Annotated in this window: 43 protein-coding genes, 2 pseudogenes and 1 CRISPR repeat array (1 of these 46 running past the window's edge); of the genes and pseudogenes, 25 read left to right on the top strand and 20 right to left on the bottom strand. The window is 33.0% G+C overall.

Features of this window, described 5'->3' with window-relative positions; genetic code table 11:
- The 3 genes in view from AC4AGG_RS02980 to AC4AGG_RS02970 are tightly spaced (at most 24 nt apart) and all read left to right on the top strand, a layout consistent with a single transcriptional unit that may run on beyond the window.
- Positions 1 to 4,563, top strand: the 3' portion of a protein-coding gene (locus AC4AGG_RS02980; protein WP_489770496.1) for a hypothetical protein. 1,971 nt of this gene lie to the left of the window's left edge; the window shows 4,563 of its 6,534 coding nt (coding positions 1,972-6,534); its start codon lies off the left edge, out of view; its stop codon occupies positions 4,561 to 4,563.
- A gap of 3 nt (positions 4,564 to 4,566) precedes the next feature.
- Entirely contained in the window at positions 4,567 to 10,857 is a 6,291-nt protein-coding gene (locus AC4AGG_RS02975) for a hypothetical protein (protein ID WP_489770495.1), read from the top strand.
- A gap of 24 nt (positions 10,858 to 10,881) precedes the next feature.
- Positions 10,882 to 11,508, top strand: coding sequence for a hypothetical protein (locus tag AC4AGG_RS02970; protein WP_489770494.1), 627 nt, complete (start codon positions 10,882 to 10,884; stop codon positions 11,506 to 11,508).
- A 177-nt stretch (positions 11,509 to 11,685) separates the two neighbouring features.
- Here the strand turns inward: AC4AGG_RS02970 and AC4AGG_RS02965 are convergent, their stop codons facing one another.
- Complete coding sequence (locus AC4AGG_RS02965; protein ID WP_489770493.1) at positions 11,686 to 14,055, bottom strand: P-loop ATPase, Sll1717 family; 2,370 nt, start codon at positions 14,053 to 14,055, stop codon at positions 11,686 to 11,688.
- Between the two features lie 306 nt (positions 14,056 to 14,361).
- Here AC4AGG_RS02965 and AC4AGG_RS02960 point away from each other — a divergent pair, with 306 nt between their 5' ends.
- Positions 14,362 to 15,612: an HAD-IB family phosphatase gene (locus tag AC4AGG_RS02960; protein WP_489770492.1), complete on the top strand. Its 1,251-nt coding sequence runs from the start codon at positions 14,362 to 14,364 to the stop codon at positions 15,610 to 15,612.
- Positions 15,599 to 16,153 (top strand): RsmD family RNA methyltransferase, encoded by a 555-nt coding sequence (locus AC4AGG_RS02955; RefSeq protein ID WP_489770491.1) that lies wholly within the window; start codon positions 15,599 to 15,601, stop codon positions 16,151 to 16,153. Before AC4AGG_RS02960 ends, AC4AGG_RS02955 begins: the two co-directional genes overlap by 14 nt.
- A gap of 187 nt (positions 16,154 to 16,340) precedes the next feature.
- On the opposite strand, the gene AC4AGG_RS02950 is transcribed toward AC4AGG_RS02955, so the two are convergent.
- The 5 genes from AC4AGG_RS02950 to AC4AGG_RS02930 all read right to left on the bottom strand — a co-directional run bounded on the left by AC4AGG_RS02950 (position 16,341) and on the right by AC4AGG_RS02930 (position 20,686).
- Positions 16,341 to 17,030, bottom strand: a complete 690-nt coding sequence (locus tag AC4AGG_RS02950; RefSeq protein WP_489770490.1) for a hypothetical protein — start codon at positions 17,028 to 17,030, stop codon at positions 16,341 to 16,343.
- Complete coding sequence (locus tag AC4AGG_RS02945) at positions 17,014 to 17,802, bottom strand: relaxase/mobilization nuclease domain-containing protein (protein ID WP_489770489.1); 789 nt, start codon at positions 17,800 to 17,802, stop codon at positions 17,014 to 17,016. Before AC4AGG_RS02945 ends, AC4AGG_RS02950 begins: the two co-directional genes overlap by 17 nt.
- Positions 17,799 to 18,224 (bottom strand): plasmid mobilization protein, encoded by a 426-nt coding sequence (locus AC4AGG_RS02940; protein WP_489770488.1) that lies wholly within the window; start codon positions 18,222 to 18,224, stop codon positions 17,799 to 17,801. Before AC4AGG_RS02940 ends, AC4AGG_RS02945 begins: the two co-directional genes overlap by 4 nt.
- 904 nt (positions 18,225 to 19,128) lie before the next feature.
- Positions 19,129 to 20,265 (bottom strand): hypothetical protein, encoded by a 1,137-nt coding sequence (locus AC4AGG_RS02935; protein ID WP_489770487.1) that lies wholly within the window; start codon positions 20,263 to 20,265, stop codon positions 19,129 to 19,131.
- A gap of 4 nt (positions 20,266 to 20,269) precedes the next feature.
- Entirely contained in the window at positions 20,270 to 20,686 is a 417-nt protein-coding gene (locus AC4AGG_RS02930) for a superinfection immunity protein (protein WP_489770486.1), read from the bottom strand.
- A 406-nt stretch (positions 20,687 to 21,092) separates the two neighbouring features.
- Between AC4AGG_RS02930 and AC4AGG_RS02925 the strand changes: the two genes are divergently transcribed.
- From AC4AGG_RS02925 to AC4AGG_RS02860, 14 genes and pseudogenes are all read left to right on the top strand, one after another.
- Complete coding sequence (locus AC4AGG_RS02925; protein WP_489770485.1) at positions 21,093 to 22,007, top strand: helix-turn-helix transcriptional regulator; 915 nt, start codon at positions 21,093 to 21,095, stop codon at positions 22,005 to 22,007.
- 157 nt (positions 22,008 to 22,164) lie between these two features.
- Positions 22,165 to 22,665, top strand: coding sequence for a M15 family metallopeptidase (locus tag AC4AGG_RS02920; protein ID WP_489770484.1), 501 nt, complete (start codon positions 22,165 to 22,167; stop codon positions 22,663 to 22,665).
- Between the two features lie 47 nt (positions 22,666 to 22,712).
- Positions 22,713 to 23,363 (top strand): hypothetical protein, encoded by a 651-nt coding sequence (locus tag AC4AGG_RS02915; protein WP_489770483.1) that lies wholly within the window; start codon positions 22,713 to 22,715, stop codon positions 23,361 to 23,363.
- A 118-nt stretch (positions 23,364 to 23,481) separates the two neighbouring features.
- Positions 23,482 to 25,503, top strand: a complete 2,022-nt coding sequence (locus AC4AGG_RS02910; protein ID WP_489770482.1) for a hypothetical protein — start codon at positions 23,482 to 23,484, stop codon at positions 25,501 to 25,503.
- Positions 25,504 to 25,509: 6 nt separating this feature from the next.
- Positions 25,510 to 25,827 (top strand): YrhB domain-containing protein, encoded by a 318-nt coding sequence (locus tag AC4AGG_RS02905; RefSeq protein ID WP_489770481.1) that lies wholly within the window; start codon positions 25,510 to 25,512, stop codon positions 25,825 to 25,827.
- A gap of 185 nt (positions 25,828 to 26,012) precedes the next feature.
- Positions 26,013 to 27,047, top strand: coding sequence for a patatin-like phospholipase family protein (locus AC4AGG_RS02900; protein WP_489770480.1), 1,035 nt, complete (start codon positions 26,013 to 26,015; stop codon positions 27,045 to 27,047).
- Between the two features lie 230 nt (positions 27,048 to 27,277).
- Positions 27,278 to 27,418 carry a hypothetical protein gene (locus AC4AGG_RS02895; protein WP_489770479.1) on the top strand — a complete coding sequence of 47 codons (141 nt, stop codon included), beginning with the start codon at positions 27,278 to 27,280 and terminating at the stop codon, positions 27,416 to 27,418.
- Between the two features lie 77 nt (positions 27,419 to 27,495).
- Complete coding sequence (locus AC4AGG_RS02890) at positions 27,496 to 27,678, top strand: hypothetical protein (RefSeq protein WP_489770478.1); 183 nt, start codon at positions 27,496 to 27,498, stop codon at positions 27,676 to 27,678.
- 153 nt (positions 27,679 to 27,831) lie between these two features.
- Positions 27,832 to 31,524 (top strand): hypothetical protein, encoded by a 3,693-nt coding sequence (locus tag AC4AGG_RS02885; RefSeq protein WP_489770477.1) that lies wholly within the window; start codon positions 27,832 to 27,834, stop codon positions 31,522 to 31,524.
- A 66-nt stretch (positions 31,525 to 31,590) separates the two neighbouring features.
- Positions 31,591 to 32,763 (top strand): DUF6402 family protein, encoded by a 1,173-nt coding sequence (locus AC4AGG_RS02880; protein ID WP_489770476.1) that lies wholly within the window; start codon positions 31,591 to 31,593, stop codon positions 32,761 to 32,763.
- 35 nt (positions 32,764 to 32,798) lie between these two features.
- Positions 32,799 to 33,146, top strand: coding sequence for a hypothetical protein (locus tag AC4AGG_RS02875; RefSeq protein WP_489770475.1), 348 nt, complete (start codon positions 32,799 to 32,801; stop codon positions 33,144 to 33,146).
- A 20-nt stretch (positions 33,147 to 33,166) separates the two neighbouring features.
- Positions 33,167 to 33,616, top strand: coding sequence for a hypothetical protein (locus AC4AGG_RS02870; protein ID WP_489770474.1), 450 nt, complete (start codon positions 33,167 to 33,169; stop codon positions 33,614 to 33,616).
- Positions 33,617 to 33,706: 90 nt separating this feature from the next.
- Positions 33,707 to 34,381 (top strand): hypothetical protein, encoded by a 675-nt coding sequence (locus tag AC4AGG_RS02865; protein ID WP_489770473.1) that lies wholly within the window; start codon positions 33,707 to 33,709, stop codon positions 34,379 to 34,381.
- Between the two features lie 106 nt (positions 34,382 to 34,487).
- Positions 34,488 to 35,625: pseudogene (locus AC4AGG_RS02860) on the top strand (IS481 family transposase).
- Between the two features lie 78 nt (positions 35,626 to 35,703).
- Here the strand turns inward: AC4AGG_RS02860 and AC4AGG_RS02855 are convergent.
- Genes AC4AGG_RS02855 through AC4AGG_RS02825 form a run of 7 tightly spaced genes read right to left on the bottom strand, consistent with a single transcriptional unit; the run spans position 35,704 to position 38,700 of the window.
- A complete protein-coding gene (locus AC4AGG_RS02855) occupies positions 35,704 to 36,222 on the bottom strand; it encodes an SH3 domain-containing protein (protein WP_489770472.1) in 519 nt (172 codons plus the stop codon).
- A gap of 20 nt (positions 36,223 to 36,242) precedes the next feature.
- A complete protein-coding gene (locus AC4AGG_RS02850; RefSeq protein ID WP_489770471.1) occupies positions 36,243 to 36,560 on the bottom strand; it encodes a hypothetical protein in 318 nt (105 codons plus the stop codon).
- A gap of 1 nt (position 36,561) precedes the next feature.
- Positions 36,562 to 37,620, bottom strand: coding sequence for a type I restriction endonuclease (locus tag AC4AGG_RS02845; RefSeq protein ID WP_489770470.1), 1,059 nt, complete (start codon positions 37,618 to 37,620; stop codon positions 36,562 to 36,564).
- Positions 37,621 to 37,629: 9 nt separating this feature from the next.
- Positions 37,630 to 37,962, bottom strand: coding sequence for a YegP family protein (locus AC4AGG_RS02840; protein ID WP_489770469.1), 333 nt, complete (start codon positions 37,960 to 37,962; stop codon positions 37,630 to 37,632).
- Entirely contained in the window at positions 37,940 to 38,248 is a 309-nt protein-coding gene (gene yidD, locus AC4AGG_RS02835; protein WP_489770468.1) for a membrane protein insertion efficiency factor YidD, read from the bottom strand. Before yidD ends, AC4AGG_RS02840 begins: the two co-directional genes overlap by 23 nt.
- Positions 38,220 to 38,477, bottom strand: coding sequence for a hypothetical protein (locus AC4AGG_RS02830; protein ID WP_489770467.1), 258 nt, complete (start codon positions 38,475 to 38,477; stop codon positions 38,220 to 38,222). The genes yidD and AC4AGG_RS02830 overlap by 29 nt, the downstream gene beginning before the upstream one ends.
- A 52-nt stretch (positions 38,478 to 38,529) precedes the next feature.
- Positions 38,530 to 38,700 (bottom strand): hypothetical protein, encoded by a 171-nt coding sequence (locus tag AC4AGG_RS02825; RefSeq protein WP_489770466.1) that lies wholly within the window; start codon positions 38,698 to 38,700, stop codon positions 38,530 to 38,532.
- 179 nt (positions 38,701 to 38,879) lie between these two features.
- Between AC4AGG_RS02825 and AC4AGG_RS02820 the strand changes: the two genes are divergently transcribed.
- Positions 38,880 to 39,920 (top strand): Fic family protein, encoded by a 1,041-nt coding sequence (locus AC4AGG_RS02820; protein WP_489770465.1) that lies wholly within the window; start codon positions 38,880 to 38,882, stop codon positions 39,918 to 39,920.
- 4 nt (positions 39,921 to 39,924) lie between these two features.
- On the opposite strand, the gene AC4AGG_RS02815 is transcribed toward AC4AGG_RS02820, so the two are convergent.
- Both AC4AGG_RS02815 and AC4AGG_RS02810 read right to left on the bottom strand, forming a co-directional pair.
- Entirely contained in the window at positions 39,925 to 40,587 is a 663-nt protein-coding gene (locus AC4AGG_RS02815) for a response regulator transcription factor (RefSeq protein WP_489770464.1), read from the bottom strand.
- A gap of 6 nt (positions 40,588 to 40,593) precedes the next feature.
- Positions 40,594 to 42,192, bottom strand: a complete 1,599-nt coding sequence (locus AC4AGG_RS02810; RefSeq protein ID WP_489770463.1) for a tetratricopeptide repeat-containing sensor histidine kinase — start codon at positions 42,190 to 42,192, stop codon at positions 40,594 to 40,596.
- Between the two features lie 271 nt (positions 42,193 to 42,463).
- Here AC4AGG_RS02810 and AC4AGG_RS02805 point away from each other — a divergent pair, with 271 nt between their 5' ends.
- Together AC4AGG_RS02805 and AC4AGG_RS02800 are read left to right on the top strand one after the other, a co-directional pair.
- Positions 42,464 to 42,745: a hypothetical protein gene (locus AC4AGG_RS02805; protein WP_489770462.1), complete on the top strand. Its 282-nt coding sequence runs from the start codon at positions 42,464 to 42,466 to the stop codon at positions 42,743 to 42,745.
- A gap of 120 nt (positions 42,746 to 42,865) precedes the next feature.
- Entirely contained in the window at positions 42,866 to 43,753 is an 888-nt protein-coding gene (locus AC4AGG_RS02800) for a hypothetical protein (RefSeq protein ID WP_489770461.1), read from the top strand.
- Positions 43,754 to 44,276: 523 nt separating this feature from the next.
- On the opposite strand, the gene AC4AGG_RS02795 is transcribed toward AC4AGG_RS02800, so the two are convergent.
- Genes AC4AGG_RS02795 through AC4AGG_RS02780 form a run of 4 tightly spaced genes read right to left on the bottom strand, consistent with a single transcriptional unit; the run spans position 44,277 to position 48,075 of the window.
- Positions 44,277 to 45,296: a replication initiation protein gene (locus tag AC4AGG_RS02795; RefSeq protein ID WP_489770460.1), complete on the bottom strand. Its 1,020-nt coding sequence runs from the start codon at positions 45,294 to 45,296 to the stop codon at positions 44,277 to 44,279.
- Positions 45,289 to 46,536, bottom strand: a complete 1,248-nt coding sequence (locus tag AC4AGG_RS02790; RefSeq protein WP_489770459.1) for a toprim domain-containing protein — start codon at positions 46,534 to 46,536, stop codon at positions 45,289 to 45,291. The genes AC4AGG_RS02795 and AC4AGG_RS02790 overlap by 8 nt, the downstream gene beginning before the upstream one ends.
- Entirely contained in the window at positions 46,536 to 47,312 is a 777-nt protein-coding gene (locus tag AC4AGG_RS02785; protein ID WP_489770458.1) for a hypothetical protein, read from the bottom strand. Before AC4AGG_RS02785 ends, AC4AGG_RS02790 begins: the two co-directional genes overlap by 1 nt.
- Entirely contained in the window at positions 47,302 to 48,075 is a 774-nt protein-coding gene (locus AC4AGG_RS02780; RefSeq protein ID WP_489770457.1) for a ParA family protein, read from the bottom strand. The genes AC4AGG_RS02785 and AC4AGG_RS02780 overlap by 11 nt, the downstream gene beginning before the upstream one ends.
- A gap of 672 nt (positions 48,076 to 48,747) precedes the next feature.
- On the opposite strand from AC4AGG_RS02780, the gene cas9 reads away from it, so the two are divergent.
- From cas9 to cas2, 3 genes are read left to right on the top strand one after another with little or no spacing between them, the layout of a single operon-like run.
- Entirely contained in the window at positions 48,748 to 52,977 is a 4,230-nt protein-coding gene (gene cas9, locus AC4AGG_RS02775) for a type II CRISPR RNA-guided endonuclease Cas9 (protein WP_489770456.1), read from the top strand.
- Between the two features lie 2 nt (positions 52,978 to 52,979).
- Complete coding sequence (gene cas1 / locus AC4AGG_RS02770) at positions 52,980 to 53,870, top strand: type II CRISPR-associated endonuclease Cas1 (protein ID WP_489770455.1); 891 nt, start codon at positions 52,980 to 52,982, stop codon at positions 53,868 to 53,870.
- Positions 53,870 to 54,208 (top strand): CRISPR-associated endonuclease Cas2, encoded by a 339-nt coding sequence (gene cas2, locus AC4AGG_RS02765; protein WP_489770454.1) that lies wholly within the window; start codon positions 53,870 to 53,872, stop codon positions 54,206 to 54,208. Before cas1 ends, cas2 begins: the two co-directional genes overlap by 1 nt.
- 60 nt (positions 54,209 to 54,268) lie before the next feature.
- A CRISPR array of direct repeats spans positions 54,269 to 57,549; the repeat unit is 47 nt; unit sequence GCTGTGATTCATCACAAATTTAAAAACTTTTGAAAGCAATTCACAAC.
- Positions 57,550 to 57,571: 22 nt separating this feature from the next.
- Here the strand turns inward: cas2 and AC4AGG_RS02760 are convergent.
- Positions 57,572 to 57,670, bottom strand: a pseudogene (locus AC4AGG_RS02760) (helix-turn-helix domain-containing protein); the annotation flags it as partial.
- Between the last annotated feature and the right edge of the window lies 1 nt (position 57,671).

The raw sequence follows: 57,671 nt of genomic DNA, 5'->3' as shown, positions 1-57,671 counted from the left end.
ATTCCCATTAACCTAAGCCTTAATCTTGGCGCCGTAAGAATGGCTGTTACAACCATACATTTTGGCAGCATACAAAGAGAGCATAACGGTATCATGCGAACCTACAATTATATAGGGTTTGATGGAGGAATCAGTGTAAACCCAATAGGTTTAGATGTTAGAGGGGATGGAGTAAAGTACTATTATACTTCTGATAATGATGAGATGGCGGCAGCTCACGGAGGACATGAAGATGACTACAAAGATCACTATTTCCATATTTCAACGATAGAAATTGATCTTGTAATACCAGGAAGCGCGAGTGCTAGTAGTGCAACGGCTATTATCAAAGGTTCTTTGACCCTACCTGAGCCTGGCGTTTCTACGGAATATCGCGGAAAAGTATCTGTGCAACTTCCACAAGCCAGTATCTATGGTTCTGCTGAAATTAGATACGATCCTTCTTACCCCGCTTTTGCTGTTGATGGAATGGTCGAATTCCCTATTCCAATACCACTAGGACCAATCGGTATTTTTGGATTCAGAGGATTGATTGGAAGACGATATGTAGCAGAGAAAGAAGCAATTGGAATGACCTATGATGACACTTGGTATGATTATTATGTTTCTCCACCTCGCGGTTTATTCCTTGATCCTAAATTCAGTGGCCCAGAAAAGACAAAACATTATAGCAATCCATTTTCTATTGGTGTTGGAGCATCAATTGCACCAACGGGAGGGGACAGAATTATGTCTATCAGGGCAATGATTCTACTTTCAGTTCCTAGCATGTTTGCCATAGATGCAGGACTTACCTTGCTTAGTGAAAAAATAGGACTTGCGGAAGTAGATCCTAAAGAACCTCCATTCTACGCGTTCATTATTGTTGGGGACGATTCATTGGAATTTGGAGCAGGAGCTAACTTCTTAGTAAATAAGAGTAAAGGCTCTTTTATCCAAATTCAGGCAGAAGTCCAAATGGGATTCTTCTTCAAGAATCAAAGGCCATGGTATATAAACTTTGGTACAAAGGATAGACCGATTACAGCGACAATGCTCAAAGACTCTATCAATTTTAAAGCAATAGGATATCTCATGATTTCTGCTTCTGGAATTGAATCTTTGACTCGGGTTGACATCAATTTGAATCTATCCATTCTCAGAGTTTGGGTGATTATAGAAGTTGGAGGGTACATTAGCTTTGAGCGTCCTCAGGTAGGAGGACATATGTATCTAGAAGGAGGGGCAGAGGTTAATTTATTTATTGTCAAAGCCTCAATTTGCATCTCAATATTCTTTAGAATTGAGTTAATCAAGCCATTTTTGATATTTGCCGAACTTACAGTTAAGGTTAAAGTAAAGATTCTCTTTATCAAAATTAATTTTGAGGCTCACCTTGTAATTAAATGGGAAAAGGATGATACAGTTGACGTAACTCCTGTTGCTCCAATTACCTATGAGGATGATGACTCATTCCCTGATATGCCAAAAATTGATCGCGCTGAAGATTCTGTAAAGGGAATTCATATGCTAACATATGAAGAATTTAAGTTGGATTTTATTAGAACCGAAACTGCAGATCCTAGCAAAATAACAACGATTATTCCTCTAGACACCTACATTGATATTACTGCAGAAAAAGGGCTTATTCCCACCTCTGCTTCTGATCAAAAAATAGGTGGTCATACAACTGCGGCTCATAATTTCACAGATTTAATTCCTCCTAAAAAGGTAGTCCCTGGAGGACATATATTAAGACAGGTGAAACATCAATATTCCATTGAGGAAATAAAAATAATGTTCTATGATTATGTTGCTGAATCTTGGAAAGATTATCATCCATACAAAGCCATAGAACCTAGTCAAGCTGTTGATGATTTAAAAATTGGCTTCTGGCAAAGAAATAGTAATCAATATGATTCCATCAGAATTTTAGGAACGACACCTTTTTCATTTATGGACGGAGGACAACCTGGTTGGTTTATTCCTGAACAGTATGGAATAACACCTTCATCACTATTTTGCTCTGGTTCACACGATATTTGGCATTTTTCAAATGTCCTTGATAAACCGTTAGGTTCAGTCTATTATCCACCTGCCCAATTCCCAAATCAGACTTTTATTAATGGAGCTTATTACACTCTTTTAGGGGACTGGTCAGGACTTTATTCCGCTGGAAACAATGGAAGCATGGTTCTTGCTCAAGGTATCGCTGGAATGGAAGTCACCAATGCTGCTAATCCTCATGTAAACCCATCTTTTGCACAATCACTGACTATTTCAAATAACGGTTTGGTCATCACTCTACCTGAAGAATCTGCAAAAGTAAGACTATGGTTATCAACGTTAGCTCAAGGTGTTACAATTAGATATTACAAAAACGTCTTCACAACTGGAATTTTCCAAAGCTATGCATTAATTGCGCAAGTATATAAAACCCAGTCAGGGTTGTCTAATATTGTAGAGTTTTTAGCCTCAGACCATGCGGGGCAATTTGTTTCCAAAATAGAAATCATACCTGATGGGGTTGATCAAAATGCTATAGATAATATCAATGCTCAGATTGATCAGATTTTTGCTAACGCAACAGTCAGTAATAATGGAACTGTCACAAGCATTGTGTTATCTCCGCAAGAGCAAGATGAATACGATGCCTTAATCGCAGAACTTCAAGAAATTCTTACACAATCATGTAATAATGGTCCATGTTCACCTAATTTTGAACTATGTGAATTTTTAGAAACTCTTATTTGGAACCTTAATCATTGTATAAGATATACCGGTGTTAGAGACTTATTCTGGGATAACTGGAATTGCTTTTTGCAACTGATAGCATCGATCAGCGATTTTGATGCGCAAAACCCTCAATATAATTTATATAACCGATTAATAGATAACATTAAGTATCTCGAACAGTATCCAACCGTTACAAGGCCTCCATACCTTTCTGGGGCGCTTTCATGTGCTCAACAGATTTTTGACCAAATATCGTTGATAGCTAATTGTAATTGTCAATCTAACAGTGTAATTAGTTGCAAAACTTCTCTACAACAGGTTTCATGGATGACTGTTATGGACTATCAAACTCAACAAACGATTCCTTCTCAACCAGCTATACAGGCAGATTATAACCAAATGGTCGCCGGCATACAGCATCATGTTCAGCCGATATGGAGACCGAATACCACTTATTGTATACACATCAAGTTAAAAGACAACGTAAATGATTCAACTCCTAGAACATGGGAATATAAATTTGGTTTTAAAACAGCAGGTCCATTAGGTCACTTCGATAAGAAAGCTGATTACATTCCGTATCTTGACGACAATAATGATGGAAAAAACGACAATAAACCTGAAGAATTTCCTATCACCAGCCTAAAATCTTACATCGATATGAGAAGATCATATCCTAATGCTGATGGAAGTTTGTTGGGGTCAAAACCTATGTTCTATGGCAATGGTGCATGTACGCTTAATATTTTCTTCACCAAACCATACATATATCATATGTTTAAGTCTTGGGAATCTTACAAAGGTTTAAAATCAATAGGTGGGGAAATCAATATTGCTATTAAGGATCCTGTTTCTGGTCAAGTAATTGAATATCCTCTCCCGATAGATTGGTACCAAAATCCTCCTGACTCTGTTCCTGTTCCTAATCAACAGGCACCAACTTGGAATGGTGACAATGATCCAAATCTACCATTGAGTATCCAACAGTTAAATAGTTTTATTAATACAGTAAACAATAACAATAGCTCGATTTTATGTCACATTGATTTAGGGGATCCAATAGTGCCAAAAGCTTACAGCTACTCCGTTACATTAAATAACCTTAAACCACAAAAACTGTACACTGCGTTGATTTATAATGCTTTTGATGCGAATGGAACCGGAGGAATTGCCAATCAAATGGTGTATGATCCTGTTAATAATATGAACAAAATTGATTATGAAGAAAATCAAAAAGTTCATGAATATGTTTTTAAAACTTCTAGATACGCTAATTTTGAAGAGCAGATCAATAGTTACAAGCGTCAGGAGCTCGATGATGATGGAAATCTTGTGGAAGAAAAAGATGCAATTTATAAAATTGATGTAGTTCTTTCTCAGCAACAAATCAGTGATTCTTTCAAAACAGTAGAAGGAACAGGAACTAGTACAGCTCTTGAAGACATTATTAATACCTATACAGATCCTTTTGATCGCATATTTGAAGGCGTCTGGGGACTTAAGCCATTAGATCCTCCAAACTTTACAGAGTTTATCAGAATTGTTAATCAGGAAAACAAACTGATTGCAATAATTATCCGAAATCCTGAACCTTTTAATGATCCAAAAACTCCAGTGGATATTATCAATGAGTCTATAGAAGTAATGATGGCGCCTGGAAGTAATTCTGTGGATCCAACGTATCAACGACTGTTCTCAAAAGATTACTCTCAGGTAATTATCATGAATGATAACGCTGAAATTCTCGATTCAACACTCAATTTCAGATTTAAGTATCTCTTATGGAATGGCTCTTCTTATGAGCAAGTGAGCGCAGTGAGTATTAATAACATTAAAGTAAACGATTAAGCCATGAGTTTTTTTAAATATTTATCATATCCCGATTTAAGTAGTAGAATTTACAAAGCAAAAGAAATTGAAAAAAATATTTGGTGTTGCGGTAGCGCATTTGAGAATAAATACTCTATATTATCAACATTTAATTTAGTAGGAGATCTTGTTTGGAGCAAAGGGTTTTTCTTTCCTGAGCTAGAATTTCCAACACGTTTTGTAAATTTCATCCAAATTGGAGGTGGTTTTTTAATAGCCGGTGTCGAAGAAAAAGAAAAGGAATTCTTTCCTTTTATTTTAAAGTTTGATGATAGTAAAGATACCTTATGGTTTAAAAAGTTCGAAAATGTTGTTTTACACGAACCAAAAATTTTTCTAACGTCTTTCTTTGATGATTTCTTTCATGTAGGATTCTATGACGATGCTTCTCAATGTACAAAAGCCTACTTCTTCGATCGTGATGGAAATCTACAACTCCAGAAAGATATACGACCTTCCTATGAGTCTACTTTTAGAATCACAGGTATGGAAATTAGAGGTGAATTACTTTATCTATGTGGTAATGAACCCGCACCACAAGAAGATGGAAGTATGCAAGAAGGAAAATCAACCGGAGTACTGATTACTTTGGACGCTGGCCTCAATTTTATACAATCCGAATTATTTTTAGATGACAAAAAGGGAAATACAGTATTAAATGGTTTATGTGTAGTAGAGGATAACCTCTATTTGCACGGTTCTACACTTGATAACAAATACTCTCTTATCTTTGACTATCAAAATAACAAACTCGGTGTCTTTGAAAAGGATTCTTCTTTGTATACTAACTGTATCTATCATAAAGATCATATTTTATTACATCATGAAGGAAGAGAGATTTCTCTTGTTGGTTATGATTTGCAGGCCTACTGGAGCAAAGAGATTGAAATGGCAGCACCCAAGCTAGATTCTTTTATTAATGACGAAGTATTGATACACGGACAAAAAGAAAATTATTTGGGGGTTTTAGACGGAGACCTCTCGTCTTGTAAAACCGCTGACACTGAAACCATACCTAGTTACCAATCTAATTTTATTTTAGATCGAATCGAATATCTCGTATTTGATAATGATACTCAATATAGCGAAGGCTATATCCCCGAACTTTATGACTTCGATCCAACCACAAAGGACGTCTGTGATGGCGGGGGAAATCCTAATCCTGGAAATCCCGGAACAAGCGTCAACTTCAATAGTTCAACTTCATTACAAACTCCCAATTTTTACGTGCAAGCGGTTGGTTCTACAGGTGTAGACAGTACCAAGTCCATTCAGCTTCGCTGGGCTTTTGGTGGTGCTCTTGGAGAAAATCACCTTGCTAAAGGGAAACTTGCCTCTACTTCTTACAATTATAACAAGCCAGACGATTTTGTTAAAATCTATCGTGCTCCTTATAATCCTGTACTCTTCACTCTTGATTTTAGTTCTCCTCCTCAATTGGTAGATCAGAGTCAAAGACTTTGGGTATACAAATTCAATAATAATCAGAGGATTATATATGTATATTTCAAAAACGCTCTTAAATATGATCAAATAAGTGGCTTTGTAGATCCATTAGCCAGTCCTTTTGATTTTATTAGTTATTATGGTGATGGAGTGATTGAAGTGGTATGTAGAACGGATCTGTTTTTTGCGTGCTCATCAGATATCACCAATATATCGTCTTCTTCCGTTTTGCAGCTTGAAGGACTTTCTGTTTCAGAAAATAACAATATCTTACCTAATCATTTAACCTATCGAAAAACGCTTGCGGATGTTGCAAATAATCATTTTACCCTTGAAAATGGGAAGAAGATAAGGTTCAAAGCTACAGATTGTTTGGTCAGTAGAATTAATTTCGAATTCTATTCGGACTTTATTATTAGAACTAATCAAAATTTAGGCTGGGTAAAAATAAATGACTTTTCTTTAACCACCGATTCTACTGAAGCCCTAACACGACTAGAACCTTCTCCTCAATCTGTCGATAAAAAATGGTTGAGATTTAATGATGGATCAACAGCTGCTGGCACTGGCTCTTTATTAAGAGTAACTAATTATATCCATAAATGGGATCACACAAACGATCCTCAAAATCCACTTGATAAAGATATTAAAGGAGTTGTTGAGGATTATATTCAACTAAGCGATCAAGCTGATAATCCGAAAGCTTTTGAAACGCTCTCCATTAATCTTGCAAATAATTCTGCAAATAGTGCTTTTCAATTCTCTAGCAATCCTGCTGCTCCTGGGGATATGGAGATCTCCTATTTGGATCTATTGAACATCGCTGCGCTTGATTTTCATGTTGCTCGGATGCTTGGTCTTGGACACCTAGATTTGGACAACGCTATCTTGTCCGGAAAGTATATCTACCTAGCGGAATATTATACTAATGATCATCTGGATATCAAGTCGCCAACCAAAAATCTTCAATTATTATCCATGTCTCTCCCAACAGGATTGGGCGACCAACGTCTACCTGTTCCTGTCGAAATATGGAAAGTAACTCCTGGAATGAATAATGCTCAGGGAAGCTCTAATATGTATGATGCCAATGGATATTCTTTTGATGGAAAAAAAAGATATGTAAGCATTTATAACTACGAAGTTCCTACTGAAGAAATAAACCCCATATTCTTCTCTCATAGTGAGGATTACGACTCATCCTTGTATACCACCCCCGTATACGCGGGCTTAGAATATAGACATACCTTACCTAATGGTACAGATAATGGAATCTGGATGAAACCTGAACTGTCCAATGACATCCAATATACAGACTGGGACGGATTTAACGAAACTGTGCCTATACAAATTCCAGATCCAAATGCTGCTTTATACATGCATAAACAGGAAAAGAGCGGCACCTATCATTACGCCACTTATGGAATCAACTGGTTTTCAAGATCTTTTATTGGTGGGGAAGTATCCATATATACGGAATTAAAACCAGCTAATACATTGCTTCCTCCTTCCGGATGTCAAAGCTTTTTGATTCAAAAGGAAAGTCCTTTGATGTTTACTTCTAGTGAAGAGCAAAGTCGTTTTGATGCTATTGGAGGGGATAAAACACTGGCTCGTATTATATTTGATTATCACATTTATCAAGATGAACAGGTATATCAGATCCCCAATGATAGTTCTCTTCCTGATAATCACTATATCTCCGATGTCACTAGTTTGTATCCAGATGCCGATGAAGTAATGGCTGATGATGTAGAAATCTACTTCAGAAACTTTAAACCTCAAACAATTACAGCTCAAGCTTACGCGGTTGATAGTGTTCCAACGAATCAATTGCTAGCGATGATTAAGACAAAAGACTATCCTGTTCCTAGTAGTGCAGTTGTTGATCCAAATAGTACTAGTGTATACCCGGGTAATGTTATCTTCACAGAAATCTGGAAGTCCGAAATTCCAATTGGTACAACTATAGATCATTTTATCGGTGGAATATTTCTACTAGATGGTGAATCTTATGTTATTCACGGAATTACCGTGACAGGTAATGGACTAGATTTTACAGTTTATAAAAAAGAAATAAGCGCTGCGCTACTTACTGGAAACTCTAATCCTACGATTAATTCATCAAGCTTAACTTTTCCAACCATCAGTTCTTCTGGTCAGGGCATATTCAATGCTACAGAGAATATGCAAAATGTGACTAACTGGAGTACCACAAATCCAAATTCTTTAAAAGTAAGGATTGGGGATCATAATTGGGGAATTCATAGAGAACCTTTCCGATTATCACAACCCAATGGAACCTTAGAAAGATTTATTCAAAAGAGTAGGGGAATTTGGCATGATAATGCAACCGTAGAAATGGTATTTCAGCCACTATTTCAATATACAAAATCTAACAATGTTGTTATAAATTACCAAAGTCCTTATAATACAAATGACCCTAATTATTCCTCATTTCCTCCTGCACCATTAGTACATCAGGGAATGTATAAAGTTACCTTCAATAATTTTCATCTTGCTCAACACTCACAATTTGATGCCGTATCCCATTCCGTCGAATGGCATAAAGGAATTTTGAGATTATTTACCAATGAAAGTTTTGTAAATGGTGTTGCTATAGAAACAAGGACTCCGTTTAAAGTTATAAGAACTGAAAATATTGGTGCTGGAAACGGTGATCTTATTTTGTACATTGTGGATGAAAGCTTCACCATTGAAGAAGATGGAACGGTTGATTGTAATCCTATTTATGTAGAACAGGGACAGCCCTATTCTCCAAAACCATCAGACCCTCTTTTAGGTAATTGTAAAGTCAATTATTATCCGTCATACAAGGTTTATCTGTATGCCAATGCATCAAACAACCTTGTTAATGATGCTATTATGCCTATAGGTGATGATCTTGTGAAATATTCAGTATTTGGATTCAAGAGTGTGGATAGGGATACATTGGATATGCAAGGAAACTATTACAAATCTAAATTTAGTATTCCTTGTCTTTTGGCTGCACAAGCCATTATTTATCCTATGGTTCCTCAACGACCTACCGGTTCTACATTTGCTACTCGACCAGACAAATTTGGCAAGTCCACTTACTCTTTCTTAACTAAATTTGAGCATAAGCCCTATTCTGTAATGTTCTTAAGAAGTGATGACAATATGTTGTTACACTCTCTTTACAAAAAAGAAACATTATTGACTGTTAAGGATAACCTTAAGCTAATGGGAGGACAAGAGGAGGCTTTCTTTAATGACAGATGGCAAAACTTCTTTGATTTTGAAACTTTAGCAAGCGAAGGTGATTATAGACCTTATGCCTCTCAAGTTGATCCTACGCAACAATTTAAATTTCCAATGCCGGACAGTGAAGATTTATATAAGGAAATAAACAATTCGATTGATTTCTATAATAATCAAAATGGCTCATCCATCACACACTACACGTCAGGTTCTTTGACATCATTAAAAGATATTGTGCTTCCTAGTGTACAAGTTAATAATGTTTCGGTGCCAGATGTGTTGTTTATTGATTTTATTAAAAGTCGAATTCAAAGATGCTTCTTGCCTTTAACTGAAATACCTGTCATCTATTCTCGTTTGAAAAAATTAAGCGACGGCTATCGCCCAAAAAATTTAAAACAAAATATTAGGGATCATAACGGATATTTACTACAACCAACGGATTCAGAATTTGATATGGCTCCGATGATGACGGTCTATAAGCAAGCCTCAACTACGACCCAGCCACCAACGCTTAATGAAACGCTATTCACGGATTTTACAATAGACGGAACTTCTGATAATTTTTATTTTTATGCATCTAGAGAGGTGGGATCACAAATGGGTATGAGTGACTTTAGCCCTGTCTTAGGACCCATAAGATTGGTCAATAGTAACCCTGCTGAGCCTCCAAAAATAATGAGCTTATTACCCCAATTGGATAACCTGTCTTTAGGGATCTCTGCTAAAGTTAGAGTAGAAGTCAATGCTTATCCTCAGACTCAAAAAATTAATAAAGTGAGTTTATATAGAGCTCTTTCAAAATTAGACTCCGAGTCCATCTTAAGCATGACGTTTGTTAAAACCGTCGATATATCCGATGTGGAAATTTCCTCTTCTGGTTGTTGGGTAATATATGATGAATTCGAAAATGTACCAGAGAAGCCATATGGTGACCCCCTATTTTATCGAGTTGTTGTTTCAAGGAAAGTAGAATACTCTGAAACAAACTATTTTGCCGCGGGAGGAAGTATACAAAACGTGGTTGAACAAGCTCCTTCTTTACCATCAAAGGTAACCGCAAGTATGCTTGTTGAAAACTATAATCCTCCAACACCTAATTTAGCTTACCATTCAGAGCCTGTAAATGGAGATTTGGTCAATTCTGTAATCCTCAATTGGGAAAAAGTATGCTATAAAGGAAAGTACCACCTTTACAAGATGAGCAACGAAGGTAACTGGAAAGAAATAGCTCGTATTTTAAATAATGAAAATGACACTTCCAAAGCTCAACTTTATTTATCTGAAGTCAATCCAACTACTTTAGAAGCATCATGGCAGATTGAAGAAACATTTGACTTGGTTAATAATACTTTCTATCTTCCTTTGCAAAAGCTTAATATGGATCCTTTATCTATTACTGATTCTGATGGAAATATTGTTTATCATCATTTTAAAATTGTGGCGGAAAATACATCCAATATGTTTAGTACTGAAGAAAAAATATTGACCATCTATAAAGAAAATACATGGACCGATATTGCTGGAATTTCCTCCGATGGAACAGATGGAATGATTATACAAGGAACTTTTATAGTTAGATAAAATAATTAATTAAAAAATACAATCATGGCAAAGAAACCTATCGTCACCTTAAAAGAATATTTTGAAATCGGTAAAAGACCAACACAAAGTCAATTTGAAGATTTAATAGATAGTTTTGCTCACTTAGATGGTCCTGAGTTAGCAAAAATTATAGAAAATGTAAACTCTTATAACGGCTATCTTCAATTTACCTCCCATAATGGAACTTTAGTGACCCAAATATCTCTTCAGGATATTCGCAACAATATGAATATTCCATCAAATTTGGTACAAAGTGTAAATGGACAATCAGGAAACGTTACATTACCTATTGAAGACTCTGGTTGGCAAGCGATCACTGCTTTTTCTAATGCTACATCCAACTATGATGCAAATACAACTGTCAGATACCGAAGAAAGAATGGTGTCGTCTTTCTTGATGGTTGCTTAAAAGGAGGAACAGCGCAAACAAATGGAATAGCATATTTACTCTTTACTCTCCCAGTTGGTTTTAGACCAAAAAGAAAAATCTCTATTGTTATAGTTAGAGCAAATACATCAACAACATACAAAAGTGGTCGGTTAGATATAGATGCAAACGGAAATGTTTATGGAGTGGATTATAGTAATCTATGGAACTCTCTTTCTGGAATTTGTTTTCTTATTGACTAAAAGCTTTAACTTGAAATACATTTCGTCCGAAACCTGAACTAATCATGCTATTTGTCATCAATCCGAAGATTGAATTGCTTCATGAAATAGGACTAACTAATTTATAAGGTTGATAAAAAAGTTGGGCATAATGCCCAACTTTTTTTTAACTGTATTGCCTGTAAAAAAATACTCCTTTTAAATAGTTGCTTCACATTCTAAAAATGGCAGTAAAGCATTGTGAATTCGAAAACGTTTGGTATCTAATTTTTTTGCCATAATCTTAATCTTCTTGAATTTTTCTACATCATACACAAATTCAAACTCATTTTGCCTTACTTCTCTTCCTACAATTGTCAAATCTACCAAATTATCAATAAACTTTTCCACATCATCTCCGTCCTGCATTAAAATACCTGCATTCGTCATAAATTTAATTATACTACTTTCGTCTATGATATTTTTTCCGCCAACAAATTCAAATAAAAAATCTTCCATTTGCTTTGATATCACATTATTTTCAACTAACAAAGACTTGAATATCCAACTCGAATATTCTCTATAAGCATATAATATATCCTGCTCTTTAATAATTTCGTGCCCCCTTGCAACTGCTATATCTTTACAACTTTTACAAAAATATATCAAATCACGAGGTCTTGGAAAAATACAGTTAATTATAAATTCTCTCGTTGAAATACCATTGACTTTCGCAACAAAAAATTTTGAAAATAATTCAGAACTTTTATATTTATTATTGCTCAATTCAACAAATCTCTCCTCAATGATTCTTAATAATATCTCTGGATCATCCCACATTAATCTAGAGACTTCAATTTTATCTGGCTCACGCGCTACCGATTGAAGGTGTTTAAAAATATCACTTCTTAAAAAAATTGTCAAATGAAATGATAAATTTGTTTGAATAGACTTTATATATGATAACTCCTTAAAAATCCTTCCTGAAACACCTAATAAGCCTAATATATATCTACTCAAAATATTTAGCCTAGAATCTTTTTTCCAAGATTTATCAAGATTATCAATTAAAACAATTAGTTTATGATTTTTAGGTATTAATATTCCAAAAAAATCTTTCATTTCATATATTATACCTTCATGCAATATTTCTGATACTTTTAGTCTAAACTCTTTATTATTTCCAGCACCAATTTTATTGATTTCATTCTCCCTTAATTTCTTAATCTGTTCTTCTAGTCTTGTAGAAAAGTCTGTCAAAAAAATACTGCTATTTACTTCAACGAAATCCAAATATTTATTTTCATCTGTTGTTAAAGCAAACAGTGGCTTATTTTTAATTTTATCATATAATGATTTAGCAATCTGTGAGTATATTAAAAACTTCCATACTGTTTCAATTAAGAATCCCTTTTCAAATTCACTATTTGATTCTTCCATTAAAGAAATCAATCCGTCTACTTCAAAATTTATGGGTTTGATCAAAACCACATTATTTCTAGGGTCTTTAATTAAGTCTTCAAATAGATAATACAAAGTAGCTGTTTTACCAGCTCCTTTCCTTCCAACAACAATATTATACTCGTTCTTAATCAGTTGCTGGGTATGAGAAGTGTCAACATAATATTGATAAAGTTTATTACTTTCATGTTCAGCAATTGCTTCCCCAAAATCCAAATTATGCAATTCCGTAATTTTTTTTCGGGTTGTAACTTTATCCTTTTCATTAATCAATAGGGAAGCTATATCCTTCTGCAAATTACTTAAGTAATGCTTAACAATCTCTCCACATTCCGCTCTATTATTAAATTTCTTCAATAAATCTTTAAAGTCTAAAGGCGAGCTATATGGCTTTTCGGCCAATAATTGAACTTCTAAACCTAACCCGACGCCCATTCCTGCAACTAAAGCGCATTTCGAGTTGTGCAATTCAAAACCAGTGCGTGTTTGCGAAGAAAATTGAATTAAAACAGCAGGTACTGTATGTAATTTTTGAATATACCAACTTAATGACAAGTTAACATTTTCACTAGCATCGTCAACTATTTTTGGCAATTTAAAATAATCTACCTGCGTTATTATCTCTAAATTGTAATTCGTTTCTGTTTGGCTATTAAGAACGAGAATTGCTTTAGGGTCCTTTTCAAAAGTAACTGTCTTAATCAATTCGCTCCACAGATTTTTGTCGGTGTTATATATCTTTTCTTTAAAAAAAGCATTAGTAATATCATGGGTTTTCGAATACTTTGAGTATCCTAAAGTTGTTAATAAATCTAATTCTTTGTATTTTTTATTTGACTCCTCATATGATACATCATTTATTATAAATATTGGTTTTTCTTTTGCTAATGCATAACCTAATTCAAATAATACATTATCGTTAAGGCCAGTCAGATCGCAACAAAAAAAATCAGCTTTATCTATTTCGTCAAGTATTTCATTAATAATTAATCTTCCAGAATTCCGTAGCTGTATCCACGATCTTATGGTCGCTTCTCCAGAAGAGTTTATTTGTTGGATAGCCTCTTCAACACATTCACCACTTGAAGGATATTGACTCCCGTAAGCGAAAAAACCGATTTTTGACATAAAAACACATTTATTGGAATATAAAAATAAGAAACATTTCTTTAATGACAAAGCTCAGGAAATCGAGATTTCAACATGTCTTCAAGATTAAAAAGCGGACCATGTACCCACGAAACGGATTCGGATATCCTAATTTTCAATTTGAACATTCAACCTCACAATTGCTTTTCAATTTCATCAATTTTTTGTATTTTCACATCACTGAAATCATATCGAAATAACTTCATTTTGTTGAACTTAAATTTTTAGTTCTACTCTCGTTAGCCTTCGCTTGTGCTTTTTAGTTGTGAAAAATTATAAAATAATATGAATACAAAGATTTTCATCAGTCATTCTCACTTTGAGCAACAATATGCAGATTTATTAATCAATTTTTTACGTATTGGATTAGGAATAAACAGAGATAATATTTTTTGTTCAAATAAATCAGGGTATGGCATACCTGTTGGACATGATTTTCATGACCATATTTTAGAAAAACTGAAAGGTGCTTCGGAACATTATACAATTGCGATAATCTCAAACAATTATTATAATTCAAAATTTTGTTTATATGAATTAGGGGCTTCTTGGGGGCTTGGAAATGGGAAAAACATAATTCCCTTTCTAGTTCAAGACATGGATAATGGGAATTTACAGGATTTTATAAAATTCAAAGAATCTATTAAAGCTCACATAATTGAAGACATTAATAAACTAGCGGATTTATTCAGGAATAACTCATCAATAGAATTAGAAAAAGTATCTACAAGTGAGTTTGAAAACCAAAGAGAAAAATTAGTTTCCGGAATAAAAAAACTTAATAATGACTATAGAAAGAATAATATCAGCAATATAGGATATAAAAAAGGATCAAAAAAACTGGTTGCTTTTGACTTTGATGGAACTATTTTACAGGGTCACAATTATAAACATTCTTGGAAAGAAATATGGAATTATTTAAATTATGACGATTCTATTAGAAGTGAACTTTATAAAAAACATAAAAATAATCATCTTGAATATACATTCGAAGAATGGTGTAAAGAATGTGTAAAATATTTTAAAGAACGTAACTTAAAAAGAGAAGACATATCAAAAATAATAAAAGACAAAAATTTAAAAATTGCTCCAAATTTTGAAGATTTAGTACTTGTTCTGCATCAATTAGGCATCAGAACTATTATTATTTCGGGAGGAATTGATACTTTTGTTTATGAGAGCCTCCATGAAAATACGATCCAGCTTATTGATGAAATATTCATAAATAAATTCACTTATGATAAGTTTGGAAATTTACTTGATGTTAAGCCTTATTTATCTAAAGAGTCGGATACATACGGAAAAGCAAAAGTATTAACAAACTATTGTAAGGAAAAAAATTATGATCTTAAGAATGTGATTTTTGTAGGTGACGAAACTAATGATATTGATGCATTATCATTGGTAGGAAAGCCAATTATTTATCCCGCAAAAACGGCTAGTCCACACAATAAAAAATTAAATTTTACAAATATATATGATGATAGTTGTATTTCCTTGCTTCCGTATATTTTAAACGATAATGAAGATTGTTAGTGGTAAATATAAAGGGCTAAAAGTTACAGGTATTAATAGAATTTCTACTAGGCCAATCACAAATTCAAACAAAGAATCAATAATTAATACGATCTCATTTGATTGCATCAATTCTGCACTTGATTTATATTGTGGTACGGGGAATCTTGGTATTGAGGCTATCAGTAATTTTGTCACAAAAGTAGATTTTGTAGAAAGTAGTTATAAAGCTTGTGAAATTTTAAGAAAAAATATTAATAAGCTAAAAGAAGATCCTGCAACGAATATTAGCGTATATAATGATGATTGTATTAAATTTCTGAAAAGATGCAAAAAAAAATATGATTTAATTTTCTGCTGTCCACCATACCACATGAAATCCAACCTTATAATTTTAAAATTACTTGATAATGGAAATATTTTAAATAGGGGAGGAATAATAATAATGGAAGTTTCAAAACATAACGACTATCTTTATGGGGTTCAATCAACTAATATAGTTATCTTTAAAAGATTAGCAAAGGGGGATAACATTTTCTATTTTTATGATTTTTCATCCTAAAATAAGGCTATGTTTTCTCTTTATACGCAGAGCCAAAATATTGGGAAGCATCCCTTACCTTTCCAATATTGAGAGGTTTAGGCTAGTGTTTTACCAAAATTCTTTCAAGGAAAACCTGTTTTTCGATTCCCTTTGAAAAAAGATTTTCAGATTGGTATGATAGGATTTGAGGTATAGCTTCTTATCATTACTTGCTTTGGGCATTGGTAACTTTACTATTTCCAACGGATTCAAAGAATGGCCTATCTTTATTCGATCTCATTATTTCCTCTCTTAATTTCGTATAAGCATTTGTCCTTTCTTTATTTTGGCTTACATATTCTTGAATAATGTACTTCTCTCCTTGAAGAGCTTGATATTCATTACTATTTACTAATTGATTTCCCTCCTTTTTCCATTCTGTAAGAATCTCTTGTCTAATTTCGCTTTTTGCTTTAACGCTCTCTTTGTAGAAACTAAATCCAAAAAATAATGATAATCCAGTAATAAATATCGAACAAAATGCAATAACGACCGGTATCCTCCACCATATTCTTATGATTTTTTCCACTTTTTCCACTCTCAATAGGTCTTGCTCAGAAAAATTAAATTCTACTTTTTTAAAGTCCTCTATTCGCTCATCAAATAATCGTTCTGTTTTTACACGTTCTGATATATACGTCCTCGATATATCATCTCCTATTGCCTTAGAAAGACCGCTTATGGCTTTTGCTCTATTTTCTAGTCCTTGTCCTACGTTTTGTATTTGATGGATGGTTTCTTCTTTACTTTGGTTGAACTTAATTAGTTCTTCATCGAAATGGGTCATTATCGCGCAATTATATCTAAGTAATTCCGGCAAATCCATTTTACTAAATTCTTTATCTTGTAATTCCATTATTCATATTTTTTTTGATTGTTTTCTGTATTTCTAAGGCGATTCCTTTTATAGTTAATTTACGATCAACTTCACTGAGCTTAAACCCTTTCTTGGCTAAATATTCTCGTTTGCTCATTTGGGAAGGTTCTTTATACTCAGTCAAAGGTATAATTCTAGCACCGTTGAGTTCTTTAATTCCATTCTTATTCTGGTAATTGATTTCAAATACGTATCCTTGCGAATGCATTTGACTCTGCAGGTCTTCTAAGCTTCGTGAACAAGAAATACACGCTAAAAGCGCTTCTTTGATTATCCTTTTCTTTTCTCCTGCAATTTCTTTTGCGGTCTTCCAGCCTCTCTTTTTTGCCAATGCAGAGGCCGCCTTACCACTTTTTTCGCCTATATAATTATCCCTAACTGTATTTTTTCCAGAAAAATCAATTCTGTTGGCAAATATGTGCAAATGTTTTTCATCTGTATTTTGGTGCAGCACAGCGTACCATTGGTTATCTGAAAATTTCATTTCCTCTGCATAGTCTTTTGCTAACTGCATCCATTCATTAATAGATAGACAATCTCCTTTGCTTTTCTCAGGACTTAATACATTTTCCAAAAAAGGCTTTTCGGTTCTTGGATTTAAGTCAGCGATGTCTTTCATTTCTTCCCACCGTTCGCGAGGAGTTTCTCCAGTTAGTTGGTGCTGATAAATAACTTCTCCATTTTTGTTATTTTGCTCTTTGTACATGGCCGCCCTGAGACTTCCCTTAACTGACTTGGATTTTCCTATCATCGTAAATGGTTTTTGAGTAACCTAAGAATTTCTTCTAACTCGGTTTTGAATTGTTCTTTTTCACTCCATTCCCATATTTCACTGCGGAAGATATTGGATATTCTACGAAAGTTTGTTCTATACTCTGCCAAGAGTTTATTTCGTTCTGGATCCGGAAGAGGAATATCCAAGGCTGATCGTCTAAATAATTCAGATTCGGTGATACCATATGCTTGTGCCTTCTCAGAAATGTGCTTGGATTCTTCTTCACTTAACCGAATGTTTTTTTGGACTTTCCGAATTTTATCAATAATCGGACGTCCTCCTTTTTTTCCTCCTTCTGCTCTCTTCTTCCGGATTTCTGCTTTCCGCTCGGAAGCATTAAATTCTGCCAGTATTTTTGCTGCATATTCATCATCAAAAATCATTTGTTTTTCTTCCATTTTTTATCTACTCTTTTTCAAAAATTGGTGCTTAAAAAATCTAATTTTAACGTTCATTTCTTATTATATTTTTTTGATTCATTTAATTCTCCCCCCCTAATTACTTTTTTTTCTTATCTCTGAAAAAATGAAAACAAATCATCACTCAAATTCCCTTTTGAATTCCTTTTTATTATTGCTTTTATTTTACTCTTTTCAATTCAAACTGAATTAAAAAATGTGGTAAAAAAACGTTGCTTTTTTCCACCCGTTTGCGACGGTAGGAGCAAACCGAGAGGGGTATTGAAGGTAGACGAAACCGTAATGTAGTGTTAGCGAAATAAGGTTTTGTATAGCAAAATACACTTCTCGACCCTTAGTTATTATCCTTCTATATTTCAAATATAATAATTTCCTCTTACTTTTATTATATCCTCGACTTTTTTTCGTCTTCATTTTCACTAATCAACCATCAAATCTGGAAATTCTATTTTAAAATTTTCGTGGTAAACGGGGTCGGGTTTCAAAATAAAATGAATCTGATTTGGTATGAAATATAGAAAAGAGATTTCCCTTTTTTGAGTCTTTTATTCATTTGTAATTATTTGAAAATAGTAGCTCGTCGTTTTTTATTGAGCTTTTTTTTCAAAATTTTAGAGATGTTATTCTCATTCTTCTACTGAAATTTTATTTGTTTTTTAGGTCTCGAGCTCGTCGGAATTATTATCCTAGTTTGTCTCGGAATTTACAAATTCAGAAAATTGAAAATGCGTTTCAATTTTTCTTTCTTCAATATGCATTTTGAAGGGGAAAAATAAAAATTGAGAAGCCATCTCTTTTCTATGTTATGAGATGGCTTCTCTTTGTATTAGAACCTACTTTTAAACTTTGTTTTGACAATAATTGTAGTGTGAAAATTCCGTTGCTATTCCGGAAGCTTGTTATGGTGTATCCGATATACAAACTCTCCCCTTTCAATCTTCTTTACTTGTTCTTCAATGATTGTTTTGATTTGGTTGATTTCGTAAAATGCAATCCGAATAAAGTTAATATTATTTTTTCGGGTATAATCATCTTTTATTTTGTCGTTGCTAAGTCTGGTTTTAAATCCTTCTTCGCCGTTCCATTGCGGAACATTGAAAAAATGCCCTTCTCCGTCGGCTTCAACCAGTAGATTTATTTTTTCAACGTAAAAATCAAATCTGAGGTGGTAGGTGTTTTTACAATCTTCGTATGTTTTCTCTGTAATGATGTCTTCCTTTGAAAAATACTTCAGCAATTCTTGATAAGTCAATTTCCATAGTCGGCTCTGATCTTTTTGACAGAGACTACACGCTCTTTGTCCTTTGAAATGTTTGTATAGTTTCTGCTTGAATTTAATACCATGTTCTCTACACAGAAACCACCCGCATTCTTTATCTTTTATATCCCGCTCTAAATAATAGACTTGTCCTCCAAATTGCTCAAAGGATCTTTTTCGTACAATATCCGGAGTAAGAATACTTTCGTACTTTCGGTTCTCTTTAGTACATATTCCACAACCTTCAGGAAAGCTTCCTTTAAGGTTATAACTAACCATGTTTCTCAGAAGCTTTCCGTGAGCACATTCAAAGATGCCATATCTGAAATCATTTTCATCTCTTTTAATGAATTTGAGTTTTCCCATATGTACTTCTTTGCACTTATCTCTCACATAATCATCGGTTAATGCGTGGGGATGCTTATCTCTTGGCATGGAGAAGTTTCGGGCTTTGATCGTGGTGCTGAGGGTATGATGAAAACACTCCTGGCAACCTTTAGGAACTCTTCCGGCAAAATGAGAGCTTAACATTTGCTCGAAGGGGATATTATGTTCTGTACATTCGAAGTATCCATAGTGGATATCATTTGATTTTCTGCCAAGAAATCTGTATTTTTTGTTGAACATGGCATCCGAACGCATTTGAATCAATTCGTCGGTAAGCAAATGTCCATTGCTTTTATCAAATCCTTTCTTACTTTTATTGGGTTCTTGATTTTGATCGTTATGATGGTCTTGATTGGTATTATCTAAATTATCCATTTTTTTATTGGTTTAATAGTTTTTGTTTTTCGGTTTCAAATTCTTCCTCTGAAATGGCACCAGTACTTTTGAGTTGGTTCAGCTGTTCTAGTTGAGAATACCTATTTGGAGATATTGTCTCCGAAAAATTATTGATGACCATACCTTTACTGCTTCTGAGCAAACTCCAAATCAATGCGGCTACCCAACCAATCAAAGTCCATCCTAATAATACATTAAGCGCAATTAAACCGATTAGGTTATAGTGCTTTCTTACTAACCCGATAATACTGGGCAAAAAATACAGGAATCCAACCAGGATAAATAAGATGTGCATAATGTTGAACCGAGGTTCATAAGGTGGCTCTGGAGAGCTCTGCAGCAATGCGATGCTGCTCATGGGAAAAATGAATTCTCCCAAAATGAAAATTGAAATCTTCATAAAATCTGTGGTTTTTTTATGATACGGGTTCCTGGTATCGAATTGTTCTGAAACAACAAAGGCGTGGAACCGAAGCCAATCTGTTACTGAGGTACCGCTAAGAACCCGATGACCAGAAAGACTCAGCCCACGCCCGTATAGAGGCGCAGGCGTAAGCCTATCAACTTGGTCATCAGTGAAAATTAGCGGTTTTCAGTAACCTGTTTGATAGCTTACGCTTTGCGTAATATTTTATGAAAACAAAGGTAATTCTTTGTTTTATCTTTTAATGTCTATTTTTTAACAAAAATTTAAAGTATTAACAATCTCTTACTTACAATGCTGCTGAGATTAGTTGAAAATTATTTTTTTAAAGCGACACGATTTGTCGTGTTGCCACTTTATATTTGTTTATCAATAAAAAAACATGAAAAAAGACTTCTTTCTTGCTCGATATTCGCTTATTATCAAACGATTAGAAAAATCTCCTGCAACTTTTGAACAAATACAGGATTACTTGCTCAATTCTTATGAATTTGTAGATGCACAAATCTATTCTTATACGATTAGGACATTGCAAAGAGATTTGAGGGACATCGAACAGCTTTTTGATATTTCCATTAAAAACAAAAAGAAAAAAGACAACCGCTATTTTATCGAGGATCGACCAATTATGGAAGTTGACGAGTACAACCAAAGATTGTTGGAATCCCATCAAATTGTTAATGCAGTCAATGCCTATCCTGATTTTGCTGATTATGTTTTTCTTGACAGCAGAAAACCAACAGGAGTTACTAACTTTTATGACTTACTGTTTTCCATCCGAAATCGAAGGGTGATTAGCTTTAACCACGAAAGTTATCTAAAGAAAGAACATACGATTAGGAAAGTTCATCCACTTGCACTTAAGGAATCCAAAGATCGCTGGTATCTCATTGCAATTGATAAAAAAGACAATATTTTAAAATCATTTGGTTTGGATCGCATTACTAATTTAGAGGTAATGAAAGCTACATTCAAAAAATATGAGAACATAAGTCTTAAGGAACAATTCAAATTTGCGTTCGGTGTTATGAATCCTGACAACACAGAACCTAAACGAATTGTCATCCAAACCACAAAATCACAAGGCGAATACATCAAAAGTTTTCCGCTTCACAGTACCCAAGAAATTATTTCTGAGGATAGCGAAAACTATGTTTTTCAGTTGGTGCTTTATCCAACGTATGATTTTATGCAGGAAATTTTGTCTTTTGGAAAGGAAGTGGTTGTCATAGAACCGCAATGCTTAATTGATGATATCAAACATCACCTGCAAGAAAGCATAAATCATTACAAGTAAAAAATTAAACTCACGATTCTATCCGCAACCAAACCAAGTTGCGGATTTTTTATTCTTTATCTGATAAAAATTATCTTACAAAATCCATTTTTAATGCGAAGCCTTTTGTCGCTTTAGCGGATTAGCTTTGCTCCAGTAACAATTAAAACCAAAAGTTATGGACAAAGTAACACAACAAAGAATTGAAAAATTACACCCTTTGATAAGGGATGAAGTCACACAGATTATCGAAGAGTGCAATAAAGCACTCACCGGAAAAGCTGAAGTACGGATTACACAAGGACTGCGAACCTTCAAGCAACAAGCCGACCTTTACTCTTTGGGAAGAACCAAACCCGGACAAAAAGTAACCAATGCAAAACCCGGACAAAGCATCCACAACTACGGATTAGCAGTTGACATTTGTTTGATGATTGATGGAAAAGTCGCAAGCTGGGACACCGCAAAAGATTGGGACAATGACCGCGTTGCCGATTGGTATGAGTGTGTGAAAATCTTCGCAAAATACGGTTGGGATTGGGGCGGAAACTGGAAACGCTTCAAAGACCTCCCTCATTTTGAAAAAAGACAAATTACCACCACATCCGGAACGATTAAAAATTCTTGGAAACTGCTATCTAAGATGAGGCAGGATAAAAGTGGTTATGTCGTAGTGTAAAAAGGAAATATGATTTCTAAAATAGTAACAATTAAAACCAAAAAAACATGAACATTTACGAAACATTTCCTGATTTTTATGACTTTGACTCTCATGATCAGGAAGAGTTAATGAACACTTTTAAAAGTAGTAGTATCTTAAATTTTGAACAAATACAAAAAGGAAATTTAGGAAAAGGAAAAGATCTTTTTACAGTAGGTAAAGCCAATAAATCTTTCGAAGACATCAGTAGGGATGTTTGGGCTGAAATGAGAGGCGAAAAAATAGTACATAATCCTATAAAATCATTCTTTACAAACCTGTGGGTAGATGAGATAACTCTTTTCACTATATTAAAATCTAACATAGATTTTAACACTTATATTTTTGATGCAGAAAAGAATTTTATTAGTGCTCGAAAAGAGGTTGAAAAAATAGAGGTTGAAAAAATAGAATCTCCAAAGATTGACAATACAAGATTGAAAACTGAAGTGGTTAAAAATCTGATAATTCAAAAGAAACCTCCTATAGATCAATTAATAGCTAGGAGTACTTTTTTCGAAAGAATTGATGGTAAAGTATGGCTTAATATAAGTCTAGGATATATTGATCCACAAAAGTATACTCATAAAATGACGGTAAACATTACAAAGAAAGAGATAACATGCTCAATAAGAATTCCTTATAGAACAAATAAATTAAGGAATAGATCTGGTTAAAAATGAAGTAGAAACGATTCTCAAAGACAATACAGAACCAGATGCCATATTGATGTATCTAAGCAACGCTAATGATTATATAGATGTAATATCTCATCTTTTTCCTCATCATGAGGATATGGCAAAAGTAGGATTAATCTTAGACTTTGAGGAAATAGGTTTTGGGCTCAGCTCCATTGAAGATTTACAGTTTTTTTATCAGATATTACCTGATTTTGTATTGAACGGAGTAAAATATAAAGGCGAAATAAAGAAACTTTCAGACGAATTATTGTGGAACCATTTTATTAAGTTTTTAAAATATGACTCACAAATGTCCAGAGATCAAATTTCTATCAGCACATGGATTGACTCATTTATAGATCCTTTTCGGGACAAAAGCAGGTATGCCATGCGTATTCTCACTGCTATTTCGGGAGAGTTTGTCTATGAAAAACTAAAGAATGACCCAGGGCTTATACTTCATATCTACCATTCATTAGATGGAGAAAGTGAATATATAGGAGAAGGAATCATTTCGGAAATACAAGAAATACATCATCTACAAAGCTTAAGTAATAAAGAACTTTTTGTAGCATATATTACCGCTTTTATGCAGTCAAGACATGCTATGGATGATCAACACCAACCAGAAAAAAAAGGATGCCTTTTTGCTTTCGGAGTAACAAAAGATAATGACACTGTTGAGAGACACTGTGAACTTGAAGGAATTTGGATGGAACGAAACCCCAATCACAAAGTAACACTAAAGAATACCGTCAAAGCGTGGAATCTAAAAAAGGAGGAATTTGATTATGAGGTATTAATTGAAGACGGACAATTCAGTCCCTTAGACATGCTGAGTCTCAAACTTTATGATCGAGTGAAACTAAAAAATGGAGAGAAAAAAAACATGGAGATAGACACGGTAGTTCCCGCTCTATTTTTATACCACATCGCTCAACGAAAAACAACAGAAGAAGCACTTAGGGGCTTACGTATTGCTGGGGACTTACTTGTAGTTGCGGTTAGTCTTTCTACTTTAGAATCAGGAGTATCTGGTGTCCCTCTGTATATTGCATGTGCAGACATCGGTTTTGCAATCGCAGATTTTTATATAGAAACAAAACTGCGAGAAGAATTGCAAATGACTTCTAGAGGCAGAAAAGTATTAAATACTTGGGATAATATATACATGGCACAAGGCGCAGGAAGTCTATTAGCAACATGGTTTCCAAAAGCGACAACAGCGGTGCTGGAGACAACAGTTCTTATGTATGCTTCGGGATCTAATATTGCCAAACAAAATAGAATTAGCAACTTAATCAAAAATACCCTATATTCGTTTCCCTTAAAAGGCTTTTCCAAAAAAGGACTCACAGTACTGTTAAATGACGGTATTAAGAAAGTAACAAAACATAAATCTGTTTTTGAGAAACTGAATGTTCTTTTTGTAGAAAATGCGGATAAAGAAATAGGCATTTTTTATAAATGCAAGAAAGTTTTCCAAGGAAACTCTTCTGAAAGAACAGGTACTTTTTTAGACTATATCTTCAGAAAAGCGGGAGGAAATCCGGCAAAAATAAAAGAGGAACTAAGCCGCCTTGCCGGAATGGCAGATGAATTAGTAGACATTGTAGCTCATACTAGCATGTCTGTACAAGAGTTTCGAGCTGGTTTAAAAGCTCTACAAGAAACCAAAATTACCGCCGAAAATGCAATAGATTTTATTAATGATGCAAGAATTTATTTTAATCATATTGTAAAAGAAGTTGACGGAACGGAAAAGATTGTGCAAATAGGAAGAGATAATTGTGTAGAAGTAGTAAAAGTCATAGAAGAATTTTTTAGAACTGGTAAAATTAACACTGCTGTTTATTCGGAGGCACAAAATTATCGTGTATTAGAAAACTTATATGGAGTAGGAATTAAAGGATTTAGAACTTTTGAACTCAAAACGTTAAGGACGCAAGAAGAGTTTATGTCAATTGGGGACAGAGGAATTTTACTCTGTGAAAGAGGACCAAATTTGAAATCCCATGTTATTAATATAATGAAATTAGAGAAAGATAGAATCAAATATATTGAGGGACAAACCTTCTTAGGCGAAATAAATCTTCTACAAGAATTTAAATCATTCAAATTTTTAAAAACAAATTAAATTATTATGCTAACAGAACAAGAGATTATTAAGATTGCAAATGACTACTTAAAGAAAAAGGAACAAAGGGGAGGAATAGAGTTGGTTATTTTAGACAAACTTTCAATCAAGAAAGATTATGGAATAATATTTTCCTATAATTCGAAAGAATATATAGATACTAAAGAAGAAGGGGCTAGATTAATTGGCAACTCACCCTTTTTAGTAGAAAATAAAACTGGAAAAATTATAGTATTTGGAACAAGCCGATCTGATGAATACTACATTCAAGAATATGAAGCAGGAAGATGGCCAGATATACCATCTTTGTCAGACTTTGAATAACTTAAAGTTAATGAAACCGTCTCAATTATGAGACGGTTATTTTTATTAATTCAATAAACTTATTGCAAATTAAATTTCTAACACGTCACCTTTTGTCGCCACCCGCAACTACATTTGTTTCAGAAGACAACAGAGCAAAATAAAAAGCAAAAGATTACTTCGCTTTGCTCGTAATGACTAAACAAATGAAAAAAATTACCATTTTATCATTAGACGGAGGCGGGATTCGGGGGATTATTTCCTGTATAATTCTGCGCTACATCGAAGAGCAACTACAGAAGTACCATCCAGAAAATAATTTGGGAGATTACTTCGATTTGGTTGCAGGAAGCAGTACCGGTGGATTGATTACCTCTATCCTACTCTATCCGGGAGAAAACGGAAAAGCCAAATATTCCATCCAAAAAGGATTAGAATTGTATTCCGAAAAAGGAGGCGATATTTTTCAGGTTTCTTTTTGGGAAAAGCTGATTAATCCTTTTGGCCTATTCAACGAAAAAATTTCGGAAGAAGCTTTAGAAGAAAACCTCCATGATTTCTTTGGAAATTTAGAACTAAAAGAATTAATCAAGCCTTGCTTAATCACAAGTTATGACATCGAAAACCGAAGAGCAAAACTCTTCAATGCCATCAATGCGAAGGAGAGCATCAATAATTTTTTGGTAAAAGATATTTGTAGAGCAACTTCTGCGGCTCCTACATATTTCAAACCGGCACAAATTAAATCCATGTATGGACAGATTTTTAGTTTGATTGATGGTGGAATGTATGCCAATAATCCATCATTATGTGCCTATGCCGAAGCCAGAAAATTAGCATTCGCAGAAATATTCAAAACACATCAGAAACCTAACTTCCCAAAAGCCAATGATATGATTATTATCTCTTTGGGAACAGGAACCGAGTCCAAAACTTACTCCTACCGAAAATTATCCAAAGCAGGTAAGATCGGATGGGTCTCTCCTATAATTGATATTCTGATGTCTGCCAATGCAGAAACGGTTGATTACCAACTGTCGCAAATATATGATACGTTGGGACACCGTAACCAAAAAAATTATTATCGGATTAATCCTTCTCTTAAAAATGCTTCTCCAGAAATGGACAATGTCAGCAAAAAAAATATAGAAGCTCTAATCCAAGCGGGTCTCTGCTATATTGATGAAAACAAAGAAGAGCTTAACCATATTGTTCAAAAATTAATCAAAAACAAAATATAAGTTTTTTTACTTATAAATAATTAATATAAGTCTTATTACTAATATTAATTCTCCAGAATAAAAAAAGAATTGAATTAATAAAAAAAATGAAAACTCATTTTTAATGCGAAGACTTTTGTCGCATCACCCATCTACATTTGTTTTCAGAAATATCAACAGAATAATTAACCTGAATGAATCGGAGCAATAAAACAAAAAGATTGCTTCGTTTCGCTCGCAACAACAAAAAAATGACAACAACAATGAACTCCGCTTTTGCAGCAGCAAACCCAGGACCACAAAAACCGAAGAAAAAATTCAATTGGAAAAAAGCATTGGAAATTTTAGTATTGATTGCCAACACAATGACTCAGTTTTCTAAAAAAAAGTAAAACTCAATTTCTGAAGCGAAGACTTTTGTCGCATTAGCCATCTACTTTTGTTTCCGAGAGATTAACAGAAAGAAACAATGAAAACACAAGACCCAATCACCGAATTTCAAAACGAAAAAGCACTTGATATAAAGCTTTTCACAGACGAAGAATTGTTGGAGTTACACATCCAAGACGAACTGCTGGAAATGGAAGATTTCTTTTCCAAAGACTATGACGAAATGGAACTAAGATTCCAAGAACAAGATGATAATAATTAAAATAAAATCCATGAAAGGAACCATTAAAGAAAAAGGTGGACATCCATTTTAGCGGACACCACCTTAAAAAATATGCTAAAACAGAAGAAAAACATTGCTAAAGAATGTCCTTCAATATTTTAACAATTAAAACCAAACAAATTTATTAAAAAAATGTCAACAAATAATAATGCAGCACAAACGCTGTTCAGATTTGTGAGTTTAAGAAACCCACAACTTACAGAAACAAAAAGAAGAAACTTAGGGTTTATCCACAGACCAGAAGGAGTAGAAGGAGTTTTTGATACTGCTGTATCAGGAAGAGGAGCTTCTGTAGCTAAAATTAGGGCTATGGAGAATGCAATAAAATCAAGCAATTTTGAAAGTACAGCCTTCGACTCAGAAAAAAAATTGGAAACTGGAATATTTGGACAATTGCTAATTATTGGAAGAAAAGTTTCCAAAAAAGAAAAAATTGAAGATCAAGATTTGGCATATACCAAAAGCTATTACACTACTTTAATCGATTCTAAAAAAGAACTTAATGGAGAAGGTCTTAAAGTATTTGAACTTCTTTGGGATAATCTAATTTATCAAGTAGTTTCTCAAAAAGATTTCTATGTGAAGGAAGCCATTAGTCATATCCTTAAAGCCATACATTTAGGGTTTGCACAAAATATGAATATTGATGAGGATGTGCTAAAAGCAAATGGCGAAAACCCATTGCAAAATGCTTTGAATGGAAAAATTGTAATGCCTAAAGAACTTTTTGTAGAAGAAACTGCTTCGGAATCTTCACTTGCAAATAGATTGTCGGGAAATAGTCTAACTGCAGCTGTTGAGCAAAGGCTGAAAGTAAATGCCAATCAACAGCTTGTTGTTAGTAAAGCCACACAAGAAAAGGAATCCTTGGAAAAACTTAACAAAGAGTTAGAAAAACTTCAAAAAAGCTACCATAGATCAAAGGAAGGAGCTTATAAAGAAGCCTATTCAAAATATCTTGAGGAAAATGCAGAACAATTAGCAAAGTATGAGATAATACTCAATGATATTGAAGCCAAAATTAAAGAAGATACTCCACAAGAAGAAATTGACCGATTGTATGAACAACTTCGAGAATTTGAAGTTCCCCCATTTGAATTTTATTACAAAAATGAAATTAATTTTGAAGATCTGAAAACAGGACTTTCACCAGAATCTTTAGATTTGTTTATTGAATTGTTTTCCGATTTGGATTTTGAAAACGAAAACTTAGAAAGTTTGTCAAAATATGAACAAATATTAACTTCGGAAACATCCATGCAATTAGGAGAAACAGGAGTTAGTATTGATGCATCCTACAAAACCTACTATGATGTTTTTGCAAAACTACAAGACCAAATCGTTTCTGCATCTCAAACAGTTCTAGATAATTCTTCTTTAGCACAACAGCAATATACTAATATTGGAGGAGCTTTGATTCCTGTTGCAGCAAACACTAATATTACCCATTTAGCATATAGTTTAATTGCCAATTGGAAAAGAAGATTTTTAATACCTGCAAGAGGTAGTGTTAATTTTTCTTTTGAGGTAGAAAACGCTTCTTGGGACATAGCTTCTGCAAAATTAACAGCAACAACCAACACAGGACAGCACATTGAAGATTTTGGAAATATTTTGGTCATAGACAATAAGATCACTTTTCCTATTATGCTCAATAATAAGTTCAGCAGTATTTCTGCATTCAAATTGGAGCTGTTTTTTAGTAATGGAAGGTCATCAGTTTTAGAATTGGCAAACCTTAGTAACAATAATCTTTATACAGGTATTTTGGCTCTGGATAGAATTAAAGTTGATGAACCTACAGCAGGAGGAACATCATCAGGAGTTACAAATGGACCAAGAAAAAATTTCGGAATTAAGCGGTTAGGCGTTGCAGATTATTTAAAAGTGGTACAAAGTGTTCACGCCTATGTTCCAGGAGAAGTTTCTAATATTGAAAATGTAATGGCAAGTGAACTTCGTCACAAATCTTCTGTTGCAAGAGATTATTCTGAAATTACGGATACCACATCAAAATCTCAAGAAACAGAAAAAATATCAGACACCTCCAAAACTTCCAGAACAGATATGCAAACTGAAGTAGCAAAAGAGCTGGATAAACAAAGAAGTATTACTGCTCATACACGTGCTACTTACGGTGGATATGGAATGACATTCGAAATAGGTGCTGAATATGCCAATAATACCGCTCAGCATGACAGCACAAGACAGGCTGTAATGAAATCTCAGGAAATTACTGAGAGAGCAATGGAAAGAGTACTTACCAAAATTTCCGAAGAAAGAGTACAGAAGATTATCAAGGAATACACCGAAACCAATGTTCATGAATTTGACAACCGAGGTAAAGTAACAGATACCGATAATCCGGATGCAGCAAGACCACAACATATTACTGGAGTATATAGATGGATCGATAAAAAGATGAAAAACCAAATCTATAATTATGGAAAACGTGCCATGTTTGAGTTTATGGTTCCGGAACCTGCAAGATTACACCGTTTAGCACTTACAGTGGGCAAAGCGCAGGTTATTACAGCTCCAATAGATCCTAGAAAATCACCAACAAATACAATGGGAAACCCCAAAACTGCAACACAGCAATTACTAGAATATTGGGCGGGAGTTTATGGAGTTACTTTAACTAGTTTACCTCAATCTAATATTGAAGTTAACCAAGATATTGTAGGAAGGCCTAATTCCGTAAAACCTTTTGGAGCAGTTGGAACCCCAATAAATATTACTCAAGATTATGCGGCCAAAAGTATGAAGGTACAATATTATATGAAAAGAAATGTGTCGTATCATAATAGTGAATTTTATTGTAGCAATGGAAAAGGGGGAGAGAAAAATTTAAATTTTGGAAGCAGGTTCAATCAAGGTATATTTAACGAAGGGGGTCTTAATCTAACAGGATCATTTAATTTTTTATACAGGGGAAGGAATATTGAAGATGTAACGCTAAATATAACGCTATATTGCCAACTTTCAGATGCGTTCATGGATGCTTGGAAGATAGAAAACTTTAACGCCATTATTGCAGCCTACGAAGCAGCCTACAAAAAATTCCAAGATGATCAAGCAGCTATAGATGCAGCACAAGCGGAAAAAGAAGCCGATGCCAAGGAAAAACAAGGCAACTTCTACCGTTATATGGAAGCAGATGTTTTGAAGCATAATTGTATCGCTTATCTTTTGCAAGATTACCTAAACATTTTGGGACAAAATTTTACCAATGGTGAAACCATGCCGACTTTCGAAGTTATTCTTGGAGAACAATTAGACCAATACACAGCACTTGCCAAATTTATGGAACAGGCCTTCGAATGGGAAATTATGGATTATACTTTTTATCCTTATTATTGGGCAAATAGAAATAAATGGCAGGAAATGTACATTTCTGAAAGTGTAGATCCTTTGTTTAGAAGTTTCTTACAAGCTGGTATGGCGAGAGTCATTGTAACTGTAAAACCAGGTTTTGAAGATGCTGTACAATTTTTCTTAGAAACCGGAAAAATCTGGAACGGAGGAGAAGTTCCTGTAATTGGAGACCCAATGTACATGAGCATTGTAGATGAGATGAGAGAACCCACAGGAAAACCACAAGGCAAATACTGGATTACGCGTATTCCTACAACACTGACGATTTTGCAAGATAAATCGACTGGACTTCCTGTGGATAAGCCACTTCCGATTTTTCCAGAAATCGATGTGGATAATTGCGAAAATCCTTCGGAACTAGAAACAGCGACCAGTTTTGAGCAAAGAGACGTGCATATGGATGCAGGAAAAGATAGTACAACAACCTTGTTTAACTATTTAGAATAGCATTTATTTTACGAACAGGCGGTAAAAAGTCGCCTGTTTTTTTACAATAATTTAAAATTTAAAAAAATGAACAAGAATAAAAGAATAGTTGCTTCTCCGATTTATAAAATGATGAAACAGGAGAGGGATAAAAAAGAAAAATATATTGCAGATTATTATTGGTGTGATATAAAATGGGGAGGATTTCACAATGGTGTTTTACCTTTTGGAATAGATGAAATTTTCACATTATGCATATTTTATGAGGAAGCAATAGGAAAAAAGGCAACAATTGATGTAATAAATAGAACTAATGGTAACCAAATTGAATCAATTAGCTTTAAGATAAGTAAAAGCAAAATGAAGATAAAGATAAATCAAGAAAAAATGTTTAATTCGTGTGATGGTAAAACTATTTGTTTTTTCTTATTAAGAATTACTGTTGGAAAAGAAATTTATTATCCAGATCCTAGATGGGAAGGACAAAACTTAAAAATTCATTTTGTTACGCTAATACCTAAAATAATGAAAAAATTAAATTGGCATTTAGCTGAAAAAGCTCAAATTGAATGGTTTGAAGGAAAAGGAAATCAATATCCATGGGAAGCAAATCCAAAATTGGATTATTATACATTAGGAGGGTTGCTACATTTCGAAAAATTTAAAAATTTTTACGAAGAACACAAGGATGACTGGAAAAAGAAAGATGCAATTAACCAACTCAAAAAGGAAATAATTAAAATGGAAAAAGATGGAATTGTACAGTATCCTACCATTAACAATGCTGTAACTGAATTTAATACATTTTCATGGAGGATTGTTGAAAAGAAAATACGTCCAAAAGAATTAAAAGGAGGAGAAGCACTGGAACTAATGCCCATATTTGAAAAATATTATTTTCTGAGTGTTCCTTACAATGAATCTGTATTTAATAAACTCGATGACTTCTTTGGAGCCATTGCAAATTGTAATTTAAGATTTTCAGCTAAAGGTTTTTTGCATTATAACAATGGAAAAATAAAAGTTGAAATAGAAAAAATTGGCACCTATATCAAGGATGGTTTTGACTTCGTAGGAGAACAGCCTCTTGGATCGTGGTCTTATGTAAACCAAGAAGTATATAAATTTGGAACGGATGCAGGAATATCTAATAAAAGCTATAGAGACTATAGATCTGACACAGGGAAAGGAGAAGACAGCTATAAGTATTCTAATCTTTACACATATAACGTGATATATCCGACATTTGAGTTGAAATAACTGTAAATTTTCCTACCTTAGTCAAAATTTTTAATATGAAAAAAGTAGTTATTATACTAATCTCAATATTTTTAATCTCATTAATTGTATATAAATTTCTAAACCAAAAAGAGTTTATCAGCTCACAAATAAGTCCTGATGGAAAGTATGTTGTAGAAATTTATAAAGAAAAAAGATTTTTTACAGCACCGGGTGATGGTGGCATAAGTGGAAGTTTAGGATATATTCGTCTTTTAGATAATAAAGGGAATGTAATGGGAGATACTTCTAATTGTCCTTCGTTTTCCTTAGCTGATGTTGAGGTAGATTTTAATATTGTCGATAATCATTTTTTTTATGCAAGAGGAAATTCGATTAATATAAAAAAGGGAAGATGTGATTAATAAGTTGATTATATAAAAAAATGTTATCTCCGAAGAACTCAACTTCGGAGTTTTTATTTCTCATAATTCACAAATCTGGTATGGCAAGAGTTATCATCACTGTGAACCCAGGCTTTGAAGACGCAGTACAGCTTTTCTTGGAAACAGGACTCATCTGGAACGGAGGCGAAGTCCCTGTCATCGGAGATCCAATGTATATGAGTATTGTGGATGAGATGAGAGAACCTACAGGAAAACCACAAGGTAAATATTGGATTACAAGAATACCAACTACATTAACCATCCTTCAGGATAAATCCACAGGATTACCTACAGATGCGGATCAACCATTGCCAATCTTCCCAGAAGCAGATCCTACAAACTGCGAAAATCCTGAAGAATTGGAAACAGAAAAAAGTTTCTCTATTGACAATGTGTCATTAGGAACGCTATCCGAGTCTTCAAAAGTCATCGGAGGAGACTGGAGTTAATCAATAAAACCTTACAAAAAAATAGTTTAAAACTAAGGCAGAGCTATCTCTGCTCTGCCTTTCTTATGTTTAATTTTAAAAATATAAAAAATGTCAGAAATAGGAAAAATAATCAGGGTAAACGCATTACCTCCGGCAGATAAGTTGGAAACCAATGTGATTTACCAAGTTGCAGAACCCGGTTCGGCAGCATATATCGACTATGCTGTCGATGAAAATGGGGATGTTAAAGTAGCATCCATGGAAGTGTATGATAACATCTTAAGTTGTGATAAACGAAGTGCCTTTCCAACAACAGGAGAAAACGGAAAGTTTTATATAGATATCGAAAAGGGGGATGCTTATGTATGGAGCAACGTTATCAACTCATACAAACTAGCAGGAACTGATTCGGTTTGGAAAAACAATGTTAATTCATCCATCAATAATCTGAATAACGCAGTTAATAATTTATGGGTAACTCTCAGCTATAGCAATGAAGAATTAACTATTGGTGAGTGGATTAACAAAAAACCTGTTTATAAAAGAGTTTTTGAAATTGAGGGAGGCAGCGGAAAGAGCGAATTAAATTTGATTGATTTAATCCCTGATTTAGATTACTCTCTCCCAAACTTGATTTTTGAAAATATAGAACATGAGATAAAAGGAAAGTATAATCCTGAAAGTGGTCAATTTATCATTCATCGTAACAATATCTTGTATAGTACCGATGGAAAAATGCCGGACAAGTTTAGAATTATTGTTGAATACACAAAATTAGATTAGAAAAAAGGGGTAGGAAAAGATTTTTCCTACCCCTTTAATTGAATTAGTCAATACTTAATCTGACAGTTAGGATAAAAAAGAATAACTTTAAAACAGATTAAGAATTATGACAACACAACAAAAAATCATTAAGAACAAGCTAGGCGTATTAGAGTTAGCCCAACATTTAGGAAACGTTTCCAAAGCGTGTAAAGTAATGGGTTATTCTCGAGACAGTTTCTATAGGTTTAAGGAACTTTACGAGCAAGGAGGAGAATTGGCATTACAGGAGATTTCACGAAGAAAACCAGTATTAAAGAATCGTGTAGACGAAGCTATTGAAAAAGCAGTAGTAGATATAGCTATTGAGAATCCAGCCTTAGGTCAGCTTCGTGTAAGTAACGAACTTAGAAAGAAAGGCTTTTCAATTTCTCCGGGAGGAGTGAGAAGTATTTGGCTCAGACACGATTTGCATACTTTTAAACTTCGATTGAAAGCATTAGAAGCAAAGTCGGCACAAGAAGGTATTGTCTTAACAGAATCACAACTATCAGCATTAGAAAGAGCCAAAGAAGAAAAGAAAGCACATGGTGAAATGCATAGCATTCGTGAATACCTATAAAAACAATAAAAAAGCGAATGAACAAATTGAGACGCATCACCCAGGTTATTTGGGAGCACAAGACACCTATTATGTGGGTAACATTAAAGGCGTTGGACATATTTACCAACAAACATTCATAGACACGTATTCGAAAGTAGCTTTTGCCAAGTTATATGACCGTAAAAATGCACTTATCGCTGCTGATATGCTTAATGACCAAGTAGTTCCTTTCTTTGAACAGCAGGAGCTTCGTTTGCTAAGGGTTTTAACTGATAGAGGAACGGAATATTGTGGTATAAGAGACCAGCATGAATATCAGCTTTACTTGGCTATTGAAGACATTGATCATACCAAAACAAAAGCTAAAAGTCCGCAAACTAATGGTATCTGCGAACGCTTTCATAGAACCATTCAAGATGAGTTCTATGCAATAGCTTTTAGAAAAAAGATTTATAGAAGTATAGAAGAGCTTCAATTAGACCTCAATAGTTGGCTTTTGTATTACAATAACCAAAGAACTCACACAGGAAAGCACTGTTACGGGAAAACACCTATGCAAACGTTTTTGGATAGTAAACCAATGGCAAAAGAAAAATTACTGGAAACACTTGTTGAAGAACAAAAAATCCTTACTTTTGGTAGTAAAGACTTTAGAGAATAACTGACAGTTTTTTCCGACTATTAAACAAAACTGTCAGATCAAGTAGTGGCTATTACATGTCATATTAAATCGTGGTTATCATGGGTTAACCAAACTATAATAAACATAACCAACAGTTCCTGTTTCTTTTACTTCAACTTTGTACCAAGAACCAATTGCTTCAAGATAAATAAGTGCATCATAACGCTCAACTTTTTCCAAAATCTCAGATTTTGTACTTGGGGATTCTCTGATGTTTAGCAGATCAGTATTGACATAAAGCAAAGTTTCTCCTGATGAAAAATTATAGGTTTTCGCTGAAGAATTACTATTTGATGATCTACTGCTTCCAGAACTTGTAAATGTTAAATTTGTGTTTTTCTTTTTAGTGGCTTTTTTTGGTTTGGGAGCAGAATAAAAACTTCTTCCAGAAGAACTTCCTCTACACACACCACAGCTTCCACCAGAACTGCAATGTGCACATCTACTACAGTTGGAACAAGCCGTACAGTAATCGGAGCCTGTACATCGCGCGTCATGTGTAAGTTTCGTTTCGTTGGCTTTTGCACAGGAAAGCAAAAGCATTGCTGAAAATAAAATTTGTAAAAATGTTCTCATGGATTTTTACTTTAAATTCTTTATGGGAAAATTTGGAACGAAGTATAATATTGGCTAAAGTGATTTAAGAGAGCTTCAGAAAATCTACCCAAATAAATGTTTTTTGTATACTCTTCGGGTTCTTGATCTTTCCACCAATTAACGCTTATAATTAATCGCTTATCATGCACCATTAATTGAAGTAGTGCAGCATCTTCCCACTGACTGGCATGAGTCAAAAATAACTCTCCTTTAGCGTTTTTACGTATTTTCCAAGTCTTTAAATCATTTCGGTCTGATTTCTCTAAAATGTCAGATTTCAATTTTTGGGGATTAACAGTGTAAACTTCTATTCTCATATTACTTATAATTTTCTAAAGTTTCTAATAGTTCATTTCTATAGTTATAGATTTCTTCAAGGTTTTCTAAAAGAAATTTTTCTCCAGCATCTTTTCCGTTATGAAAAACTTCTAAATATTTTTTAGAACCGTTAAAGTGAAATCTACAAATGGGTTTTCGGTTATTATTGTCCAGCAGAACCCCGAAATACGATTGTGTATCTCTATCAGCAACTCTATCTAATGAAACTTTTTCCCGAAGAATTGCTTTTACAATGTAGAAAGCTTCCGTTTCGTCTTCTGTCGTATTGTGTTTTGATTCGGATTTCTCGTCGATAGACGTTTCTTGCTTTTCGGACTCGATATTTTCATTGATACTCAATGCAGATTTCAATCGAGAACTTATAGACTCATTGATGGAAACGCTCAACGCTCTTTTGGTGTATTCTTTAAAAGCTACCATTCTCGTTGCAGTAAGTGGTCTGTCAAAAAATTTATTAACGAGCAATCTTACCATTTCATCGGATGGATTTTCAATTTCTTTTTCAAATTCAGAACGAATCGCTTTAATATATTTCATCGCTTCCGCCGAATTGAGAATATTCTCCAAATTGAAATCTGATTTGGTGAAACTTTCTAAAACCTTGATTCCACTGTCCTTTAAATCTTCCAAATTAATGGTCAAAAAAGGTTTATCGTCCATAATATTAGGTTTCTCCAAATCGGTATAGAAATTATAAATAATTCCATTAGTTAAAACCCCAAACCGAGCTTTCGAAACGTGATAATACCTATGAAGTTGCGAATTATGAGCATCAGCATTTTCTTTCCAGGATTTACATTCGATAATCAAAATTGGTTCATCATCTCTTTTAATCAAATAATCTACTTTTTCACCTTTTTTGGTTCCTATGTCGGCAATATACTCCGGAATAACTTCCACAGGATTGAACACATCATAACCCAAAATCTGAATGAAAGGCAAAACGAAAGCATTTTTAGTCGCTTCTTCGGTTTGAATTTGCTCTTTCAGACCATTGACTCTTTGATGAAGTTGTTCCAGCTTAATTTTGAGTTCCATGATTTTAGATTAAGTCGTTTCATCTTCAATTTCTGCATCAGGAGCGTTCTTCTTTACAGACTCGATTCCATTTTCCATACCTTGGATGGTACTGTAAAATTGGCTTTTCCCGATAACTTCACCGTTTCCTGCTTTTAGGACAAAATAATATTTGTCGTTGGTAGCAACTTTTCTATCGAATCGAGAATCGATTTGAGAATTCACCCTAACCGATTCAACTCCTTTTTTACACCCATCTTTGGTTTTATAACCTTCGCTGGTTAAAATGATTTCTCCATTTCCGGCTTTCAAATTGAATTGAAACTCGCCGTCTTTTCTTTTAGTGATTACAAATTTCCCCATTTGTTTTGTTTTTTATAAATCTTTCTGAAATTTCGTTTTCTTCTATAATTTGAAAATTGGATAGAATAATTTGGATTTCACCGTGTTGATTTTCAACAAGATGAAATCCTTGTTTACATGTTTTCAACCTATATTTCAAAGCTTTAATTCCTTCCAAAAATCCCTTAGTTATTGTTGTTTTATATACATAATTAGAGCAACTTGTTCTAAAAATGCATTTTCTTCTTTTAGAAGGAGGAATAATCTTCCAATAAAACTTAATAATTAGGATTAGGAGATACTTCATCTTTACAAAAGACAACCATTTGATATGAAGACATATATCCTTGTTTCGCACCAATACCAAAACACCCATTGTCTGGCTGAATGAAGGTTGAAACGCTTTCTAATCTCACATGTTTCCAACCTGTATCAGAGTACTGTTTAATAAGTTCTTCTAATTGTCTTGCGACAACACCCGAATTCTCTTTCTGTTGATTAATACTCGCAATAAAGGGTACAACTTTATAATCCATAATAATTTATTTTCTTAATTTGTAGAGTAGAATTTCTTTCTCTTCAAATTGGTTAAGCATATTGAATAAGTTTCCATGTAACAGCTTTTCCACCATAAGGAGGCATTTTATTTCCTTTAGCAATGGGAGCTGTTGTCGATGGTGTTCCAATAACTTTCCATACTCCTGATTCGGGACAAATTTCTGCTGTTTTGGCAGTTGTCCCTATTGGTTTTTTTGACATAACTGATTTTTTTTATTGATTAAACTTCTCAAAAGTAAATTGATAATCAGACCTTTCCTTACGGAAAACCGTAAGATTCTTGATTTATGAAAAATTGTAGCTCATTGTGAATGAAAATATTAATCAAAATCAGTACAATTTGAGCTTAAAAGATTATATTTGTGAGCTACAAAATAAAAATGATTAATCAAAGAGACCAACAAATCATAGATTTCATAAAAGAAAACAAGAGAAGTTCTTCAAAAGAAATTTTTGAGAACATAGGAGCCTCTGTTAGTTATGCCACTTTAAAACGGTCTTTAACAAAGTTGGTCGCCGATAATTTTGTGGTTTCAGAAGGTCAAGGTAAAGGAACCAAATACTCTATTTCACCAACTTTTGAATTGATTCAACCTATTGATATTAACAAATATTACGAAAGCGAAATTGATGAAAGAGAGATTAAAGAAACGTTCAATTTCGAATTAGTCAATGAAATTCTTACCAAAAACTCGGTCTTCACAAAAGATGAATTAGACAAGCTTAATTTGCTTCAAAAAGAATACGAAAACAACATCATAGACCTTAATCCTTCCGATTACCAAAAAGAATTAGAAAGACTTGCTATTGATCTGAGTTGGAAATCTTCTCAAATAGAAGGTAATACCTATTCCCTATTAGAAACAGAGCGTTTATTAAAAGAAAAACAAACGGCATCCGGAAAAACTAAGGAAGAAGCAGTAATGCTTCTCAATCATAAAGAAGCTTTGGATTTTATTATTGAAAACAAAGATTATCTCTCTCCGCTGAGCGTTTCAAAAATTGAAGATATCCATAATATACTCACAAAAGAATTGGGTGTAGAAAAGAATCTCAGAAAAAGACGTGTGGGTATCTCTGGAACCAATTATAAACCGCTTGATAACGAATTTCAAATTTTAGAAGCACTTAGGTCCGCTTGCGCTGTGATTAATAAGAAAGAAAATATTTTCGAAAAAGCTCTGCTTACATTGGTTTTGATTTCATACATCCAACCTTTTATGAATGGAAATAAAAGGACGGCGAGAATCGTGAGTAATGCGATTCTGATGAACTATAATTATTGTCCTCTATCCTTCAGAACAGTGGATTCAATAGATTACAAAAAAGCGATGTTGCTTTTCTATGAACAAAATAATATCTCCAGCTTCAAGGCTATTTTTATGGATCAATTTGAATTTGCAGTGAGAACTTATTTTTAAGAAATTAAAGAATCCCTGAGTCCTTACAAATGGCAATTAATTGCTCGTTGCTTTTGGCTTCAAAAGAGTCTTTGAGCTGATTCAAGGATTTCTCTACTGAACTCAAACTGCTTGGTTTCATCTTTTTAGCTTTAAGAATATCTGGAATGTTTTTTTGCAAAGTGCCTTCTGATAAGAGTTTTAGAATGGTATATTCAACCGTAGTTAATTCAATCGTGTTTCGTCTGAGATTAACAATGTTGTCCTGAGAAATATATTTTTCGTTTTTATAAATGCAATCAATCGCCCTTTTCAGTTCGTGTACATCTTGTCGACCTTTGTTTACAAAACCATCAATTTTTTGTTCATCAAAAAGGGTTTTGATAATCTGAGGTTTCTTTTCGACCGAAAACACTAATGTTTTCAATTGAGGAAGAATCTTTTTAGCTTCTGCAATAAGTTGAGTCCCAGATTTTATGTCTTGTTTTCTATGATCTTCATCAAAGGAAAGGTCAGTAATCAGCAAATCAAAAGATTCTTTTTCCGAAATACTCTTTTTGATAAGATTAAAAGCATCATCACAATAATTGACATATACCGCGTTTACAATTTGGAGATCTTCCAATGCTTTTTGGACCGAAATGCTTGAACTTTCGTAATCTTCCGCAACCAATACTTTTTTAAACATTAGCATCTAATTTAATGGAAAGGCAACAGTTATTTTAGTTCCTACCCGAATTGTTGAATCAAAAGTAATTGTTCCACCACAAGAAAAAATACGGGATTCCATATTTTGAAGTCCATTGTTCTTTTTAAAATCTTCGCGCAATCCTACTCCATCATCAGTATAATTCATAAAGAATTGATCATCATTTAATTCAAAAAAAATAGAAAATCTCTGTGCTTGACTGTGCTTTTTCATATTAACTAAAAGTTCCTGGAGAATCAATAAAGTTTCAGCTTTTATTTTTTGAGAAACTTCACTCCATAACTTTTCCTCATTTCCAATGACAACAGACTTTACAGAATCTGATGAAAAAGAATTGATAAGATTAAAAACTTGTTGTTGGTACTCTTTATTCGGGTTGTCCGAAATGTCTTCGTAGGAAATATCCCTAGTTTTTATGTAGATATTCTCTAGCATATCCAAAATATGAAGTTTATTAAAATCATTATTATTTTCAATCTCTGAAATGACTTGATAAATTCCATTAGCACTAACATCGTGAACTTTTTTAGAGTATTTTAACTGCGTATTTTTGACTTCGATTTCCTTCTCTTGTTTTAAAATTTCTTTTTCTTGCTCAAGACGTTTTTTTCTTTTTTTGTACCAAAAGAAACCTATTAAAAAAGCTAAACCTAAAATTCCAAGTGCGATATTTCTTTGTAAAATTTTAATTTTATTCTGAGCATTTTCAGCCCTTTCTTTTTCAGTTTCATATCGAATTAAAGCAAACTGGTTTTTCGCTTTCGCTCTCGCAGTTTGTAAACTATCATTTAATTTTTGGTATTGTTGAAAATACTTTTTTGAGTTATCAGAATCTTCTAATAAAATTAATTTTTGAAGAGCTTCTAACCTGTCATCAGGACTTTTAAGTTGAGTGGCGATTTCTAGCATTTTTTGAGCATGATAAAGTGATTTTGTTTTGTCTTTATCATGAAAATAATCAGATAAATGAGAATGACTGGCATTCTGTCCCCAAAGATCATTTTCATTTTCTCTTATTTTTAAAGCTTTTCTTAACTCGGATTCTGCATTGTAAATAGGATTTTGAAGAAATTTGGTATAGGCAAGGTTGTCTATAATTGTGGCTCCTAATCGTTTATCTTGACTGATTTCTTTTCGTTTTAATAAATCTTCAAATATATCTATGCTTCTATCATATTCATTAAGTTTAGAGTAAGCAATAGCAATATTATTTTGAATTTTAGCTTCTTCTAAAGAATCATTAGTAACTCTTAAAGCTTTTTTGTACCAAAATAAAGCAGTTTTATAATCTTGTAAATCATTTCTAACAACGGCTATAGTGTTATAAACAGATATTAAATTCTTTTTTTCATTTCCCAAGAATTTAAGGGCTTTTATATTCGTTTCTTCTGATCCATAAAAATCTCCTTTTTTATATTGAATGAAAGCTTGATATATTAAAGAGCTATATGCATTCGCACTATCTTTTTCTTCCTTAAAATAATTAAATGCTTTATTAAAATATATAAAAGCACTATCATTATTTTTTTCATATAGATACTCTCCCTTTAAGTAAAATTCGTTTCCTTCGATTTTATTATTCAATTCTTTTACTCTCTTATTGCAAGAAAATATGATGATCAGACTAAAAAGAATAAGTTTTTTTCTCACTGTACTAAGGTAAGAAAATAGCCGCAATTTTATTTGCGACTATATCAAAAATTATCTTTTAGGCGGAATAAGTATTGTCTCTCCTCCCGTATCCGATTCACTCTCAGCAGAATTCGTCACTTGCGTTGTTTGATTTAGATCAGTATTATCCATCGTTACTGTACTTGCGTCAGAATTGCTAAATGCTAATCCCAACAATATTAAAATGAAATCAATCATTATATTAAAATTTAAGATTTTGATAATTTTCTGGTGTATTCAAAACACAGGTTTTGAACAGGGACTCAGATTAAAAAAAGAAGCGCTTCTTAAATTTTTGGGAAGTAATGATGCTCGGAACAGAAGAGAAAAAACCGCTTCCCAAAGCCAGTTGTTTCCAACTGTTCTTTGCATCACATTTTTTAAAATCAGTTTTGTAACTTTGTTTATCAATGTTTTGTTTATCACTGATTTACAAGACAAAGTAACGATGAAGGAGCCTCAATAACTTAGACAGTGAATGGACAAAGAGGGATTCCGAAAAAGCCTCTGTTTTACGGGAATCCATAATTCTATAGACAAAGAATTGTCTAACTTGGACTTTGTTTTAACTTTTAAAGCAAACTTTATGTTTAAAAAGAAACAGATTTTACTAAAAAAAGTGTTCGAAAAAGCTAAACTAGAGCTTCCAAGAGGAACAAGAAATTCTATTGCTATTTATATAAGTTCTCTTTTTGAGGAAAAATTTGAATTTTCAAAAGATGAAAGAACTTATGCTCGCTATTTTAAAAGAATTTTAGAAGAAAATACTGACTATGATATTGATGACATTACTTTAGATCAATTAAGTATTTATGTTGGTTATAACAATTTTGAAGAATTTTGTGAAAGTGAAAAAAGGTTAGAAGAAAAAGAAGACTCTGTTTTACAAGAAATTTTGCTCACTCTTCTTAGTATAAAGGAAAATATAGCATTTGGAGTTTCTCGCTTTATAGAAAAACGAAGCGGATTTGGATTGATTGGCCTTCTTTTTATAGCAGGAATTATTCTAAATCAATACGATATTTTTAATAGAGAAAAAACTAGAAAGCAAGGTATATTAGATTCGAATATTGCCGAAAATAATAAACTAAAAGATGGTCAAAATACAATCTCCACTCCTATTATTTATCCTTCTGAAAAAGGAAAGGAAAAAACAAATAACCCAATCATCAATGAAAAGAAAAAAGAATGTATGTATTGGAACGGAGAAATGTATATTCCTATTTTTTGTGACGAAAAAATGGACGATTATCATGTGGTACAACTTAATGAAGAAACACTAAAAATCAAACGAATAACTCGACCGGATACCTTAACAGTTGAAAATGCAATGGGAAAAGTTTGGTATGATAAGGCGAATAATAAAGTTTCCTTTTTTACTCATTACGGATTAAACCCCGAAAATGGAAAAGCCATGAAGAATATTACGGAAGGAATTATAAAAAAATATTGCGGAGAAAATGCTTTTCATTAAATTATTTAAGTGTCTAATAATTAAGAAAATATAAGTTATCGTTTAATTAAATAAGTTTATTTTACAAATTAAATATAATATACACAATACATTATTTTATATATTTATAAAATTTATTACTTAGAATTCATATAAACTAAATCTTAAAAAAAATCTTTGTATAGCGAATTACGGAGACAATATCCAACTTTAATGCGAATTTTAGTAATTTTTATAAAAACCTAAAACATTGCTAACCAAGCGCCTGTGAATATTTACTTTTCCCCTATTTAATTAACATGTTTTTACATTTATTATATATTTAAAAAAATTATTATTTTATTAATATAATTAAGTGCGAACAATAGTTAGGTAAAGAATCCATTAATAATGGTGGTTCATATAAATTTGATTAGTCTAAGAGCGGAAACATTATCCAAAAACACGGAAACATTATCCTTTCTTTGCGGAAACAATATCCAAAAAAGCGGAAACATTATCCAATATATCGGAAATAATATCCAATATGTCGGAAACATTATCCTTAAACGGTTTCCAGTAGTGAAAAGACAGCCTTTATGTATGCTTCTCCAGTTAATTCCAGATCCACTCTTCTCTTTAAATGTTGAGACAATTCTTTATATCCTCTAACTTCGTATAGCTTTTTCATCACTCTTAATTGTTGGTCGTCTAATTTTCTTTGTTTTTTAAGATATTTCAAAGCTCTGGCTATCTGTAAATCGTCTAACGTAGGGAACCTATCATCATAACCTATAGCATTCTGTGTATTATATATCACGAAATGATAATTACCCTCCTTGTAAGAATAATTAAAACTAATATCATTAAAGTTATCCAAATCAGCCTTTACACGGATCAAAAAGTCACGTTCGAATCTGTAGTGACCCTCATACTTATTGATGGGGATAAAGAGCTCTTTTAGAAGCTGTGTGTACTCTTTTACAATGCCTCCTAACTTTTTAAATTTCACCAACCACATCAAGAATCGCAGCGTATTGTTGGTAGACGCGTTGAACGACAAATCTTTCTTAATCGAATAATACTGAGCCATATTGAGAAGATGTTGCATAACAGCCTTATCCATTTTGAAATAGATGTTCTTCTTATTCCAGCTTGGCTCCTGGATAAAAGGTACGGCTTTGTATCCGTTAATCGTTTCGTCTTTAAGTCTAAGCCAATTAATATTGGTCATGTTAATCAAGGCCTCTTGTATAACAGAGTTTTTCATCTTCCTACCAGGATTAAGATCGTTAATAGAAACCGAAAAATCAACAACACCTTGATGCGCCCAACCTTCAAAATAATCATCAAAAGAAAGCTGTTTTGCAGTTTCTTCCGCAGCAAAAGGAGTCTTGGTTGTGATAAAAAGAGATTGCTCGTCTTTGATTGCAGAAAGTATCATTGTAATGATTCTTTGCTCAATGATTGACGTTTCCTGAGAAATAAGAATCTCTCGGAAGTCATTAGAAATCAAAACTTTCTTTCTTGGTTTTGAAACTAAAGCATCTCTTTTTGCAACAGGTTTATGTTCTTTTTTAGCCATGATTTGTTGTTTTTAAATGAATAAGATCTTCATTAAAATCCTTATTTAAAGGAGTTTTAATGGTGATGAACCTATCATAATTCCAAATTCGCAAAAGCAAATCTATCACAAATTGGATTGACTCTTTTGTATTTGCAATCATAAAGAAATAATTTGACATATTTTGGGATAATGTCTCCGTAAAGTAGGACTGTGGTAATTCCGAAAGGTCGTCCAATTCGAACTTAACAGTAGATTTTTTAAAAAAATGAGATAATATTTTTACCTTATTATTAGTTGATTCCGAATGTATTTCTATACAAATGTTCTTGTCAGACTTCCTAACACTGTTAACCTCAGGAATAAATGCAGAAATAATATTTAGATTAAAATAATTACCCGCTAAATCGCTATCGTTACCCAAAATAAGCCTTTTGAAGTCTTTTTGGATATAATACTCGCTAATTAATCTTGCCTTCCTAAAACTAAGCTCTCCGTTCGTAGAACAATACTGGGTTTTTTCCGGTGAATATAGCTCATGAAAACTAATAGCGTCAAAAATGCTTTCAAAAATGGATAATGTCTCCGTATTAGCCAGAAACTGACTAAAAGTAAACCCTATCCCATTTCTTGAGCTTTTGTCAAACCATTTTTTATTAAAGTATTCATTATCTGCGGTTTGAATACGAACAACCCCTACTCTATTTCCTTCGATATCACTAATATTAAAGGCTAAACTTTCTGCCATATTAGTTTTATAAGTAAAGAAAATACCGTTGAATAATTCTGAATTCAAAATATTCCAAGACAGTTTTCGAAACAATAATAAATAATCTTTATGCTGTTCAATTTTTGGGATAATGTTTCCGTATGCTACATATTCTGCATTAATATCAGTTTCTTTTGCTGATTTATGAAAGTGAACATTCATACAATTAGCCATGAACTTAGCTGATTGACCCGTAAAACCACTGATTTCGTGATTAATATCTTCTACTGGCGGATCAGTATTTTGTAAGATTCTCTTTTTAATAAATTGGATAATGTCTCCGCTGTCATGATTAATTAGGGAATAATACATCTTTACACCGGTTTTCTCATGGTGAAAAAAACGGATAATGTCTCCGTGTTCACCATCATTTTTTTGAACATAAGCTTTTTTATACTTATCAAAATGGTATGCGCTTCCCATTTTGAACAAAAAATATTGCTCAATGTCAATCTCAAAACGAACTCTATTCCAATCTACTGAATAACCCATTAAGAATCTGCTTTTCGTCTTCCTCTTAGTTTTTCATCTTCTCTAATATATTCGGGTCTAGGTTGGATATTGTCTCCGTATTTCTTCTTTACCAATGAAATTGCTGATTCCAACAAATCCCAATCTTTATAATATAAGTCTCCAGAAATCACCTTGTTATAAGTAACATCTTTGATGAAATCAAAATATTGTCCTGAAATATAAACCGTTGTTGAAGAGTCAAATACTTCATCAGAATTACGTTTGCGTCCACCCTTCTTATTCTTTTCTTGTTCTCTAATGAAGTCGGGTCTTGGACTAATATTTTTAAAACTTGGCATCAATAATTCCAAAGCTTCACCTATCGCTTCAGACTGATTATAGAATATTTGCCTTTCAGCCGTAGCTTTATAAAAAACCAAATCTTTAAGGAACTCTAATGAGGTTGATTTCAAAAATATGGTAAATGTTCTCTTTCCTTGATCTGTATCAATCTTTTTTGAATAGTCTCCCTGATTACCGTTATTCAACAGAGCTGCTCTTGCCTCTAGAATTTCCTTTTTAACAGGTCTATTCTTCTTAACAATCTTTGTTGGAGCCACTTCTTGCTTTGTTTGCGTTTCCTTTAAAACAGATTTGACCTCTTCAATCTTTTTTTCAGATACATTTACCTTCTTTGTGGTTTTCTTTTCATCGACCAATGCGGAGACATTATCCACTTTTACTTCATCCGCTCCTTTTCTTTCCTCCTCCTTCTCTTTGAGAGTTTTGAAATTTTTAAACAAATTAGCTTTCATATCTCTTTATTTTGGATTTCATTTCTTTTACTAAATTCTTATAATCTTCAGCTGCACGACTGCTGGAACTAATTTGAAATATATTTTTCCCTTCCTGCTTTGCTCTTTCAATATTCATATCCTGTCTTATGAATGTTTTAAAGAAATAGTCACTTGCATCCTTCTCTTGCTTAATCAGCTCAGTATATTTTCTAAAATTCACAGTATTAGTCAATACTTTATTAAAGAAAAAACCAAGAAACTCAAGTTTAGGATTGTGTTTTTCTTTAATACTAAGAAACGAAGGCAAAAGGTTATCAATACCTGCAAAAGAGTATTGCTCTGCTTCGATTGGCGACATCACATAATCGGATGCACATAATGCCATTTCACCTAAAGTAAGCTTTTTCATTAATGGTCTTGGAGGACAATCAATTAAAACAAAATCAAAAGGCATTTGTTCCAAAAGGTTATCAAGATTATTTTTTAGAGTATCACGATTATAAGAATCATCTTCTTCTAACAATGCGTCACCTGCAAGAATATAAACATTGGAACTACCATGATGCTTTAATCTGAATTCACCAGTGTTATCTAAGAAATTCTTAATCGTGTAGGGATAATCTTCTTCGATACCATAACCCATGGATAAATTTCGCTGGCTATCAAAATCGATTAAAAGTACGTTGACACCTTTCTTTTGAGCTAGCGCCGCACCTACATGGATTGCCGTCGTAGTCTTACCTACTCCACCTTTCTGAGTAATAATAGAAATAATTGACATATATAAATATTCTGAACATTCAAATATATGAATTATTAAAATATTACAAGTAATAAAATATTTAAAATAAATTATTGCATATATGATTTTCATTTCTTTTATTATACTAATCTATATCATTTTATATATTATATTGATTTACTAATTATAATAATTCTTTTTATTTTTATATTAATTATGTTTGATTACTTTAAATATCTTATTATTTTATATAATTCAAATACCAATATTATTTTTTGGTTAAAATGGGAGAGAACAAAGTTCAAAATAGGGGAGATGGGGAGAAAACGCTAATGCGACTTGGAAATAAAAAAAAAGACGAGTTGCCCACCTTAAGTGTTTTCACAACGGAATAACTTTTATTTAGTATGAAATGCTTGGGCATAAAAAGCAAATAGTAAGAAAATGTTGATTACATAAATTATCTACAGTATTAAACAAACTTTGTCCCATATATACTGCCTTTCCCATACTTCACTTTTATACTTTACAAAGATTAGAATAAAAAAATCCCACGGAGTACGCAGGATTAAAGATTTTCTTCGGCTTATAGCCTTATTGTGAATTGCTTTCAATGATTCAAATGTACTGATTTATTTTTAGAATTTTTACGGAAAACCTTAAAATATTTTATAATCAACATCGTATATTTATACTTAAAAATTGCAAATCATGACTAAAACACTTGGAATAGACCTTGGAACTAACTCTATTGGTTGGGCAATACGAAATCCGTATTTAGACACCAACCAAATTGAGGATTATGGCGTGGTTACTTTTGAGAAGGGTGTTGCTTCAGAAAAAGGTAATGAATTTCCAAAAGTTCAGAAACGTACAGAAAGCCGAGGAAAAAGAAGAAACTATCAAGCTGAAAAATATAGAAAATATCAACTGTTGGAATTTCTCATCCAAAAGAAAATGTGTCCTCTGTCAATAGAAGAATTAGAAAATTGGAAGAAATATAGGAAAGGTAAAAAAAGAGAATATCCACAATCTGAATTATTCATTAATTGGTTGCGGTTCGACTTCGATGGAGACGGAAAACCAGATTTCCATTTATTTGGTAAAGATAAACATGAGAGTTATTATGCTTTTAGAGCTTTGGCTGTGGACGAGAACTCTAAAAAAATATTTGATGACTATCCTGAAATCTTGGGCAGAGTTTTTTATCAATTAGTTCAAAGAAGAGGGTTTAAAGGTCGTGATGAAGAAGAGGCGAGAACAATGCTCGAAGGTAGTGATAAAACAGGAACCAAAGGAAGAAATGACATTGAAAATTTTATTGAAATGCACAAAACTTTAGGAGCTGCATTATATTATTATCAAAAAGAAAATGGAGGGCGAATTAGACAACGATATAATTTAAGAAAAGACTATGAAAATGAATTGAAAGAAATTTGTAAAGTTCAAAAATTGGCTAATGAAGACTATAACAAACTATGGAAATCAATTATTTGGCAAAGACCTTTACGTACCCAAAAAGGATTGGTTGGAAATTGTATTTATGAAACTCATAAAAAAAGAGTTCAAGTCAACCATCCTCTTTATGAAGAATATAGAACTTGGGTTTTTCTTAATAATCTAAATATTGTTCCACCATTTGAAACAGACATACAAATATACCTTCGGGAAAAAATATATCCCATTTTTTATAAATCAAACAATGATTTTGAATTGAGTGTGATAGATAAACAACTCAAAAAAGATGGGGCAAAACGTTTGTCAAGACATCATGAAAAAACCAAAGTCATTTCAGCAAGATTATTGAAAAGTTTTCAAGATGTTTTTGGAGATGATTGGAAAAATCAATTGGGTTGGAATAACATACACGATCGTAACCCCAATCAACAAAAAAGAAAGGGGAACTTTTATACGTTTGAGGATATTTGGCATGTTCTCAGTACGTTTGATGGCCAAGAAAATCTTAAGCAATTTGCCTTAGAAAAACTTAATCTTGAAGAAGAAAAGGCTATTAAATTTTCTAAAATTAAATTACAACAAGGATATGCTACGTTGAGTTTATCTGCCATCAAAAAAATATTGCCTTATTTACAAAGAGGATTTCTGTATAGCCATGCGGTTTATTTGGCAAACCTTGGCAAAATATTAGGAGAAAAAGAAATTACCGAATCTTTAATAAACAATCTATCAAAAGAACTTTCTGTCATTATCCATAATGAATCTAATGAAAGGATAAAATCGACAATAGTTAATAGTTTAATTACTGATGAATTAAACGATCCTAATCGCTATTATATAACAACCAATCGAGATCTAGATGATTGTGAAAAAAGAAGAGTTTTGACAAAAATAATAGATACTTTCGGTGAAGACTCATGGAATGAACTAAGTCAAAAAGAAAAAAATAAAATCATTGAATTTGTCTCAAATGAGTTCTTGAAATTTTTGAAAAAACCGTTGAGAGATATGAAGGATTTATTTTTAAAACCTTATCGGATTCACGACAAAATTTTCCATTATTTACACGAAAACTATGGACATTGGGACGAAGAGGAGGAAATAAAAAAGAAAAAGAAACTGTTGTGGCATCCTTCTGAACAGGAAAATTATGCGGAAGCTGTGGAACACGAAGAGTATGAAATGAATGGAAAAAACTATTACATAAATCCAAAGAACATTAACAAGTTTCTATCAAAAAATCCAGAAGCTGAATACTTAGGTCGTTCTATTAAACTTTTAGGAAACCCAGAACCTTTGAGTAAAGGATTTAAAAATCCGATGGCTTTAAAATCATTACATAAACTTAAAAATCTTATCAATTATTTATTGCAACAAGGAAAAATTGATGAAGATACAAGGCTAGTTGTAGAAATAGCAAGAGAACTTAATGATAAAAACAAACGAAAAGCCATCGAGATTTGGCAGAATGCACGTGAAAAAGAAAATGAAAAATTTAGAGAAGAAATACAACGATACAAAAGTCAATTTCCAGACAAAAAATTCATTGATGAAAATACATTAGTCAAAAAAGTACGCCTTTGGCACGAACAGGGTAAAATCTGTATGTACACAGGGAAAACAATTAGTTTTATAGAATTAATCGAAGGTAATAAGTTTGACTTTGAACACACGATTCCAGCAAGTATTAGTTTTGATAACGAACTAAAAAACTTAACCATTGCTGATCTGCAATTTAACAGAGTTCATAAGGGAAAACAGTTTCCTACACAATTGTTGAATTATGATTCAGAACAATTTGTTGGTGGAGTTTCAACATTACCGATAATTGGCAACATCGAAAATATTTTTGGCAAAAGAAGCTTTGAGGAAATAGAGAAGAAAGGAAAAAAAACAAAAGTAGAACGATGGTCCAAAATTGAAGATTTAGAAAAAAAGCTTGATTCTTGGAGAAAAAGTTCTGCAACCGCAAAAGATAAAGCTTACAAAGATTACTGTATTCAACAAGGTCATATAACAAAAATGGATTTGGATTACTTAAAAGAAAAACTAAAAACATTTACTGTAGCTGAATACAAAGCTGGTTGGCGAAATAGCCAAATTCGAGATACACAGGTTATTACCAAATATGCTTTGCCATATCTGAAATCGTTATTCAAAAAGGTAAGTGTAGAAAAAGGAGGCGTGGTTAATTCCTTCAAGGAAGTATATAACGTTAAACTAGCTTCAGAGAAAAAAGACCGCAATGTTCATAGCCATCATGCACAAGATGCGATAATTCTTACATTAATTCCCAATGCCTTTCATAGAGAAAGAATACTTAAACTATATAATGAGGAAAAAGACAAACATTCTGGAAAAACCTATCATGAAAAACCTTTGGATTGGGATGACTTTTCTGAAAATTATGTATTAGAAATACAAGACAAAGTTTTAATCAATAACCTGATAGATAACCGAACACTAACGCCAACCTACAAAACAGTTCGTAAACGTGGAAAAATTGTTTATGATATAGATTCTGAAGGAAATAAAACCAAACGTATAACTAAGGGAGAAACCATAAGAGGTCAATTGCATGGCGAGACTTTTTATGGTGCTATCAAACAACCTATTCGAGATAAGGACAATAAAATACAGTTTGATGAAAATAAAAAAATGAAACTTCATGAGGAAGTAAAACTTGTTGTTCGTAAGCCATTGCTGTATAAAAAAGATGCCAATTCACCAGGGTTTAAAAATTTAGATGAAATCAAAAAAGTAATTGTTGACAAAGCAATTTTTGAAATGATTAAAAAGCAGGTAGAAGACACTGACTTCAAAACAGCTCTTACTAATGGTGTCTTTATGTTGGATAAAAAAGGAAAAAAAGTTAATCAGATAAGAAGAATTCGATGTTTTGAATCCTTGAAATATGACACTTCAGTCAAAATTCATTCACACCGTTTCGAATCAGATAAAGATTATAAAAAACATACCTTAGCTCAAAATGCGGAGAATCCCTATTGCTTACTATATAAAAGTGAGGAGGGAAGAGGTATGAGGATTTTATCTATTGTAGAATTAGCAGATTTAAAACTAAAAGATATTAATACACTATATAACGAGCCCGAGTTCTCTTTTATACAATCAGGCAAGGGAAAGAATACAAAACAAATTCCTTTATATAAAATTTTGAAGAGTGGAGATAAGGTTCTGTTTTATAAAGAAAATAAAGAAGAATTAAAAGAATTGGATAAAGAAGAACTCTCTAATCGCCTGTATAAAATGTATCAATTTGAATCAGATGGTAGAATAAAATTTAGACATCATTTAGCAGCAGGAATTGATACTGAACTCAAGAAAGCTAATCCAGAATTCTCTTCGGTGAATTTAGATGAAAAGCAAATTTTCTTAAGGCTAACTCAAACACAATGGAACTTTATCGTAGAAGGTAAAGATTTTGAAATGAAGATGGACGGAACAGTTGAGTATAAGTTTTAATTATGCTTTATCGCTCTATTTATATTGGCAATCCTACTTATCTGAAACTTAAAGATAATCAGATGAAGGTTCTTTGTCCTGAAACCAAAGAAGAAAAAGGAAGCGTTCCTATAGAAGATTTAGGTTTGTTGATGCTTGACCATTTTCAAATTACTATTTCGCACCAATTGATTCAACGTTTAATTGGTAATAATGTAGTTATTATTAGTTGTGATGCCCATCATTTACCACACGGAATCATGCTTCCTCTTTATGGTCATACGGAATATTCTGAAAGAGTAAAAGACCAACTGGAGGCGAGTGAACCTCTTAAAAAACAGCTTTGGAAACAAACAGTAGAAGCTAAAATTTGGAATCAGTCTCAAGTCCTCATCAAGTTGGGCAATTATCATGAACCCATGTTGACATATCATAAAAATGTGAAGAGTGGAGACTTAACTAATATGGAAGGAATTGCAGCTCAACATTACTGGAAATATCTCATTGCACCCGATTTTTTAAGACAAAGGTTTGGAGATTCTCCTAATCAATTCTTTAATTTCGGATATTCTGTTTTAAGAAGTATTGTTGCGCGTGCGGTTGTGGAAACAGGACTTATACCGGTTTTAGGTATTTTTCATAAAAACAAATACAATCCATATTGTCTTGCTGATGACATGATGGAGCCCTATCGTCCATACATAGACTTGTTGGTTATGCAGTGGTTGGAACAAAATCCAGAAGCTGAAGAACTGACCAAAGAGTTCAAAGCTTATCTTTTGCAAATAGTAACAAAAGATGTTTTGATTGAGGACAAAACCAGACCATTATTGGTAGCGGTAAAAACAACAATGATCTCTCTATACAAATGTTATACAGGAGAGAAACGACAAATTGCTTATCCTGAGTTATAATGAATGCCGAAAGGTTCAACGCATACCGAATTATGTGGGTAATGGTTCTATATGATTTGCCGACTGAAACTAAAGCCAATAGAAAAGCAGCTCAGCTCTTTCGAAAAAGATTGGAGGACGATGGATTTGCTTTGTTTCAGTTCTCCATTTACATACGACACTGTCCAAGTCGCGAAAACGCAGAAGTCCATATAAAAAGAGTTAAGACGATGTTGCCTAAAGCTGGGAAAGTTGCCATTATGTGCATTACCGATAAGCAATTTGGAGATATTGAAATTTTCTTTGCTAGGAATAAAGAAGAACCACCGCCAACATTCCAACAGTTAGAATTATTTTAATTTTTTGAATCCTAATAAAACCTCAAAAACCTCCATTAATTGGAGGTTTTTTAAATTGAGGCTGTGATTCATCACAAATTTAAAAACTTTTGAAAGCAATTCACAACCGTCTTTGCAAATTCCGCTTCATTTGTAATGCTGTGATTCATCACAAATTTAAAAACTTTTGAAAGCAATTCACAACATCGAATGGATTCTTGATTTATTCGAGTTAGCTGTGATTCATCACAAATTTAAAAACTTTTGAAAGCAATTCACAACTTGATTGATTGATTGAACCGCTTTCGCTTTGCTGTGATTCATCACAAATTTAAAAACTTTTGAAAGCAATTCACAACTTTGACACAAGTTTGTCAATATATCCGTTTGCTGTGATTCATCACAAATTTAAAAACTTTTGAAAGCAATTCACAACTAATTCGGCGGTTTTGCTTCTTTTGGATTAGCTGTGATTCATCACAAATTTAAAAACTTTTGAAAGCAATTCACAACCGTACTGGTCGCCCTCACTATCACGCTATCGCTGTGATTCATCACAAATTTAAAAACTTTTGAAAGCAATTCACAACATAATGGGAATCATGAGTATAATTCCGAAAGCTGTGATTCATCACAAATTTAAAAACTTTTGAAAGCAATTCACAACTCATTGCATGAACTTGTTGCTTCCATCTTCGCTGTGATTCATCACAAATTTAAAAACTTTTGAAAGCAATTCACAACTTTGGTTACATGCCTAATTATAAACAATATGCTGTGATTCATCACAAATTTAAAAACTTTTGAAAGCAATTCACAACCCTGGCGTAAGCACTACTTTGATTCCCCAAGCTGTGATTCATCACAAATTTAAAAACTTTTGAAAGCAATTCACAACTTTTTTTATAAACGTAATGTTTGCGGACTTGCTGTGATTCATCACAAATTTAAAAACTTTTGAAAGCAATTCACAACTGCAAACGACCGTCTTTGTTATACTGACCGGCTGTGATTCATCACAAATTTAAAAACTTTTGAAAGCAATTCACAACTTAAATCCCCCGTTTTCAATCGTTCCCCGTGCTGTGATTCATCACAAATTTAAAAACTTTTGAAAGCAATTCACAACCAGCAAGGATTGCGAAAAATGTGGTCAAAAGCTGTGATTCATCACAAATTTAAAAACTTTTGAAAGCAATTCACAACTCATTGGAGCGTTAACACTCAACAAATGATGCTGTGATTCATCACAAATTTAAAAACTTTTGAAAGCAATTCACAACCTCATGGAGAAATCTCTACCATTTTGTTCGGCTGTGATTCATCACAAATTTAAAAACTTTTGAAAGCAATTCACAACTAGAACTGATACGACCGCACCATCGGCAACGCTGTGATTCATCACAAATTTAAAAACTTTTGAAAGCAATTCACAACTCATTGGTCATCGCATTAAATTTCATCTGGGCTGTGATTCATCACAAATTTAAAAACTTTTGAAAGCAATTCACAACAGAATGTCCATCTATCAGTTAAATCACAGGGCTGTGATTCATCACAAATTTAAAAACTTTTGAAAGCAATTCACAACTAATTCAGGTATAACCTTTGGGTTTTATTGGCTGTGATTCATCACAAATTTAAAAACTTTTGAAAGCAATTCACAACTCACATGGATAGGCTCAGGTCAAAATTTCAGCTGTGATTCATCACAAATTTAAAAACTTTTGAAAGCAATTCACAACCTCACCGTCGAAAGTAATGATAGCTACCTTGCTGTGATTCATCACAAATTTAAAAACTTTTGAAAGCAATTCACAACTTAAGTTCTCCGATAACATCAGGGAATACTGCTGTGATTCATCACAAATTTAAAAACTTTTGAAAGCAATTCACAACTGCTTCCGAAAACACTGATCGATTTAGAAAGCTGTGATTCATCACAAATTTAAAAACTTTTGAAAGCAATTCACAACACAAATTGGTGAACTAAAATATACCCTAAAGCTGTGATTCATCACAAATTTAAAAACTTTTGAAAGCAATTCACAACTATAAACCTTTAGTAAGTTATTATCCGGCAGCTGTGATTCATCACAAATTTAAAAACTTTTGAAAGCAATTCACAACTATTATGTACGAGTTGCAGAAATATCATGGGCTGTGATTCATCACAAATTTAAAAACTTTTGAAAGCAATTCACAACCTACCGTCATATCAACAAAAGCTCCGTTGGGCTGTGATTCATCACAAATTTAAAAACTTTTGAAAGCAATTCACAACTAACGTATTATATGGAGGTTTCGTCTCCTTGCTGTGATTCATCACAAATTTAAAAACTTTTGAAAGCAATTCACAACACATTTCGGAAATAGATAAATAACCAAATAGCTGTGATTCATCACAAATTTAAAAACTTTTGAAAGCAATTCACAACGTAATGCCAAAGATTGGAAATGGTGCGTTTGCTGTGATTCATCACAAATTTAAAAACTTTTGAAAGCAATTCACAACATTGGGACCATGCTTTCTTATCAGGATTTTGCTGTGATTCATCACAAATTTAAAAACTTTTGAAAGCAATTCACAACCATGTAGTTTCAACCAAGATGTCAATATTTGCTGTGATTCATCACAAATTTAAAAACTTTTGAAAGCAATTCACAACTGAAAAATAAAGTTTCCATTGAACGAATTGGCTGTGATTCATCACAAATTTAAAAACTTTTGAAAGCAATTCACAACTAATGTTTGAGTTCCACCATTCACGGTCTAGCTGTGATTCATCACAAATTTAAAAACTTTTGAAAGCAATTCACAACATATAAGATCGAAAATATTCGCCGGGAAAGGCTGTGATTCATCACAAATTTAAAAACTTTTGAAAGCAATTCACAACAACTCGCACTCTTCAACCAATTCTGCTGTTGCTGTGATTCATCACAAATTTAAAAACTTTTGAAAGCAATTCACAACTTAATTTCAGCTTTGCCTTCAATGAAAGTTGCTGTGATTCATCACAAATTTAAAAACTTTTGAAAGCAATTCACAACGATAGAGAGAAAATAGGATTCACTAAGAAAGCTGTGATTCATCACAAATTTAAAAACTTTTGAAAGCAATTCACAACTTGATGGAATTGGAGAAATGATGAAAAATGGCTGTGATTCATCACAAATTTAAAAACTTTTGAAAGCAATTCACAACGGATTGCGAGATATGACTTTATCTGATATTGCTGTGATTCATCACAAATTTAAAAACTTTTGAAAGCAATTCACAACGACTTCTTCACTTTCGTTTCACTTGCATAAGCTGTGAGTCATCACAAATTTAAAAACTTTTGAAAGCAATTAGCCAAGACTGTTACTTTTCTCAATCCTATAAAAAGTCGTTTTACTAATACCCGCTTGTTTACATGCCTTATCTATTGGGATGTTTTTATTATCATACAAGTGCTTGGCAAACTGGTACTTCTCCAGG

This window comes from Chryseobacterium sp. CG10_8 (assembly GCF_058117085.1).
This window is presented reverse-complemented; position numbering and strand designations above follow the sequence as displayed.

Excerpts from the sequence above, each read along its gene's own strand:
- AC4AGG_RS02975 (WP_489770495.1), top strand. The coding sequence starts at position 4,567 with ATGAGTTTTTTTAAATATTTATCATATCCCGATTTAAGTAGTAGAATT.
- AC4AGG_RS02970 (WP_489770494.1), top strand. The coding sequence starts at position 10,882 with ATGGCAAAGAAACCTATCGTCACCTTAAAAGAATATTTTGAAATCGGT.
- AC4AGG_RS02965 (WP_489770493.1), bottom strand. The coding sequence starts at position 14,055 with ATGTCAAAAATCGGTTTTTTCGCTTACGGGAGTCAATATCCTTCAAGT.
- AC4AGG_RS02960 (WP_489770492.1), top strand. The coding sequence starts at position 14,362 with ATGAATACAAAGATTTTCATCAGTCATTCTCACTTTGAGCAACAATAT.
- AC4AGG_RS02955 (WP_489770491.1), top strand. The coding sequence starts at position 15,599 with ATGAAGATTGTTAGTGGTAAATATAAAGGGCTAAAAGTTACAGGTATT.
- AC4AGG_RS02950 (WP_489770490.1), bottom strand. The coding sequence starts at position 17,030 with ATGGAATTACAAGATAAAGAATTTAGTAAAATGGATTTGCCGGAATTA.
- AC4AGG_RS02945 (WP_489770489.1), bottom strand. The coding sequence starts at position 17,802 with ATGATAGGAAAATCCAAGTCAGTTAAGGGAAGTCTCAGGGCGGCCATG.
- AC4AGG_RS02940 (WP_489770488.1), bottom strand. The coding sequence starts at position 18,224 with ATGGAAGAAAAACAAATGATTTTTGATGATGAATATGCAGCAAAAATA.
- AC4AGG_RS02935 (WP_489770487.1), bottom strand. The coding sequence starts at position 20,265 with ATGGATAATTTAGATAATACCAATCAAGACCATCATAACGATCAAAAT.
- AC4AGG_RS02930 (WP_489770486.1), bottom strand. The coding sequence starts at position 20,686 with ATGAAGATTTCAATTTTCATTTTGGGAGAATTCATTTTTCCCATGAGC.
- AC4AGG_RS02925 (WP_489770485.1), top strand. The coding sequence starts at position 21,093 with ATGAAAAAAGACTTCTTTCTTGCTCGATATTCGCTTATTATCAAACGA.
- AC4AGG_RS02920 (WP_489770484.1), top strand. The coding sequence starts at position 22,165 with ATGGACAAAGTAACACAACAAAGAATTGAAAAATTACACCCTTTGATA.
- AC4AGG_RS02915 (WP_489770483.1), top strand. The coding sequence starts at position 22,713 with ATGAACATTTACGAAACATTTCCTGATTTTTATGACTTTGACTCTCAT.
- AC4AGG_RS02910 (WP_489770482.1), top strand. The coding sequence starts at position 23,482 with ATGGCAAAAGTAGGATTAATCTTAGACTTTGAGGAAATAGGTTTTGGG.
- AC4AGG_RS02905 (WP_489770481.1), top strand. The coding sequence starts at position 25,510 with ATGCTAACAGAACAAGAGATTATTAAGATTGCAAATGACTACTTAAAG.
- AC4AGG_RS02900 (WP_489770480.1), top strand. The coding sequence starts at position 26,013 with ATGAAAAAAATTACCATTTTATCATTAGACGGAGGCGGGATTCGGGGG.
- AC4AGG_RS02895 (WP_489770479.1), top strand. The coding sequence starts at position 27,278 with ATGACAACAACAATGAACTCCGCTTTTGCAGCAGCAAACCCAGGACCA.
- AC4AGG_RS02890 (WP_489770478.1), top strand. The coding sequence starts at position 27,496 with ATGAAAACACAAGACCCAATCACCGAATTTCAAAACGAAAAAGCACTT.
- AC4AGG_RS02885 (WP_489770477.1), top strand. The coding sequence starts at position 27,832 with ATGTCAACAAATAATAATGCAGCACAAACGCTGTTCAGATTTGTGAGT.
- AC4AGG_RS02880 (WP_489770476.1), top strand. The coding sequence starts at position 31,591 with ATGAACAAGAATAAAAGAATAGTTGCTTCTCCGATTTATAAAATGATG.
- AC4AGG_RS02875 (WP_489770475.1), top strand. The coding sequence starts at position 32,799 with ATGAAAAAAGTAGTTATTATACTAATCTCAATATTTTTAATCTCATTA.
- AC4AGG_RS02870 (WP_489770474.1), top strand. The coding sequence starts at position 33,167 with ATGTTATCTCCGAAGAACTCAACTTCGGAGTTTTTATTTCTCATAATT.
- AC4AGG_RS02865 (WP_489770473.1), top strand. The coding sequence starts at position 33,707 with ATGTCAGAAATAGGAAAAATAATCAGGGTAAACGCATTACCTCCGGCA.
- AC4AGG_RS02855 (WP_489770472.1), bottom strand. The coding sequence starts at position 36,222 with ATGAGAACATTTTTACAAATTTTATTTTCAGCAATGCTTTTGCTTTCC.
- AC4AGG_RS02850 (WP_489770471.1), bottom strand. The coding sequence starts at position 36,560 with ATGAGAATAGAAGTTTACACTGTTAATCCCCAAAAATTGAAATCTGAC.
- AC4AGG_RS02845 (WP_489770470.1), bottom strand. The coding sequence starts at position 37,620 with ATGGAACTCAAAATTAAGCTGGAACAACTTCATCAAAGAGTCAATGGT.
- AC4AGG_RS02840 (WP_489770469.1), bottom strand. The coding sequence starts at position 37,962 with ATGGGGAAATTTGTAATCACTAAAAGAAAAGACGGCGAGTTTCAATTC.
- yidD (WP_489770468.1), bottom strand. The coding sequence starts at position 38,248 with ATGAAGTATCTCCTAATCCTAATTATTAAGTTTTATTGGAAGATTATT.
- AC4AGG_RS02830 (WP_489770467.1), bottom strand. The coding sequence starts at position 38,477 with ATGGATTATAAAGTTGTACCCTTTATTGCGAGTATTAATCAACAGAAA.
- AC4AGG_RS02825 (WP_489770466.1), bottom strand. The coding sequence starts at position 38,700 with ATGTCAAAAAAACCAATAGGGACAACTGCCAAAACAGCAGAAATTTGT.
- AC4AGG_RS02820 (WP_489770465.1), top strand. The coding sequence starts at position 38,880 with ATGATTAATCAAAGAGACCAACAAATCATAGATTTCATAAAAGAAAAC.
- AC4AGG_RS02815 (WP_489770464.1), bottom strand. The coding sequence starts at position 40,587 with ATGTTTAAAAAAGTATTGGTTGCGGAAGATTACGAAAGTTCAAGCATT.
- AC4AGG_RS02805 (WP_489770462.1), top strand. The coding sequence starts at position 42,464 with ATGAAATCAATCATTATATTAAAATTTAAGATTTTGATAATTTTCTGG.
- AC4AGG_RS02800 (WP_489770461.1), top strand. The coding sequence starts at position 42,866 with ATGTTTAAAAAGAAACAGATTTTACTAAAAAAAGTGTTCGAAAAAGCT.
- AC4AGG_RS02795 (WP_489770460.1), bottom strand. The coding sequence starts at position 45,296 with ATGGCTAAAAAAGAACATAAACCTGTTGCAAAAAGAGATGCTTTAGTT.
- AC4AGG_RS02790 (WP_489770459.1), bottom strand. The coding sequence starts at position 46,536 with ATGGGTTATTCAGTAGATTGGAATAGAGTTCGTTTTGAGATTGACATT.
- AC4AGG_RS02785 (WP_489770458.1), bottom strand. The coding sequence starts at position 47,312 with ATGAAAGCTAATTTGTTTAAAAATTTCAAAACTCTCAAAGAGAAGGAG.
- AC4AGG_RS02780 (WP_489770457.1), bottom strand. The coding sequence starts at position 48,075 with ATGTCAATTATTTCTATTATTACTCAGAAAGGTGGAGTAGGTAAGACT.
- cas9 (WP_489770456.1), top strand. The coding sequence starts at position 48,748 with ATGACTAAAACACTTGGAATAGACCTTGGAACTAACTCTATTGGTTGG.
- cas1 (WP_489770455.1), top strand. The coding sequence starts at position 52,980 with ATGCTTTATCGCTCTATTTATATTGGCAATCCTACTTATCTGAAACTT.
- cas2 (WP_489770454.1), top strand. The coding sequence starts at position 53,870 with ATGAATGCCGAAAGGTTCAACGCATACCGAATTATGTGGGTAATGGTT.